This is a genomic window from Campylobacter showae (genome assembly GCF_900699785.1).
Lineage (GTDB): Bacteria > Campylobacterota > Campylobacteria > Campylobacterales > Campylobacteraceae > Campylobacter_A > Campylobacter_A showae_D.
In genome coordinates this window covers 1,543,496-1,601,166 of the sequence record NZ_LR535679.1, presented here as the reverse complement: position 1 = coordinate 1,601,166, position 57,671 = coordinate 1,543,496, and the positions used below count along the sequence as shown (strand labels likewise).

Sequence of the window (57,671 nt, the reverse complement as noted above, 5' to 3'; positions counted from 1 at the left end):
TTCTTGCAAATTTAATATAGAATCTACAAATTTTTTGTAGTCTTTACTGGTATCATATAAAATATCATTGGTTTTTGTTAAAATATAAAAGAATAGATTTTTAGATAGTTCTTCCAAATCATCTTCATAATAATTTTTCATTGCAATAGTATTGCGTATCGTGTCGGCAAAGAATCCCTTTTTGCCCATAAGCTCCTTTTCTCTTTTTAGTTTCTTGCTATATTCTATTGTGTCGCCATCAAAATCCTTAAAATAATCCGTCATCCTGACCAATGCTTTATTTTCAACATAGTTACTATCGTCTATAAAGTAGTAATTCTCAAAGAAATCAATAAGCGCAGGCCTAGAACATTCTATTATCTCTCTTGTATAAAAAGCAGCATTTAAGAATTTGATTCCATCAAAACTTGCTTCACAAATTTCCATGGTCATGTTAATTCTTATAAGGTCAATAGCCCTACGCCGATTACTGGTAAAAACAGCTCCATCTATTATAATCTTTTTATCCATCTATACCCTCCAACATCTCAAGAGCCTTACAGCTATTTATATATGTATCGTAAGTTACGTAATTTTTATACGTCACGCCGTCACGTTTGTGGGTCAGATGATCTTTGATTATATCGCTATTTGCGCCAAGCTCTTCAAGCGCCGAACCGCTTATATGCCTAGTGCCGTGTAACTTAAAATCATCAAAACCAACGAATTTATCGAGTTTCATCTTTTGTCTATCCGTATTTTTAATAGACTCGCCGGTTTTTGGACTTGCAAATACTAGGCCGCATCTATCGGTCGGTATTTGCGTTATGGCTTCTTTTACGAGCAAAGGAAGCGGCTTTTTATAGTCGTTTCCGTTTTTTGTATCTATTAAGTAATATACGTCGTTTTCCAAGTCGATGTTTTCCCATTTTAAACCAACAACTTCTCCTTTTCGTCTACCATACAAACAAAACAAGAAAAATCCTCTCCAAAACGGATCGTCCTTATAGAGCTCCAAAATAGCCGTTTTTAGCTTGTAAAATTTACCGACCGCATCTTTTACTATCGTTTTTCTAGTCGTTTTAGCTATTTTAGTTAGCAGAGCGCAAGGATTTACCGCTATTAGCTGATTGCGAAGCGCTACGTCAAACATCTCGCCTAAAATTCGCCTTGTATTATCATATGCTGTACGCTTTGATAATATCTGCACTTTTCCTATTGTTTTATTAAATTTTCCATCGTGCATTAGATTATGGATAATATCGTCTATTTGGGCAGCTATGACGTCTACTACGATCTCTTTGCCGATACTGTCTTGCAAATATGTCTCATAGAATGCTATATCGCTAGCTACCGACTTTTTGCCGATACCCTTTTTGCCTTTCCACAGCTCAAACAAATCATTAACCTTGGTAGTATCTTTAAATTTCAGCCCCTTTAACTGCTTACTTACGCCATCTAACCACTTTACAAGCTCTTTTTTGGCTTCATTTTTGTATTCTCTCTTGCCCCATCCGCTACGAGTATCTAGCGTAAGCACTTTTGTAAAATACTTGCTTCCTATAACTTTTCTTAATAAAAAGACATTTGGCTTTAGTTTGTTGATAAAAAGCCCAGTATCTACTTTTTTATAATCACTCTTTACTATAGCCATCTCTCACCCCATAAATCCAAACGGCAAGGCAAACATATCTTCATCTAGCTTTACAGCTGTATCTCCAGCATAAAGGACTACGCCTTTGTCAAATTTATTTTGCAAATTTTCTTTTAAGTGGTAGATGTGTTTAAAGTCATCTTTGCTGATAGTTTTTGAGGATTTGACCTCTATGGCTATGAGCTTACCTGATATCTCAAGGATAAAGTCTATCTCTTTTTGGTCACTAGTTCTGTAGTAGTATATGTTTGCTCTTTTTTTGCTACTTGTATTTGCCTTTAGTAGCTCATCAAATACAAATGTCTCATATATGGCACCTTTATAAGGAGAATTTGCAAGATCTTGCGCTGAAGAAATTTGAAGAAGATGCGATAGCACTCCGGTGTCAGTTGCAAAAATTTTAGGAGTTTTTATAAGTCTTTTTAGAGCGTTGTTAAAATACGGCTGAAGCTTTTGGATCTGATAGGTATGTTCAAGCACACTAAAATAGCTATCAAAGGTCTTATTATCAAGCCCAGACTCTAGGCATAGCTCATTTTTGTTAAAGATGTTGCCACTTCTTAGCATACATAGGCGGTACATAGTGATAAATTTATCCATATTTCTGATGTTGCCTATCTCTTTGGCGTCTGATTCTATATATGTTCTTATATATGAGCTAAACCAGAGATATTTTGATTTTTCAGAGCTTATCTTTGTGATCTCCGGATAACCACCATTTATAATCTTTTCAGATAAGCCCTCATTATCATACTTCTTTAGCGAAAGATGGCTTATATCGCCACTTAAAATATCTATCAAATTTTCATCACTTTGGCTTAACTCTTTTTGAGAAAGCGGGTAAAGCTCTACTATGCCTATCCTGCCGGCAAGAGAGTCTGAGATATCATTAAAGCCCTTTAAATTTGCAGAGCCGGTTAATATAAACTGACCGTTTGTTCTGTTTTTATCTACAAATTCCTTAATGGCAACAAGTAGTATCGGTACTCTTTGTATCTCATCTATTATTATGGGCTTATCGCAATGCTCTATAAAGCCTTTGGGATCGTTTCTTGCGGATTCATATATGTTTATGTCGTCAAGCGTTACGTAATTTGGTATATCTAAATTTAAAGCAAGGGTTGATTTACCGACTTGTCTAGCCCCGCTTATCAAAAGCACTAGAAAGCTTTTCATATACTCTTTTATTTCGTCGCTTATGGCTCGTTTGATGTACATAGTATCTTATCCTTAAATATTTAGGTATATAATACTATAATTTATATAAATTTGCAAGGTTGTTTCTTTTAAATTTAGAATTAATACAAAAACCCAAACAGCCAAAGTGGAATTTTATTTCCAACCCCTACTTCAATATCATCTGCCGCTATAAATGAATTTGGCATATCCTTAATCTGCTCAAAGCTCTTTTTTGCTCCGCCTATTTCAAAGACAAATTCGCCTACTATAAAATCTCCGGCTTTGCCCGAGTAAATTTCAGTGATATTTCCAAGCTGATTGGCAAAAAACGTCTCTCTCACATTTCCTATATCAGGGCTGTTTATATACATTAAATTTGTATTTTCAAGGTAAATTTTATCTGCCTTATCCATATTTTTTATAGCTAGCTCGTTTTTCATTAAAAGCCTTATAAGCCCAGCACTATCAAGCATAGCAAGATACTCTTTTAGCGTCCTATCATCTCTTATATCAACAAGCGATTTTAGGTTTGAGTAGTTTGGCTGGTATGGGACGTTTGTGCTTATGGCATGAGTTAAGATCTTTAGCTTTCTTGCTGTGTTGCCGTTTAAATTTGGATATATACTTAAAAGATCGCTATCTATCATGGCTTCTATACTTTGTCTTAGAGTCTGATAAAAGACAGTATCATTTGGCATATCGTTATAGTATGGGTAGTAACCCACCTTTAGATACTCTCTAAAAAGTTTAATAACTGCTAGATCTTTTTGCTTTAAGACGTTATTGATATTAACAGCTATTTCCTGATGGTTTGCAAGTAAATTTGTAAGCTCAACTGCTTCTAAATTTATACCATAACTTAGCCCTAGATACTCCCTAAAACTCATTCCACTCATCTTATATACTATCGCTCTTCTGCTTAGATCATGAGAGCTTTTTAGCACTTCAAGAGCAGATGAACCAGTAGCTACTATATTTAACTCTTTAAAGTTATCATAGGCAAATTTTAATACAGCAGATATATCTTTACTCTTATGAATTTCATCTAGATATAGATGTTTTCCGCCATTTAACACAAACTCTCTTATGATCGAGGTTATATCATTTGATATCTCTATGTCATCTAGGCTTAGGTAAAGACTATCTTTATTCTTACTAGCTAGCTGAGCCAATGTAGTTGTTTTACCTATTCCTCTTTGTCCCAGGATAACGATAAGTCTATGAGATAAATCCTTGGAGTCTATAAAATATCTTTTAAATTTATGATTGTTTAACCTTATAAGGTCGTTGCTCTTTAAGAAAAGTTGATCTAGCATAGTTTATCCCTTTATTATGTAATACAATACAATTATATCATAAAAATGTATGTAATAAGATACAGGCAAGATTGTTTTTTAAATAAAAGCGTGTATTATTGTAAATGACTATATACATTTACATCCAATACTATATCCACAATGGCAATCTAAACCCTTTTGACTTATACTATCTTTTTGATCATTGAGATATCGGCATCAAATTCGTTGCGCAAATTCCTACATTTGCTATCCAGCCGATCTTGTTTTGCTTTATGATTAATATCAAGTTGTTGCAGAACACAAGTCGGCACCTTAAAGTTTACACTATTACCACGCTACTAGATACAACCTTTATTTTAATTGTCATAAATTTATAAAAACAAACAATATATAACTTAAAATATATTAATCCAAAAAGATAAACATACAGATTTAAAATCTGCATGTAGAAATAAAACACGCAGATCTTTAATTTTTAAATGGGTGCCATATTGGGTGCCATCTATTTAGACATTTTTAGCAATTATAATAAACTTATATAAAACTTAGAGTAGCGTATTTTACGGCTTTATAGATCAAAATAAATCTTAAGAAATACTTAGTAGTTCGATTCTGCCTCCAACCACCATCTTCTTTTTACATCACAAAAATGCATTGATCAAATACACAACATATATTTAATTTTAAATATAGAGCTAAATTTAATCTCAAATTTGGGTCCATGCTTCGTTTTTAAATAAGTGCAAATTTTGCTACTCCAAGGCAAGCAAATTTAAGTAGCCAGTAACGTAAAAACGCACTTCGCCTTAGCTAACAAAATTGAAGTAAATTTTACGAATTAAAAGTTAGGAAAGATATCGTCTCGTCAAATTTAAGTAGTTTAAGGCGAGCAAAATACGGACCAAAGGCCGCTTTACTCGCCAAAATCATCAAATTTAGCCTACTTTGACGCTATTAGTGTTTACGATATTGTGCTCAAAGCCAAGTTGTTCTTTGCTAAGTCCTAGCGCGAGGCCCACTAGCTGCGAGAGGTGGATGATAGGCACTCTAGCGCCAGAGTTTTGCGCGTCTTGATAACGCTCCTGATAGATATCAAGCTGCATTTGGCAGAGCGGGCACGGCGTAACGATGCAGTCCGCGTCGTTTTCGTCTGCGTTATTTACTATTTGGCTGGACATTTTTTGCACCGATTTTACGGCCGGATAGCTCGCGTGAAAACCGCAGCAGTCAAGTCTTTTTTCAAACGGTACTATTTTAGCGCCAAGAGCCTCTACGACGGTTTCAAAGCTTTTTGGATTTACCGAGCTTTCGCGGTTTCCGATGGCTTTTTCGGGACGCAAGCTATGACAACCGTAAAATAGCGCGACCTTTAAATTTGAAAGCGGCTTAACGACCTTAGCCCTTAGAGTTTCTACGTTTTGATAAAGCACCCAAAGCAGACTAGTAACCTCCGTGGTGCCTTGATACTGCATGTTGCCCTTAGCTAGGAAGGTATTTATCCTATCTTTTTGACCGCGGTCAAGCGCCGTTTTGGCTCTCGTTAGCGTAAGGAAGCAAGTGCTGCACGTAGTTAGCACGGGCATATTCATGCCTTCAGCCAGAGCCAAATTTCTAGCGTTAGCTACCAGAGTAGCGATAGGATCGACGTCTTGAGCTTGCGTGGCGCCGCAGCAGCTCCAGCCTTTGATCTCGTGTAGTTTGATGCCCAGTATCGGTGCGATGGCTTCCAGCGAGATTTTAGATTCTTTTGCCGCTTGACTTAGGACGCATCCCGGGAAAAAGCAAATTCGTTTTGTGCGCTCATCTTTTACTCCTTATCCGCGGCGGCGCGCGCGGCTTTTATCATTTCTACCAACTCTTTATGGCCCTCGATGTCCTCTTCGCCGAATATATGCAAAGGATTCATCTTGCCCGCACCCATCAGTTTTAGCGCTATATCGGTTTTACTTACGGCCATGGCGCCTTCGCTTCTAAGGGCGAGTAAAATTTCATTTAGCCTGCCCGAGCCCTCGACTAGGTCGGTAAGGAAGGCGTTAGCGTGATCCGGGCCTTCGCCGGTATTTATGCCTTGTTTTTGCGTAAAGACTCTAAGCGCGGCTATATCGTCGGCTGCGCTGATACCTTTAGGGCAGCGGTCGGCGCACTCTTGGCAGTGCACGCAGTTCCACAGACCGCCTAAAACCGCGGCCTTGGCATGCAGCATCGGGTCTTTACCCCTAGAGTCAAACGTCGCTCTGTGCGCGTGAGTGAAAACGAAAGGCTCCATATAGTCGCTGCTATCGGCAGTTAGTTTGCTACACTCCGACGCGCAGCATCCGCATAGGATGCAGTCCCACTGCTTTTGGATTTTGTCGTACTCGGCCTGCGTTTGTTTACAGCCTTTTTCGGCAGAAAACTCATCCTTAGGGATAAAGGTCGGGCGGATTTTTCTTAAATTTTCGATAGAAGGCTCCCAGTCTACGACGAGATCGGAGATCACTCTAAAATTTGCTAGCGGGGAGATCGTTATGACCTCGGGATTATCGTATGTCGCTAGCAACTCTTCCATTTTTTCGTCGCAAGCTAGCACCGAGTGTCCGTTTACTCTCACGCCGCAAGCGCCGCAGATAGCCGATCGGCAAGATGCGGTGAAATTTAGCGTCGCGTCCAAATTTTGCTTGATAAATAGCAAAAGCGATAGCAAAGTCTTGCCCTCTATATCCTTTTTATCCACGACGTAGGCTTGTTTGTAGTGTTGCGTACCGTCGTATCTGTCGATAATTATTTTCATTGCGGTTTCCTTCCGTCAAGCGAGAATTCCGTGACTACGACGTTTTTATAACCAAGCTCTAGCTTGCCGTCGTTTAGCGTCACGATGCTATGTTTTAAGAAATTTACGTCGTCTCGTTTAGGGTAATCCTCCCTGGTGTGAGCGCCTCTACTCTCCAGTCTTTTGCGCGCGGCCAAACAGGCGCAGCGAGATAGCAGGATCAAATTTCCCAGCTCCACGTAGTCGGTAAACGCCGTATTCATAACCGGATTTGCGTTTGGTACGCTTAGCTTATCGTAGCGAGCCTGTATATCCTCTAGCGCTTTTTCTAGGGCGTCTAGCTTGTCTTGGGTTCTAAAGATACCCATATTGTCCCAGTTTTGTTTACCTAGCTCCTCGCGCAGGAGGTACATTTCGTTTGCTTCGCCTTTGCCGTTTGCGACCTTTTTAAATTTCTCGCGCCATTTTTTAGCCAGCTCTTCGGTGTTTTTGCCGCTACCGAAACTAGCCGTTTTGGCATACGCGCTAGCTCCATTACCGGCTAGCTGACCCGTTACCACCGCATCAGAGAGCGAATTTCCTCCGAGACGATTAGCTCCGTGGATAGAGACGCACGACGCCTCGCCGCCCACGTAAAGGCCGGGTATCTTCGTACTCATATCGTCAAATTTATCCACCTCTATGCCGCCCATCGAGTAGTGCGCGGTAGGCCTGATCGGAACAGGATGCTCTACTAGGTCTAAATTTTCAAAAAGCAGCGCGGTGTGTCTGATTTTAGGCAGTTTTTTCATTATGGTTTCTTTGCCTAGATGCCTAACGTCGATGAGTACGTATGAGCCCAGCCCCTCGCCGTAGCCGCGCCCCTCGCGGATCTCGGTCTCGATAGCGCGAGCCACGACATCGCGAGGAGCTAGCTCCATCTTCTCGTGGTAGTTTTTCATAAATCTCTCGCCCTTGTTGTTTAGCAGATATCCGCCCTCGCCGCGAGCCGCCTCCGTGATGAGAGTACCGCCGTTTGCCACGCCGGTCGGGTGAAACTGTATCATCTCAGGGTCTTCAAACCCAAGTCCCGCTCGCACCGCAGCCGCTACGCCGTCGCCAGTGGCGATATATGGCACCGAGGTTCTGTTGTAAAATATCCTCGTATATCCGCCCGTAGCCACCACGAGAGCCTTGCAAAGCACGGGAGTGATATCTCCGGTTTGGAGATTGCGTAGCACTACGCCCTCGCATTTGCCGTCCTCTACGCCGATATCTAGCAACTCGTAGTCCATTAGAAATTTAACGTCGTTGCTAACCGCTTCATCAAAGCAGGCATGCATAACTATGTGACCGGTTTTATCCGCCGAATAATTACATCTGCGCTTTGAGGCGCCGCCCATCATCCTTTGCGCTACGCCGCCCGGTATGTCGCCTTTTTTAGCATCTACGCCGCCGCTTGGATTTCTGGAAAATAGCGTGCCGATATAGTCCATCTCGGCTATCGCTTTACCCGCTAGCTCACAAAATTTGATCGCAGCGTCCTGATCTACTAGATATGCGCCGCCTTTAACCGTGTCGTAGGCATGCAGCTTATACGAGTCGCCGTCAGAAAAATTAGTCACGCCGTTTATACCGCCCTCGGCCATACAGGTGGCGTTTCTTGAGGGCATCATTTTAGTAGCTACGATGACGCTAAGTTCCGGGGCGGCTTTTCTAGCGGCAACCGCTGCGCGCAGTCCGGCGCCGCCCGAGCCGATGATGAGAATATCGCAAGAAGGAAACCCGTTAGCCTTACCGCTAAAAGCCTCTTTTTTAGAAGCTTTTTTATCAGGCTTTTTGTCGTCGCAGCCGCTAAGCGTCAAAGCTCCGACGCCGATACAGGCTCCTTGCAAAAACCTTCTTCTGGATAAATTTTCGTTCATTTGGTATCCTTTGTTTAAACTCAAATTTCGCCGAAATTCGAGTTTATTATTACAAGCCTTTATCATGCAGATAAAGACGCCTTAATCTTGTGTCTTTCTGAGACGGAATTATAATACTTTCTTTTTAAAAAAATATTAATATTACACCGTTTATAAACTAAAAATTTAGAAATATTTTATCATCTAGGCATAAATTTTGAAATCAAATTTCAATCGCATACCAAATGCCTAATCGTATATTATGCCGCGATTTTGATATTTTCGGCTAAAATTCGTAAATTTATATAAATACGATTTTGCCGATATTAAATCAGATAAATTTGCTCTTATTAGCGATGCAAACCGACCAAAAAGTCAAATTTAAAGCATTCGGCAAATTTGCTTTTCGTATTTTGCGCGCTTTTATTTAAGCAAATAAAAGAAATATCACGTAAATATCACAAAATCCCCGTTTTTTAAATTTAAGCAGTTTTTTTATACAATCATTTAAATTTAAAACCGCGGAAAATAATATGAAATTTATCCCCAAAACATTACCTTTCGTAGAATTTATCGCGCTTATGGCGCTTCTAACATCGCTTGGAGCTATGAGCACCGACGCGATGCTGCCTGCGCTCATGCAGATAGGTCTAGATCTTGGCGTGACGCAGATAAATCAAACCCAACTCGTCATCTCCTCGATGTTTGCGGGCTTTGCCGTAGGACAGATATTTTACGGGCCGCTTAGCGACTTTATCGGGCGACGAAACGCCGTGCTGCTAGCGCTTGCGATATTTACGGCAAGCTCCTTTATTTCGGTCGTTACGAGCGATTTTACCGCGCTTTTAGCGAGCAGATTTTTCCAGGGACTAGGCGCTGCGGGCCCTAGGATCATCGCGATGGCGCTCATACGCGATCTTTACGAAGGACGCGCGATGGCTCGCGTGATGAGCTTTATCGCAGCCGTTTTTATCATTGTACCGGCACTCGCCCCGATCATCGGCGGCTTTATCTTTAAAATTTATAATTGGCGCAGCATATTTTTGATGCTTACTTTCATGGGGCTTGCGTGCCTAGCGTGGTTTGGACTGCGCCAGAGCGAGACTCTACCCGCGCAAAATCGCAATAAATTTAGCCTAAATTTGATAAAACGCGAAGCCGCGCAGGTCGTGAAAAATAGGCGCACCGCAGGCTACACCATCGTTTTGGGGCTGATTTTCGGTATGTTTTTGAGCTATATCAGCACCGCTCAGCAGATTTTTGAAGTGAGTTACAAGCTGGGTGAGGAGTTTCCTATCTACTTTGCGATAAATGCCCTAGCTCTAGGCGCCGCGTCGATGGTAAACGCAAAGCTCGTGATGATCTACGGCATGCGCTACCTCAGCATGCGCGCTATGGGGACGTTTTGCGTTATCGCGGTCGCGTTTTTGCCGGTCGTCATCGCGTTTGACGGAGTGCCGCCGCTGTGGGCTTTTATGGCGTTTTGCATGAGTAGCTTTTTTTGCGTGAGCATACTTTTTGGCAACCTAAACGCGATGGCGATGGAACCGATGGGTAAGATCGCGGGCATGGCGGCCGCGCTGATCGGCTCGGCTTCGACCCTTATCTCGCTTCCTATCGGGGTCGCGACAGGGCAACTGTTTGATGGCACGCTACTGCCGATGGTTGCGAGCTTTGCGGTTATCGGTGCGGCGGCGTTTGCGCTGCTTTATAGGACTTCAAAGATTTCTGATGGGTAAATTTGCACAGACCGAGTTTTATCAAATTTGAGCGGTAAATTTGGCTACACTTAAATAACCTTGCCGTCCGCAAAAGCGCCTTATAAAGCAAATTTACGCTATCATTGCGCAAATTTAAAGGCAAAATATGAAACCAAAATACAACTTTTTCAAAAACTCCAAATTTGCATTCGAGGGGCTTGCCGCGATGCTAAAAAACGAGGCGGCGTTTCGCTTTGAGCTTTGCATAATCGTTCCGCTCGCGCTAGTTTCGCTGTTTTTACCTGTTTCCGTCGCACAGCACGCCCTACTGATCGCCGTTTTCGGACTCGTTTTAGTCTGCGAGTGCCTAAATACCGCAATCGAAGCGGTAGTGGACCTTGTCTCGCCGAGCTTTCATCCGATGGCTAAAATCGCCAAAGACTGCGCCTCAGCCGCCGTTTGTCTTTCTATCGGTACGGCTGTGATAACTTGGGCATGGACGATTTTTACGCTTGCCTTTGGCGAGTAAATTTGACAGCCGAGCGACTATCAAATTTGCGCCCGAAAGCTAAACCTGGAAACTCGAATTTTACGCCGAACGACTAAAACTTTAAGCTTTTTTTGGATAAAGTTCCACTCTTATTATCAATATTAGGAAAGCTATGAAGCTACGTATTTCTTGGTTTAAATTTACGCTTTTAAACGCCGTTTTTATCGCCGCGCTAAATTTCGGATTATTTAAATTCGCCTATTCAAAGCTTAGTTTTGACGCGGACGCGCTGATGGCCGCGAGTCTGCCGATCATCTATTTTTCGCTACTTTGCGCGCTATTTTCGCTCGTTTTTTTACCGTATTTAGCTAAGCTCGTTAGTATCGCTGCGATTGCGATCACGTGCGGCAGCAGCTACTTCATGCAAAGCTATGGTATCATAATCGATAGCGAAATGATAAGAAACGTCGCGCAAACGGACGCGGGCGAAGCGTTAAGCTTTTTAAATCCAAAACTCGTTTGCTATATGCTATTTCTGGGCGTTTTGCCCTGCCTTTTGGTCGCGTTTACCAGGATCGAGTACGGCGGAGCCAAACGGCATATAAAGATCAAATTTTTAACGTTTATAGGTTTTTTTGCGCTAGCGGCGGGGCTATTTTTTTCGCAGACTAAGTCCATTATCCCGTTTTTTCGAGAAAACAGCTTCATCAGAGCCTACAACCTGCCGTTTTATCCGATATATTCGGCTCAAAAATATATAAAACTCGAGTTTTTCAAGCCCGAATTTAAACAAATCGGCACGGACGCTACGATGAGGCCAAGCGACAAGCGGCGACTGATGGTGCTAATCGTCGGCGAAACGGCGCGCGCGAAAAACTACTCGCTCGGCGGCTACGCCAAAAACGATACGAATTTTTACACGAAAAACGAGCCAAATTTGGTCTATTTCAGCGACGCTCGCTCGTGCGGAACGGCGACGGCGGTCTCGCTGCCGTGCTTGTTTTCAAAATCGACAAGGAGCGAATACAGCAGTAAAGAGTTTAGCGAAAACGCGCTTGATATCTTAAAACGCGTCGGCGTCAAGGTCGTGTGGCTAGGCAACAACTCGGGCAAATGTAAGGGCGTTTGCGGCCGCTTGGACGCCGGCGACGTCGAGTATTTTGACGCCGGATATGATACGAATATGCTGCCCTCCCTCAAAAAACGCCTCGAAAATCTCGCGCAAAACGAGATCATCGTCCTACACCTGCAAGGCTCGCACGGCCCTGCATATCACGCCCGCTATCCGAGCGAATTTCGCAAATTTACTCCGACTTGCGACACGAGCGAGCTTAGCTCCTGCGATAGCGATAGCATCGTAAATACCTACGACAACACGCTGCTTTTTACGGATTTTTTTATTGACGAGGTGATAAAGGCGGTCAAGGATGCGGGCGGCGATAAAAGCGCAGTTTGGTACTTCTCCGATCACGGCGAAAGCCTAGGCGAAAACGGCATCTACCTGCACGGCATGCCCTACGCCATCGCGCCCGAAACGCAAAAGCGCATCCCGATGATGGCGTACACGAACGATGAAGCGACGCTAGCTCGCCTGCGCGCGCAAAAAGACGACGCCGTCTCGCACGATAATGTTTTTAGTTCGTTGCTTGGGTTTTTTGGAGTAGTAACAAAAGAATACGATAAAAAACTAGATATCTTTAATTAAGCAATTTTGGCGGCTTGTCTTTTTGCCATATACTTCGTTGGATCTCGCTGCGGGCTGCAGTCACGTATTACATATACGCTCCTTTGCCCTTGCTCATCCGCCTCGTCTATGACAAAAATACTTCCCCTTGACTCTTTATATTCAAATTTGAAGCTGAAATTTACAAATTTGACTGTAAATTTGGAAGTAAAGCAATAAAGGCGAAGTATCGCGAGATGATTTTTCGAGTTTTGAAGCAAAATTGAGCGTGCGCTAGGCATGTAGCCTGCGGAGCGAAAATTTTGCGAAATCTCGGAAAAGCGCTCGCGAGACAAGCCGCTAAAAGAAAATCAATCTCTTTGCCAGATTATTTTCCCCCCAAACCCCAGCGCATTATGCGTAAATTTAACCCAGCCTAGACTCAAACTATAAAGGCTCGGATTCATCGCCAAAGAGTAAGGAAAGCGAGCGAAGTAAATTTTGCTTTGCTGCGCGGTCGCGGGAGCGGCTAGAGCGCGAAACTGCACGCCCTCTATCTTGCCGACTATTTTGGTATCAAGCGCAACCGTACCGGCAACGCCCGGCTCTGCCAAAAACGCCTTCACGTGAGCGCTCTCCTCGCCGCCCGCCACAATAAAAGACAAATTTGCCTCGTCAAAGGCGTAAAAGCAGCTTGCGCAGTATGGCTTGCCGTCATCTAAAACCGCAAGGCTAAGCAGGTGCATTTTGCGGATAAATTTTAAAATTTTCTCATCCATTTCATCCGCCTTAAGCGCTAAAAATTTGAGTCAAATTTGCCGACAGCCAGCTAAAATTTAGCGCAATAAAGCAAGCTAAAATCAGCCAAAAAGCAAAGATAAAAAGCTCGGTTCTGACAAATTTAGCCCCCGCTTTTTCGCGCCTAAGCAAAGCCGTCACAAGCCCCACCGCAAAGCCGCCGATAAAGCTAAAATAGTGCACCGCCGCGGGCTTAACGAAGCTTGGCAGCTTGTCCGCAAAAAATAGCGAAAATATCGTAAGCGAGATCAAATTTGCCAGCAAAAAATAAAACGCGACGACGGGAATTTGCGGGAAAAATCCATGCAAAATAAAGCTCAAAACGGTCGCGCTAATGAGCAAAAATACGCGCGCGGCAAAACAGCACATTTTCATCCTTTTTTGAGTGATTTTAGCGCAAGGGGTATTAAGAAAAAAGAAATTTAGCCGATATAAAGCCAAAAGGACGGCAAAAATCATGAAACTACAAAACTACCAAAGCGCGAGCCTAAACAGCTTTGATTTTAGCTTTAAAACCAGCAGCGGCGACGAGATAAATCTAAAAATGTACGACAACAAAACCATAGACTACGCTAGCGCCAAAACAGCTGGCGCATCGGCATCCGCGCTCACCCTCACGCACGAGTACGGCTATAGTTTCTCCTATAAAGGCGACGGGCTGGACGCTCGCGATAAAGAGGAGCTGGCAGCCGCTCTAGAAAAGATAGCGCCTAGCATAGATAAATTTATGAAAAACGTCAAAGAGGGCGAAGATCCTATATTTTCGCGCGTTACAAATCTCGCAAACTCGCTTCGCAAAGAGCTTCCCGAGGTAAAAGACGCAAATCATAAAAATTTTATCGCGGACGGCACACTAAAGCTTTTTGATAGGCTGATGGAGCAAAATAAAGCGGGCGATAGACTGCTGCAAAACTCCAAAAAGCTCTTTGACGAGCTCATTTCTCAGCTGGATAGCTTTAAATTTTACGTTTAGTTCGCGGTTTAAAAATTTCGCTATAATTCATAAATTTTAAAAATAGGAAAATTTATGAACGCGAATGAAAAAATCACCCAAATGCTAAATCTCCAGCAGAGCCTAAACGACGATACAAACGGCATCGGCTGGGAAAACGGTATAAACAAAAACGGCAAACTCATCAGCTGGAAACGCTGCATATATATGGAGTGCGCCGAGCTCATAGACAGCTTTGCCTGGAAACACTGGAAGAGCATAAACGCGCCGACTAATGAAGACAATCTGCGCGTTGAGGTCGTGGATATCTGGCACTTTTTGATGAGTTTGATGCTCGAGCAGTACAAGCTAAATAACCTTGGCGATATTGCAAAGCTCTCAAGCGACATCTGCGCTAGCAGCGGCTTTGAGGCGTTTTGCCGCGAGCCGTTTAACGTCGCCGAAGAGAACATCTACGAGATCATAAACGACGTCGAAATGCTCATAAATAAGTGCTCGGGCTTTGAGTATTCGCTCTTTGACCTGCTTAAAATTTACTTCTCGATGAGCCTAAAATGCGGAGTAAATTTAAGCTCGCTTTACGAGTGCTACGTCGGTAAAAACGTCCTAAATCGCTTCCGCCAAGACCACGGCTACAAAGAGGGCGCGTATAAAAAGGTCTGGAACGGCAAGGAGGATAACGCCGTGATGAACGAGATCCTCGCTCGCGGACTAAAAAGCGTGGACGAAATCTACGCCGCGCTAGAGGCCGAGTATAAGGCGGTAAAATAAAATTTGCGGCGCGAGCCTGCTAAATTTTTACGATTTGGCTTGACGCGGCTTATGCGGGCTGGCATTTAAATTTGAGCACGGTTTGGCTGCGCTAGCTAAAGCGCCGCCCTTTAATCGGTAAAATTTGCGCTGCTTGCAAGCTCTCGCGTAGTTGCCAAGGCGACCGCCAATGTTTGCTTTGCCGAGTAAAAAATGGGGCAAATTTGAATAAATTTAGCTAAATTTGCGACCAAATTTAAAGTGGTCAAATTTGACACAAGCTGAGCCTATATGCCCTTTCGCCGCATGACGGCTATAAATTTAAACAAATGGAGATTCGTTGTTCGCTGATATTTTACGCCTTTCGCTAAAGGACCTTTTCACGGCCAAATTTATCGCGCTCTCTATCCTGCCGCTCGTTTTTTCCGCGCTTATTATCGCGGCTATTGCGATGCTGGGCGGCCGCGAGCTATACGAGGCGCTAAACGCCGCCGTATCTGGTGAGGCAGGCGCGCTAGCCGAGTATCCGATGGTAGCTAAAATCCTTAGCCTAGGCATCACAAAGTGGCTCATCGGCGCGATATTTTACGCCGTCGGCGCCTATCTAGTCGTCATGCTCTCAATTTTTTGCGCGCTTGCGGTCGCCGGTTTTTTAACTCCTACGATCGCGCGAGAGGTAAACCGCAGGCACTACCGCGTGGACGAGGCGCAGCTGGCAAACGTCGGCCTAGCCCGCCAAACGGCTCTTATGGGCAAAATTTTACTCAAATTTATCCTGATTGCGCTTATTTGCGTGCCGATTTTAGCCGTGCCCGCGCTAAATTTCCTCGCCCTGCACCCGGCATTTTTTTACTTTTATTATTCGCTACTTTTCATCGACGTCGCGCCAAACGCCCTCTCGCGGCACAAATTCGAGCTTTACTTGCTGGACTACGGCGGATATAAATTTAAAGCCGCCGCGCTATGCTTTTACCTACTATGTTTGGTGCCTATTTTCGGGCTTTTCTTGCAGGTTTTTTTCGTTATTTATTTTTCGCATTTTTTCTTTTTACGCGAGACTTCGCGCTTGACGTAAATCATTTCAAATCGGCGAAAAACTAAATAAAATACGCCCGAATTTTTTACGAAGGAAGTCAAATGAGAACCGAAAATATCGTAGTTTGCAACGTCTGCGGACAAAAAAGCACGGAAAACGAAAACGCCGTATTCGTCCGCGCTCACAAAAACGGCGAAGAGGTCGATATCTGCACGGCGTGCATCCCTAGCGTCATCCACGGCTCTGGCCTAGTAGTTCGCAGCAACGACGAAATCAAAGAGGATATGTAATCAAATTTTAGCCCGCTTTGGGCTAAAATTTGATTTTTTTACTATTTTAACCCGCCCAAATTTACTCCCGCTTTGTATATACCTCGTAAAGTTAGTCATTGATAATAAAAGCGCGTGCGATCCGAGTTTAAATTTAAGCTCGCGCAGGCGTAAATTTAAAATTTAAGCGAGTAAAATTTGATGAGATTAGCCGCAAATTTGCCTGCTAAATTTCAAATTTGACGAGATCTCGCCAAAATGCGCAAAAACCAAAACGGCAAAAATGCGCCTCTATAAATTTAAATATCCTAAATTTAACATAGTCCCGCCAAAGCCGACTAAAATATCCGTCAAAAGCCCAAACAAAACTATAACAAATTTATCAAAAAGTTACGTTTTATAAATTTAGTTTCGATACGTAACACTTATCGCCTAAAATAAAAATATAAAAATAAATTTAAATAAAAATTTTTTCTAGGAGAGTTAATATTCAACTACAAAAATTTGACGAATAGGAGTGAAGATGAGCGAGTACATCGAAAAAACGATGGAGTGGATAAAAAGGACCAATCCGGGTCAAGGCGTCTTTGTCCAGGCTGCGACCGAGGTGCTAAACAGCCTCGAGCCGCTTATAAAAAAAGAGAGCAAGTACCAAAAACACGCGATCCTAGAACGTATCGTGATACCAGAGCGTACAGTGATATTTCGCGTCACATACACGGATGACGACGGCAGACCGCAGGTAAATAACGGCTACCGCGTGCAGTTTAACTCAGCCGTCGGCCCATACAAGGGCGGTCTAAGGCTCCATCCTAGCGTGGATCTTGGCGTGCTAAAATTTCTAGGATTTGAACAAATTTTTAAAAACTCGCTAACTGGCGTAAATATCGGCGGCGCAAAAGGCGGCAGCACCTTTGATCCAAAAGGTAAGAGCGAGGGCGAGATAATGCGCTTTTGTCAAGCGTTTATGAGCGAGCTATACCGCCACATCGGCAACACCGTGGACGTGCCCGCAGGCGACATCGGCGTTGGCGCGCGCGAGATCGGCTATATGTTTGGGCAGTATAAAAAGCTAACCGGCAGATTTGACGGCATACTAACGGGCAAGGGGCTAAACTGGGGCGGCAGCCTAGCGCGCACGGAGGCGACCGGATACGGGTTAGTTTATTTTACGCAAAATATGCTGCAAAAAGCGGGCCTTGGACTAGAGGGTAAAAAGTGCAGCATAAGCGGTAGCGGAAACGTCGCCATATACACGGTAGAAAAGCTCTATCAAGTAGGCGCGCTGCCTATAACGGTTTCTGATTCAAACGGATACGTTTACGACGCAGAGGGCATCGATCTAGCCGTACTTAAAGAGCTAAAAGAAGTAAAACGCGCGCGCCTTAGCGAATACGTCAAATTTAGACCGAACGCAAAATACGTAAGCGTAAGCGAATATAAAGAGGGCAGAAACGGCGTGTGGGACGTGCCGTGCGACGGAGCGTTTCCGTGCGCGACGCAAAACGAACTGCACCTAGCCGACATAAAGACGCTCTACGCTAACGGCTGCCGCTTCGTGGCCGAGGGCGCGAACATGCCAAGCACGCTTGATGCGATAAATTTCATGCTCGCGCAAAAGGATTTCTACTTCGCTCCGGCAAAGGCGGCAAACGCGGGCGGCGTGGGCACGTCAGGCCTTGAGATGATGCAAAACGCCGGCATGACCGCGTGGAGCTTTGAAAAGGTCGATCATAGACTGCACGGCATCATGAATCACATCTTTGAGCTTAGTTACGAGACGAGCAAGGAGTTTGGCGATGAGGGAAATCTGGTACTTGGCTCAAATATCGCGGGCTTTAGAAAAGTAGCCGATGCGATGATAGATCAGGGGTATGTGTAAATTTACCTTGAAGGCTCGTTTTACTGAGCTTTTGCAAACGAGCTTTTTTGGAGGGATTTTGCTTCGCTTTAGCAAGACTGCTTTAACGAAGCAAATTTTAATCATTTCCGGCGCGCAACGCGGGGAAAAATAAAAGCCGCCTAAATTTGCGAGCCTTAAATTTAATGCCGAATTTACTAAAGGCGCAAACCCGAAGCCGTCAAATTTACAGAGTCGCGCCGACTAAAACGCGCTAAGGCTCGGTCAAATTTTATAAGCCTCAAATTTGAGCTAAATTTGAGAGCGAATTTTACCAAACGACAAGGCGAGCGGGAGTAGTCAAATTTGCAAGGCGGGTACGCACGCCTTGCGCCTGCGACAAATTTATCCGCCGTGCCGCGTATCCCTGCCCGCGTTCTTTTTGATTTTGCGTAGCGCAAATTTACGCCGCTTCTCGCGCGCCGCAGTCACAGCGGATGCGTCAGGCAGCACTTTCTAGTTACTTGCTCGATGTACTCTACGCTCAAATTTAGCCCGTAAAGCTTGCTTAGATGCTCGCTTTCTATGATCTCGTCCACCGTGCCGAAAGCCACCTCGCCTCCGCCCTTAACTAACGCCACGTAGCCGCCCAAAAGTACGGCAAAATCGGGATTGTGAGTCGTTAGCACGATGGTGTAGCCTTGCTCTTTTAGCTGCTTAACGGTGCGTAGGAATTTATACTGATTTCCAAAGTCCAGCGCCGAGGTCGGCTCGTCAAATACGATGATCTCGGGCTTTGCAGCCATCGCGCGGGCGATCGAACACATCTGCTTTTGCCCGCCGCTCATCTGAGTGATATATTTATCCTCAAGGTGCGTGATCTCAAGCTTTGCGGTAAATTCCTTCGCTATCGCCGTATCCTCCTGGCTAGGCCGCGCAAAGATACCCAGATGCGCCGCTCGCCCCATCGTGATGAACTCAAGCCCCGTGTAGTCGTACTCGCAGATCTCGCTTTGAGCGACGTAGGCCATGATTTTGGCGCGCTCTTTGTTGCTAAGCTCGGCGCTATTTTTGCCGCCTAGCCAAACTTCGCCCGAGTGAGGCGCCTGCGTACCGCTGATTAGGCTTAGCATGGTAGATTTTCCTGCGCCGTTTCGCCCCAGTATCGTTAGTATCTCGCCCTTGCCGACGCGTAAATTTACGTTTTCTAGCCTACCCGCGCCGTTTGGGTAGGCAAAATTTAGATTTTTAACCTCAAGCATCACGCAACCTTTTTATTTCGCCAGAGTACCCAGACGAAAAATATCGTGCCGATAAAGCCCGTAAGTACGCCCAGAGGCACTTCGCTAACGCTGATCGTGCGCGCTAGGGTATCAACGAATAGCAAAAATATCGCGCCCATAAATATGCTCGCAGGCAGGCTGCGGGCGTTGTTTGCGCCAACTAGCATGCGCGCTAGGTGGGGCATCAGTAGCCCTACCCACGCCACGATACCGCTCACGCAGACGCTGCATGCCGTTAGCAGCGTCGCGCAAACGATGATGACGCCGCGCTCAAGCGCTACATTTACGCCCAGTCTCGCCGCGCTCTCGTCGCCTAGCGAGAGCAAATTTATCCTCCAGCTCATCGCTACGAGCAGTACCGCGCAGGCTATCATCACGGGCGCGATAAATTTAAGATTGCCCGCATCGATCTTAGCTAGACTGCCTAGCTGCCAGTAAACGATGTCGGGTAGCTTGGTCTCGGGGTCGGCGACGTACTTTAAAAAGCCGATAACAGAAGCCATCAGACCGCTAACGATGATGCCCGAAAGCACCAGCATCAGCGTGCTAGAGCGCCCCATCAGACGCGGTATGGATAGCGTCATACCTACGGCTGCAAGCCCGCAGACGAAGGCTAACGCCTGCACCCAAAAAAGCGATAAATCAAACATGATCGCAAGCGCTGCTCCGACGCAAGCTCCGGCCGAAACGCCTAGCAGATCGGGACTAACTAGCTGGTTGCGAAAGACGCCCTGATATGCCGCTCCGCTGATGCTAAGCGCGGCTCCGACGAGGACGGCTGCGATGATGCGCGGTATGCGGATGTTCTCGACCACGTTTTGGATATTTGCCGCGGCGTCCGTCGGTACTCCAAAAAAGCCGCCGATCACGCTAAGCACGTCGCCTGGCGCTACGTAAAACCTGCCGACGCCAAGCGCGACTACGCCGCAAACTACGGTTAGCGCGGCCAGCAAAATCAGCATAAATTTAAAACTAATATTTTTCATCTTTCTCCTAAAATAAAATCTGCGTCCGCGGTAGCGCCGCGTGAAAATCGCTTGCGAAAGGGCTAAATTTGCCTTGTCGCTAACTTGGCGAGCGAAGCTTTTGTTTCTTATTTGCGATCGCTGCTAAAACAGCGAGCAAAAAGGCGGTTTTCTACGACCTAGATAACCCTTGCGCCGAGCGCCGAATTTATGCCGCTTGGGTCAAATTTACCCGCCGTTTTGCGTTTAAGGCTTAGCGCTAACGATAAATTTGAGCTAGGCACCCCTTGCTGCGTTATCAAATTTAAATCTAACGTTTCCGCAAATTTTCGTCGAGCCAAATTTGAAAGCAAGCTTCCGCCGCATCAAATTTCAGCTATTTTACGACGCGGTCTATCCACCTAAAAAGTTCGTCCAGATCATAGTCGCCGCCGTGACCTTGCCCCCAAGGCACCGCAAAATCAACCGCTTTGCCCGCATTTTGTAGCCCTAACGCCAAGATAAGCGGTACGGCTAGAGCCGTGTCAGAGTCGGCTGCGCCGTGCCTGATGCGGTAAAATTTAGCCGCGTTTTTATTGCCCAGATAGCTCATCGCGTTTACCATTTTTATGATTTTAGCATCGGCGCTCTCGCCTGTGCCGCGTTTTGCGCTAAATTCGGTAAAGTGCTTCGCCGCCGCGTCCGCATCGCCGAAAAAGTCGTTTTCGGGATTTTGTAGCTCTAACCCGTCAAATGCCGGCGTAGCTTTAGCGCGAGGCATAGATAGAACAAAGTCTTCAAATTTAAAATCATATCCGAGCGTGCAGCCCTGTGTTTCAAGCGTGAAAAACTCGGGCTTTAGCAGGCTTTTCTCCCGACTTTTCGCAGCCGCGAAAGAGTCTGCTAGCGTCTTTTTGACGTACTCTTTAAAGCTTCCTTCGCCGCTAGGCTCAAGCGTGAGCGCGCGACCTTTGGCGTCCTTTAAATTTAGTGAATTTACGTAAGCTGGGAAGGCCGATTTTAGCGCAGCGGAGAGCTCTTTTCGCTCTGCGGTTAGCTCGCCGGAGACGGTTTTTGGCTTGCCGCTTCGGTCGTTAAACCCAGCCGCGTCAAGCGTACTAAAGTCCATTTTCTCGTATTTCGTCTGCGCGCCGAACATCCACTCGTAGGCCGCGTCGGCGTTTTCTAGGTTCGTAACCGGGCAGTAGGCGGAGACGGCGTAGATCTCGTCGCTAGCCTTTGCGGCTCCCAGTGCGGCCAGGTAGGGCTCAAACTCGGGCGCGTCCGCCGAGACGCCAAGCAGCGCCGACATCGCTCCGCCCGCGCTCGTGCCGTTTGATACGATTTTGTTCGCGTCGCCGGCCATCGCTGCGTCGTTAAATTTGAGATACCGCACGGCGGCCTTTAGATCGACGATGGCGGCGGGCGCTTTGCCGCTAAATTTACCGTTTGCATCCTTGAGCGTCCTGCCTCTAGCTCCAGGCGCAGCGACGACGTAACCGCGCTCAAGCGCCGCTAGCACCGCGTTTGGCTTGCCGTTTTTATCAAGGGCGGGCGTAAAAGGCTTGCCCGGCATATATCCGCCGATGGAGTTTGGCAAAAAGATCGGAACGCTTGCCGCGTCAAATTTGCCCGTCACATTTTTACTGTTTTTGTCTTTGCCGCCCTCAAAATACTGCGCCGGGACGTAAAAATTTAACCTCTGATACTCGCTATCCACGGGGTTTGCTACGTAAACTATCCCCTCGTAGGCTCTAAATTTGACCTCTTTTTCGCCTAATTTTATAGAGCGAGTTTCAAATTTATCCGGATCAAATTTTAGATCGACCGCCTGCGCGCTAAGTGCCGCGCAAAGGCAAGCCGCGCCAAATGCAAGCGTCCCTTTTTTCATCTTTGCTTCCTTTTGATTTTGCGGGATTTACCCGCAAATCCGCTCAAATTTGATTATTTGCTGCCGTCCGGATTTAGTCCTTTTAGGATGTAGTCAAATTCCGCGTCGCTAAGGTCGTAGTTCATAAATTTCTTATAAAACGCCTTAGTTTGGGCCTTTACGTCGACGTCTTTAAAGAGCTCCGGCTGGATGATAGTAGCCGCCCATAAAATTTGTAAGGCCGACTCCGCGCCGTATCTATCCCAGCTAAACACGCCTTTTGGGTTGCCGTAGACTTTTTTATTTTTGACCGCTTTTAGCCCTGCAAATACGGGATCAGCGTAAATTTTCTCAACCGCTTTTTGATTGTCCGCGCCGCCAACGATGATGATATCGGGATCTGCGGCCACGATCTCTTCAGCCGTGATTTCTATCATGCTGCCCTCTTTTTGCACCGCGTTTTTACCGCCCGCGTATTTCACCCACGTGTCGATGATCGTTTTGGTACCGTCGATTTTTAGCAGGTTTGCGCCGCCTACGATGTGTAGCACTTTAGGGCGCGCAGCGTCCTTTAGTTTGCTCGTGCGCTCGGTAACTAGCGCGATGTTGGCATCTAGATTTTCGTTTAGTTCTTTTGCCTTGCTAGCCGCGTCGCCGCCGATGATCTGGGCCGTTAGCAGCACGCTTTTTTTCATATCGTCGTAGTCGCGAAATATCAAATTCGCCGCGCTAAAGCCGTTTTTAGTAAGGTTTTCTTGGAAATTTTTATTTGACACGACGACTACGTCCGGCGCTAGTTTAACAAGCTCCTCGATCTGGATGTCGTTGCCGTTTAGCGCGGCCGGCACCTCTGCGATGCGAGGGTAAATTTTAGCAAACCACTTATTTTTCTTGATCTGATCGGTCGTAGTTACGATCTTATCCGCGCCACCTAGCACCAAAATCACTTGGTTGTTTGCGTGCCAGAGCGCGGCTATCTTTTGCGTTTTGGCCGGGATTTTGACCTCGTTGCCCGTCATATCGGTGATGGTTTTGACCTCGGCTCCTAGCGCGACGATAGCGCTTAAAAGCAGCGTTGTGAGAAATTTTTTCATCTTTTGCTCCTTGTGAAGTATAAATTTATAATATTGCAAAAATGCATATTAAAATTTGTGGAATATTACAGAAAAGCATATTAAAACAAGATATATTTTTAAAATTTAATCAAGAAGCGAATTTAAAAGATAAATTTAAAAAGCCCCGCCCGCAGTTTAGCAAGCGAGGCTAAAAAATTACTCGTGGTGATAGTCGTCGTAGATGACCTTGTTGGTTTGGAATTTGATGCGTTTTAGCTCCCGAATACGCAAAAATTCCTCCTCCTCTATCCTTTGGATCTGGATGGCGGCCTTAAAGGTCGGAGTCTTACTGATGAAGTCCCAGCCGTTGCTCGTTAGCTCGTTGCAGCAGCTCTCCCAGTAGTGGTAGGTCATCTGTATGACGCCGTCTGGGACGATGCCCGTGACGTCAGCTTTGATGACGATGTAGCCGTATCTGCTCCATGCTTTGATGAAGTCTCCTTGCTTAATACCGTAGCGCTCGGCTAACGCAGGGTTCATCTCCGCGATCGGTCCGATGCTATCTCCGCCCTCTTCGATAGCTTTTGAGCGCCTGGTCATGACGCCGCCGGCGTACTGATAGACTTTACGCGTAGTTAGCAGCTGTATCGGATACTCGGCATCGGTCGGCTCGTCCACGCTACCGGCCATCACTTCGTACTCAGGCGGTAAATTTACGCGTTTAGCAAACTCGGCTTTGGCAGGCTCGATATCTGCAACACTCTTTACGTGCAAGCAAGGGATAAATTTACCTTTGCCGTCGGGCGTAAAGAATTTTTTATCTAGATATAGGCTCTGCCCACCCATGCTGTTTTCGTCAGGGCACGGCCAGTGCAAGCCGTGGTGCTTTTTGATGCGGTAGTAGCTCATACCGCCGTATCTTCTAGGGTCACACTTGCGTACCTCTTCCCAAATTTCTTCAGGCGAGTTAAAGTTAAATCCCTCGGTCGCTCCGAGCCTTCGCGCGATCTCGCAGATGATCCACCAGTCTTGTCTGGCGTCTCCCGGAGGCGTGATGACGTGCTCGTTGTGCTGTACGCGGCGCTCTGCGTTGGCGTAGAGGCCTTCTTTTTCGCTACTTGCCACGCCCGGCAAAACGACGTCTGCTTTACGCGACGTTTCGGTTAAAAAGATATCCTGAACCACGTACATATCGACTTTTGAAATCGCTTTTAGGAAGTGGTTGGTGTTTGGATCGGTCATAACCGGGTTTTCGCCCATCGTCCAGAAAAAGTGCACTCTGCCGTCAAGGATGGCGTTTGGCACTTCGGTTTTATGGATGCCGATTTTGCCATTTAAAGAGCCTGGTTCTAGATGCCAAACCTGCTCGAACCACTCGCGCTGTTTTGGATCGGTTACCGAGCCCAAATTTGGAAAAATATTCGGCAACACGCCCATATCGCAGCAGCCTTGAACGTTTTCTTGACCGCGTATCGGTAGGTCGCCGCTTCCTAGCTCGCAGATATTTCCGGTTAAAAGAAATAAATTTGAGATATCGCAAACCGCGCCTACGCCGTGGTTAAAGTGCGTGACGCCCATGCCGTGCGTGATGACCGCAGGTCTGATAGTCGCGTACATACGGGCCGCTTTTCTCACGTCCTGCGGGTTTAGGTTGGTATAGCTAGCGATGGCTTCAGGCGAATAGTCCTTGACCGCTTCGCGTACGTATTCCACGCCCTTAGTGCATTCGTTTACAAAGTCCCAGTTGACCAAATTTTCCTCGAAAATAACGTAAATGAGTGAGTTTATAACCGCGATGTTATGCTCGGGCGCTAACTGCAAATGCACGTCCGCTCGGCTAGCAAATTCCGTTTTTATCGGGTCTACCACGATGAGCTTAGCGCCGCGGTTTAGCGCGCGCTGTATGTGCATAGCCGCGATCGGGTGGCCGTTTTCGGGGTTTGAGCCGATCATTAATATACAATTACTATAAGGTCCGATCTCCGTGAAGCTGTTTGTCGCCGCTCCGTTACCGATTGTTTTGGCAAGACCTGCCACAGTCGGAGCGTGTCAAATTCTAGCGCAGTGGTCGACGTTATTTGTGCCGATTACGGCGCGCATTACCTTTTGCGCGACGTAGTTGTCCTCTAGCGTACAGCGAGCCGAGTAGTTGCCTACTAGCGCGTCCGGACCGTATTTTTCCTTTACTTCTTTCATCTTTGAGACGACTAGATCGAGCGCTTCGTCCCAGCTAGCCTCTTCAAAATCTCCGTCCTTGCTAAATACGCCGTCTTTTTTGCGAATTAGCGGTTTTGTTAGTCTATCAGGAGCCCCCACGTAGTCCCAGCCGTAAAAGCCCTTTAGGCACAGATTGCCCTGATTTACGGGGTTATCCTGCACTCCAAGCGCGCTTCTTATCACGTTGTTTTCGACGTGAAGCTCGACCTGACAGCCCGTGCCGCAGTACGGGCATATGACTTTACCGGTCTTTGCCATTTTTTCTCCTTTTCCGATGTGCAAAATTTGCACATTTATTAGATATGAAATATTCGCATATTTGTCCTTAAAAGATAATAAATTCTCTTAATATCGTAAATCAGTTTCTAAATTTAAGATTTAATTTATATTGTATATCTGTAAACAAAGCCGTAATAGCTGTATAATCGCATTTTCTAGCGTATCATTTTAGTTACTTATAAAGGCGTATTGAGAGATTTTATTAAGATTAGAATTAGTTATTGTATTAACGTAACTTAAAATTCTACTTCCACGCTTAATCAAATTTGATCCCTCCGTGAGGCTTAAGGAGAGTAAAAACGGTTAAATTTGCAAGATTAAATTTGAGTCGTTTCTGATAGCGCGAGCGTTTTGGCGTTAAATTTATTTTGAATTATTTTGGAGTGCGGTAAATTTAGAGTGAGTTTCGGTCGGTCAAATTTGACCGCCGACTAGGCAAAACAAAATTTTATTTCGCGAGCAAGCCGCGTAAATTTAGTCAAATTTGACTCGTTTGCTAGCCGTCCGCAAAACCGAGTCAAATTTGACGCGTTATTAAAGAGCCTGGCGAGCCAGCTTGCTCCAGACCCTCAAGCCGAACGGATCAAAACCCGTGCGCTTTTTTTAGCTCCAGATCGATCGGTTTTTTTGCGCCGTCTTTGGTCACGCTCACGTAGGTCGCGATCGCGGATGTCACGTGTATGCACTCGCGAAAGCCCGCCGCATTTAGCCGCTGCGCCGTGACTTCGATCTTGGTTTTGATTGAGGTGTTGCCCACGTCCGTTATCTTGGCGTAGCAGCTCACGACGTCGCCGACGAAAACGGGTTGTTTAAATATAATCTCTTGCATCGAGATTGTCACGACGCGCTCCGGAGCTACTTCGCGCGCGGCCTGAGCGCCCGCAAGGTCGATCTGGCTTAGTATCCAGCCGCCAAAAATGTTGCCAGCGGAGTTGGTGTCTTTTGGCAAGGCGACCTGCTTCATGCGCGGTTCGCCCATGCCTTCTAATGTTTTTTCCATTTTTATCCTTTCTATTTTTATTTAATTTTGCAAATTTAGCGACAATCCGCCGCGTTTGGCTTATCTTGCGTCAAGCCGTGGTTTAAATTTGACTCGAAAAACCCGCGTCTTTACAGCGCAAATTTAGCGCCCAAAAGGTACGGGTCTGGCCCGCAAAAGGTAAATTTATAACCAAACTCGCCGCAAGCCAAGGTAAAATTTGACGCTAAGGACGCGCCCTATCTCTCTCCCGCTTGCCATTTTTCCCATTCGCCGCTCTCGTCAAGTTCGTTTCCGATAGCCTTGTAGCGGGCGTAGTAATGCTCTACAAAGGCCCTTGCCTGCGCGTGTTTAGGCAGATAGCTTTTACCCTCTTTATCGCAAAATTTCGCCAAAAACTCGCCCGCCGGAGCGCGCCTTGCGTAGTGAAGCGCCAAATTTTTGTAGTTTGCGAGGCAAATTTCTTTAAATTTAGCATAGTGTTCGCGGTCAAATTTGACGACCAAAGCGCTGTCCGCAAAGCTAAGCGCGCCCGAGTCAAACAGCAAGCTAAGATGGATGAGCCCCTCGCAGTAGTACGCGCGCACCTCATCGACCTCGCGCCACGCGATAAGTCCGACCGCACGGGCGATCAGCTCGTGAAATACGCTCATCTCGTAGCTCGCGTCGCCGCCGATAAAGAAATTTACGAGCCCGCCAGTAGTCGCCTTGTACTCCTCGATAAATTTAAACTCGCCGTCCGCGTTCATCGCCTTTTCCGTGTCGGTGCCGACGAAAAGTATGTGCCCAAACTCGTGGCCGATCGTGGAGATCTCGTAGGTTTTTTTCCAAATTTGCGGCTTTTTAAATAAAATTTCGCGCCCGTAGTCCAAAAACTCGCGCGAAAAAATCTCCCCGCTAAGCTTCATAAACGGCCGCGCCTTGGCGCTCTCGTAAACGTGCTCCACGAAGGCGAATATCTTTTTGCCGCGCTCCTTGCTCACGGTCTCGTCGTTTGGCACGACCTGTGCGGAGAAAAGCCCGTTTAGCTCGGCGCCGTAGTAGATCATCGGCACGCTGATGTATGTCTGCGTTCTAGCGACGTTTTGCGTCACTTGGCGCGCGAGCAGGGCGTCCTCTATCCCGCACTCGCGGCAAATTTGCTCGTAGGCGCGGATGACGCCCTTTTTAAACTCCTCCTCGTCAAAGTCGCTGGCTCCCGCTAGTCTCACGTCCCACTCGAGCGCGACGGCGTGCGTGTAGGCATCCTCGTAGTACTCGAGCGGATGGCCGGGCTGTAGCGGGCCCTTTACATTCATCCACGCACGCTCGGCATCCTGCCACGCGGGGATCGCGCGGTCGTTTTCTTGTTCGCAAAACGCCGCCTTCAGCTTTTCAAAATACCTCACGTAAGCTCTTTGCTCGTCGTTTAGAGCTAGCATTTTTAGATTTTTGATTAGCTCATCCAGCGCGTCCGCCACGCGTTTTACTTCGTTTTCAAAGGCCGCTGCATACGGCGCAAAGGCGTATTTTTCGCCGTTTTTTAGGACCGCGCCGTAGCTTCGCTCGCCCTTTTCGTCGCCGTCTTTTTGATAGAGGCCGTTTTCGTCGATAAATTTGATCGCATCGGCCATGCTTGCAAATTTAGCTTCAAATTCTTTATTCGTAGTTTGCAGGATTTGCCTGTCCCACGCGCTTTGCCACGCGTTCATCGCTAGCCCCGCGCCGTGCATGCCGCTAAGTAGCGCTAGGTAAAAATCGTCTATTATTTTTTCCTCTTTTATCCGCGCCAAAAGCTTTTCAAAGCACGCCTCGTAAAACTCGCGCACGAGCTCAAAAGCTTCGTCTTTTATGCGCCCTATCTCGGCCTCCTCGCGTCCTTGTTTTTTTAGCTCATTTTCTAGCGGCTCAACCTTTAGATCGACTATGCGGCGCAAAACCGCGACCTTTTCACTCTTTTGCCCCTTAAAACCGGCGATTTTTAGCATATTTTGCACGACCTCGCTAGGGTTATCTAGCTGCCGATACATCGCGTTTAGCTCGTCTTTACCGGCCGCTACTAGCTCGTTTAATCTTTTAAAATCGTTCACGTTTATCCTTTTAAAAATTTGGCGTATTTTAGCTTAAATTTGATGCATATCGCGTTAAAAATGAGCGGGTGGGAGTTAAATTTGACGGTGCGGACGGCTAAATTTGCGCCGTAAAGAGTGCGGTTTATAAAACCTAAATTTGCATTTATCCAAAAATAAAGCGCGGACTCAAATTTGGAGATTAAATTTGAGTCCGCACTAGCAAATTCGGCTAAATTTAATGCTTTAGCGAACAGCGGTTTAAAAAGTAGCAAGCGGGGCAAAATCCCGTGACGCCCACGATAAACGGCACGAGCCCAACCAGCCCCCACCAGCTGCTAAACACCGCTCCCACGATCATTATCGCTAGCCCAATCAGCGCTCTTATTATCCTAGTTTTTTTACTTAGCATTGCGTTTTCCTCTCTTTGTTTTTGCATTTTTTACACGTATTTATACCAAAAAATTTATAAAGAGGACAATAACCGTAAACAGCCGTCAGTAGCGGCACGAGTCCGACCAGCCACAGCCAGCACTCGCAGACGAACCCAAATGCGTATATCCAAACCGCAGCGATCACTAGGCGGATAGTTTTATCTAAAATCCCGACGTTTTGCATTTTCTCTCCTTTATGCTAGACCTCTTATCATGCCTTGCATGACCATCGGCTTCATCATATATAGCTTCATCGCCCAGTTTAGGTAGCTCTCGCGAGTCGCGCCCATGCACGCTATCGTAGGCTCGGGCTTGCCCGTCCAGTTAAACTCCACCATCACCGCTTTGCCGAATTTCGTTAGCAGCGGGCACGCGGTGTAGCCGCCGTATCTAGCACTCGGTTCGCGTCCTTTTATGACGTCGGCTAGATTTTGCGCCAGCACTGGATACATCTTGCGTATACTAGCTCCGGTTTTACCGGCGGGAAATCCGCAAACGTCGCCGATAGCAAATATATTTTTAAATTTCGAGTGTTGTAGCGTCTCGCGCGTGAGGCTAATCCAGTTGCCCGCCACATCGCCCTTTTCTACGCTTAGCCCTGCATCGGCGTAGATTTTAGAAGCCTTCATGCGAGGCACTAGGTGTAGGTAGTTAAATTTTACTTCGACTAGCTCTTTAGCGAGTTTATTTTCGCCGTTTTCGCGGTACGGCATAGCGTGCTCAAATACCGCTATATTGGTACTTTTATCCACCTCAACCAGCTGATGCGAGGTAAAATACTTCACGTCTCGCTCCTCCAGCATCCCTTCTATCATTTTAGCATAAATCGGAGCGGAAAATACCGTGCGCGCACCCGAGTATATCGAGATATCAAGCTTGTCTCTGTTGCCTAAATTTCGCGCCATATCTTCGGTTAGCAACGTTACTTTTTTATTTGCGCCCGAGCACTTCATCGGTGTTTTGTTGTCGCTAAAGACTATCTTGCCGCCTTCTTTGCCGACTTTTTTCATTATGCCGGACATAGCAACGGCGCCTGGGATCGTATAGATAGAAGTCACGTTGTCGCTACCGATATCGTCGGCGCTAAGCCCTTTTACGCTCTCAAACTCATACTCCGCTCCGCTAGCTATCACGAGGTAGTCGTAGCTTAAATTTGACCCGTCCTCTAGCTTGACGGAATTTGCCGCTGGACCAATGGATACGGCATTTTGCTTTATCCATTTTACGCCGTCCGGGATCAAATTTGATTTTTCGTAGGTTATGTCTTCGGGCAGATAGTGACCGGCTGCGATGAGCGTAAAGCCGGGCTGATAGTAGAAGTACTCGTCCTTATCAAGGATGGTTATTTCGGCATTTGGCATATCTCGTCGTAGTTTCGCCGCTAGGCTGATGCCGCCTAGACCGCCACCGATTATTAGGATATTTGCGCGGATGTCCGCATTTTCTCCAGCATTTAGCTTGCTAGCCCCTGCGACTCCCGCCGCCGCTAACCCCGCCGCGCCTAAAATTTTCAAGACGCCTCTTCTGTCGATGCTTTGCATAAAAGCTCCTTTTAGAAGTTATTGTCAAATCATAGCGCATTTTAAAATTTAAATATGTAACAAAGTCACCTTAACGTCACGACTCCGCGTTTTAGCTCGACGAGCCCCTTTTTCTGCATCTCTTTTAGCGCTCTTGATACTGCTTCTCGCGCGCTGGCGATGTCGTTTGCGATCTGTTCGTGCGTGATCTTTAGCCCGTTTTTCGCGCCGTTTTGCTCGAGGAAATTTATTATTCTCCGAGCTAGAGGCAAAAACAGCGTCTGATCCATAGCGGTTATCGCCGAGCTAAATCGCGTCGCCATGAGCTCTAGCGCGTGATTTGCCACCTGCGGATAGTTTTCGCGTAGACTCTTAAAGATCTCTCTTGGTATCAAAATCATCCGCACGTCATCTTCGATTTGTAAATTTATCTCCGCTTGTAGCGCTCCTAGCGAACAAAAGCCACACAGCATGCAGCTATCGCCGTCTTGCAGGTTAAAGACGGTGATCTCTTTAAAATTACTCGTGCTAACCAGCCCGTGCGCACGCCCGCTTATGATGATCGCGTAACCAAGGCAGCCGTCTTTTAGGTATATCCTCTCGCCTTTTTTAAAGCTTCTTAACGTCGCGCTTTTTAGCACCGCCTCTTCATCCTGCGCACTAAGCGTAAATTTAGACGTAAACCGCCGCCTTATCGTATCTTTTAGCTCGTCTCCAGACATATGCGCTCCTTGGTTAAATTCGGTTTTGTTCAATTATATTTTCTTTTACGTAAAAGCACGGTGATAAAATTTAGCTACAAAATATTTTAAGCATTGATTTATTTCGTGACTAACTCACCGAAATTGCGCTAAAATTCGGCTAAAATTTAGAAAAAACGAGGAAAAATATGAAAACGCAGGACGAAAAATCAAGCTGGCTACAGCACTTTCCGATCATGTTTTACACCGTAGTTATGGGGCTTGGCGGGCTAGCTCTCGCATACGAGCGGTTAAATTTGATCTTTGATATCTCAGGCGCGGTTTTTGAGATTTTACGCGGCGCGGCGAGTCTAGCATACGCGCTCATCTGCGCTTGTTACGCGGCAAAGCTGATCAGATACCCAGGGGCTTGCAAGGCGGAGTTTTTCCACCCGGTGCGCGTAAATTTTTTCGCCGCATTTTCGATCGGCACGCTGCTAGTCGCCTCACTCTGGCGGGACTTCGCGCCAGTTTACGATGCGCTTTTTTGCGTGGGCGTAGCGTTTCAGACCTTTATCACGCTGCACGTCGTCTCCTTTTGGATCAAAAATAACGTCCAGATCGCGCACTCAAACCCCGCGTGGTTTATCCCGATCGTGGGCAACCTCTTCGTCCCGCTAGCAGCGCCCGCCGCGAGCGAGCTTGCGTGGTATTATTTTGCGATCGGGATATTTTTTTGGCCCGTGCTTTTTGCGGTTTTGTTTTACCGCATCATATTTCACGACCAGATGCCGCAGAAATTTATCCCGACGCTTTTTATCGTGATCGCGCCGCCTGCGATGGCGTTTTTGGACTACGTCAAGCTCACCGGCGGTTTTGACGCGACGGCGAAGATCATGCTCTACGTCACGCTATTTTTCGCGCTTCTCATCCTTTTTATGTTTAAAAGCTTTTTGCGGCTTAAATTTTTCCTCTCGTGGTGGGCGTTTACCTTTCCGACGGCTGCGGCTAGCATAGCGTTTTTACGAGCGTTCGAGTTTAACGGGATCAAATTTTTCTTATTTGCGGGAGCGACGGGTTTTGCTATCTTATGCGTTTTTATAGGTATCGTGGGCTTTTGCACGTTAAAAGCGATGCGGCGCGGCGAAATTTGCGTGCCTGAGTGACGGTTTTGTAAATTTGAGTAAATTTAAAAATCCGCGCTCAAATTTGACTTTTAAACGCGGATTTTGGGAGCGTAAATAAGCCAAAGCGACTTAAATTTACTTTATCGATCCCATCATTTTTAGCATATTTTCAAGCTCTTTTACCTCGGCTATGCCTTGGTTGCACGTAGATTCTTGCTCCTCTTTGCTCATCTTTTTTATGCTCGCGTAGTCGGCCTCAAACTCTTTTTTCGTTGCGGCAGCGTCAAAGTCCTTTTTGCCCTGAGCCTCCGCTTGTTTTGCCATCGAATCGATGAAATCGTAAGAAACCTTTTTGTACTCCTCGCAAGCAGCAGGCATCTCAGCAGCCGCAAGCTGTCCGGCAAAAGCGCAAAGCGCGACGAAAAGCAGTGATTTTTTCATGTTTATCCTTTTTAAAAAATGCGGCGTATGATAGCAAAATTTAAATAAATTAGCCTTGACGCGCGATAAATTCGCTAAAAGATATCTCGCGGGCGTTAAATTTAACTCCGAGCGAGGCGAGTTTGTCTTGCAGCAGCAGCGCCGAGTCCTCTATGCCGCTAAAAAGGCAAAGCGGCAAATTTCGCGCCCTCTCTTTAGTCGCCGCAAAGCTCTCGTCCTCAAAAAATTTCTTTAAAAACACGAGCGTTTTTGTCTTATCTGCGCCCAGATCCTCGATGAAAACGCTGAAATATTTATATTCGGGCTCCTCGCGCGCTTCATCTTCCCGCGCGTAGTCGTCCGCCAGCTCGCGGTAAAATTCGTTGTTTAAATCAGCAATCGGCGCGATCGCCTCAAGCGAGCAAGGGGCCTCAAGCGCGGCAAGAGCGGTTAAAATTTCTTCAAATTTGACGGATACGAAAGAAAATGGGCTTAACCGAGAGATAAATTTTACGTTCAAATTTTACGCTCCCGCTCAAACGGATGCGGCGCCTGACTTCGTCAGCACGAAAATTTAGGCTCGCCTTCGTATCGCCTGAAATTTTCGGCGCATATGTTTTCGCTAGAAGCGCAAAATTTCAGCAAAAAGCAATGTTTGTTGAAATCGGCTGATTGCAAATTTGAGCGCAAAAATACAAGACGAGACGACGCGCCGCCCAAAAAACGTAAGCGGAAGTATCGCGGAGCAGATTTGCTTGTTTTGAAATAAAATTTGAGCGTGCGCTAGGCATATAGCCTGCGGAGCGAAAATTTTACGAGATCAAGCAAAGATGCCCGCGAGACGACGCGCTACAAAGATTGCAGGATTTTTGGTTTTGAAAACGCCGTTATCGGCCTAATCTCCCCCTTAAATCTCTCAATCTGCGCTAGCACGGTGTGAGCCGAGTTGCTTTGCGCGAGACTTGACGTGCCTTTATCAAATGTTAGCACGTTTACGCAGCCGTGCTGGCAGAGGCTCTTTTCGCCCCATTTTTCAGGATCATACCATGCGCCCTCGCAGATAGCTACGACGCGCTCAGGCACGATGTCGGTAACTAGCACGCCCGCTAGTATCTCGCCGCGGTCGTTAAATACGCGCGCAACGTCGCCCGTGGCTAGGCCGCGCTCTTTGGCGTCTTTTGGATTTATTAGCACCGGCTCTCTGCCGCTAACTTCGGCGAAATTTCTGATGATAGAGTTGTTTAGCTGGCTGTGCAGGCGGTAGCGAGAGTGCGGGCTAACGACGTGTAGCGGGTATTTTTTCGTCGCGTTGCCTAGCCACTCTTTCGGCTCTATCCACGTAGGCATCGGCGGGCAGTCGGCGTAGTTCATCTTTGCGATCGTCGGCGAGTAGATCTCTATCTTACCCGACGGAGTGCCTAGTCGGTTTTTGGCAGGATTTTCGCGGAAGGCAGCTAGGCGCGTATAAAGCTCGGTTTCCGTGTTGTCTTTTTCAAACCTCACGTAGCCTTTTTCGTAAAATTCCTCAAAGCTAGGCATGCTCAAATTTAGCCCCTTGGCCTGCTCGGCCGCGTCGGCGTAAAATTCCTTCATCCAGCCTAGCTCGTCCTTGCCCTCGCTAAATACCTCGCCTCTACCCCAGCGTTTGCAAATTTGCTCGCAGATCCAAAAGTCGCTCTTGCTCTCGCCCATCGGCTCTATCGCCGGCCTATAAGCCACGATGTATTCGCCCGTAGCGCCCGTTTGGTTGATGTCGTTTCTCTCGACCTCGATAGCTACCGGTAGCACGATGTCGCTAAATTTTGCGGTGCTAGTCCAGTACGGCTCGGCTGTGATAACGGTGTCAAATTTACGCCACTGCTTTACGATGTTGTTTACGTCCTGATGGCGCGTAAACATCGAGCCAGAGGCCATGTATGCCACTCTCATGTGTGGCAGCTTGATCTTAGTGCCGTCGTAGTCGATCTCTTTGCCCGGATGCTCTAGCGCCTCGATGCTGCGAGAGGACGGGATAGTGATGTTTTTAGTCGTTTTCCACGGCGCGCCGTCTACGTTTTCGTACTTCTCGTCGATACGCGTGCTTAGGCCTTTTAGCACCGGAGCAATCTTGTCCGTAGCGCCCGCAGAGCCGTATCCTAGGCTAAACTCAAACCCAAGCCCCTCTTTACCCACGTGTCCTAGCATCGCGTTTAGCACCACTAGCGCCCAGAAAGGCTGCTCTCCGTGGTCGGCTCTTTGTAGCGCGCGGCCGATCAGCACGGTCGTAGGCTCTTTGGCTAGACGCGTCGCAAACTGCGCTATCGTGCCCGCAGGTACGCCGCAAATTTTGCTCGCCCACTCGATATCTTTTACGACCTTGTCCTGCGTGCCGAGGAAGTAGTCTTTAAATTTATTAAATCCGACCGTGTATTTTTTGATAAATTCCTCGTCGTAGAGGTTGTTCGTAAACAGATAATGGCACATACCGATGATGAGCGCGGTGTCGGTATTTGGGCGCACGATGACGTTTTCGCTGCCGTAGTAGCGCGCGGTGTCGTTTATCATGACGTTTACGCTATAGGTTTTGATACCCGATTTTTTAAGCTCCTGCATACCTACGTAGCCGTCGTGAGTCGGAGGGACTGATGAGATTTGGTTGGTTACGATAGGATCCGTGCCCCAAAATACCACGTTTTTAGCGTTTTTGACGATAGCTTTCCACTTCGTCGGCGCGTCGTAAACCGCGCTACCGCCTAGCACGTGAGGCATGATGACTAGACCCGCTCCGGTCGAGTAGTCGCCGCTTTCTTCCACGTAGCCGCCAAGCACTTTTAGCATCCTGTGCGCGACCGTACGACCCCAGCTGACCTTACCGCTGCCGCCCCACCAGTAGCACTCGCCGTAGATCGCCTCGGCACCGTATTTGTCGAAGTTTTCTTTTAGAGCCTTTGCAGCTAGATCAAGCGCGACGTCCCAGCTAACGCGCACGAACTCGTCTTTACCGCGCAGTTCGCTCTTTGCCGCGCCTTTTGCTTTTAGGTAGCTTTTGCGCACCATCGGATAGAGCACGCGGTTTTCGTTCTGCACGGAATCAGGCAAACTATAGTTCATCGTATTTGGAAATTTATCGCCCTCAAAATCGCTAACAGAAACGATCTGCGATGAGTTCAAATTTGCCCAAAACGGACCGAATCTGTTTGCGCCGAACACTTTTTTGTTATCAAAAATCGTCTGTTTGACGCCCTCTATCCTACTAGCCTGCGCAGCCGTAGCCGCCAAGGCCGAAAATTTGATGAAATCTCGTCTTTTCATCGGTTTCTCCCTTATTTAATTCTCGCAGGAGCAAGCCCCCGCACCTTGCGCTTGCAGTCGCGAAGTCGCAGACCCAAGCAAAGCCAAATCGCCGATACTTGCGATCGGCGATTTGGCAACTCGTTTTCCGTTATTTACTTTTAAAACCCATATTTTATTAGCGGCGCTCGCTTGTTTTTGCAATGTGGTTGTTTAGCGAGCAAGACGCAGCAAATTTAAGCCGGTAGCGTTAAATTTGCCGCCGTAAAACATAAAATCCAAATTTAAAGAACAAACGTCGCTAAATTTTACGCTTCAAGCGACGAGCAAATTTAGCTAGGCGCTAGTCGGACTAAATCCCTATTCTACGGTTTTTGCGTTATGCTGTAGGTATTTAACGATCAAATTTAGCTCCGTCTCCTCTAGTGAGACGTAGTTCGTATCGATCATCGACTGCAAATTTGCCGGCCACTGAGCCGCCGTAAAGCTGTTTGGCTCGTGCAAGCGGTGGCATGCCGAGCAGGTCTCTTCGTATTTTTGCTGAGCCTGTTTGTATAGCGCGTTTGCGTCGCTACCTAGCGCGTCTGCGGCGACTTCGTACGTGCCCTCGACCTCATACCAAAGCTCGCCGTAGTCGTCCTCGACCTCTTTTATTTTCTTAAAATTCGCCTCGCTTTCGGCATCAAAAACCGTGAAAATCTCGGCATTTTTGACGCTTCGCTGTATCTGAGCCAGGTAGTTTGCCGAAACGGCGCCATTTACCTTGATTTTAGCCTTTGCGCCGTCTTTGGAGACGACCTCGACCGGTGTTAAAACCTCGATCTTGCCGACCTTTTTACCGTCTAGCGATATGTCGGTCGTCTTTGTTAAAACCTCGGCATTTAAGCTTATCGCAGCCGCACAGGCAGCGATCAAAACGAATTTAAAATTTTTCATCGCACTTCCTTAAGAAAAATTATTAATGTAATTTTATAAATTTACGGCTTAAAATTATATCGCTATATTTTATTACGAAGCGGGTTTTGTATATTAAAAGAGTAAAATTTGAAGTAATAGCGCGGCAAACCGGGCCGAATTTGAGCTTTGCTCAAATTTGCCGCAAGAGTAAAAGCCGCGCAAACGGCGGCTAAATTTAACGAGCGATTAGTGCTTTTTAAGCCCCATCGCAGCGACGTCTAGCGCGATCTCTTCGTTATCTATCGTGATTAGTCCGCGCTCTAAAATTTTGCTTGCGATCGAGTGCGCCTCGTCAAGCGAATGCATCTTGTACGTGCCGCACTGATATTTGTTAAGCTCGGGGATGTCTTCTTGATTTTTGACGCCCAGGATATCCTTCATCGACGCCGTCCATGCGGCCTTGACCGCCTCCTCGCTCGGCACGCCGATCACGCTCATATAAAAGCCCGTTCTGCAGCCCATCGGCGAGATGTCGATGATTTCGGCGCCCTTGCCATTTAGGTGATCTCGCATAAAGCCCGCAAACAGATGCTCTAGCGTGTGGATGCCTTTTTCGGGCAAGATTTCTTCGTTCGGTTTGCAAAAACGCAAATCAAACACGCTTATATCGTCGCCTTTTGGCGTTTTCATCGTCTTTGCCAGACGCACGCCCGGCGCGTTCATCCTCACGTGATCGACGCAAAAACTATCTAGTAGAGGCATATTTTCTCCTTATTTTTAACATAAATTCGGCGTGATTTTAGCTAAATTTACTAAATTTTAGCTCAAATTTGAGTTGATTAAAAGCCCGCATTTGCTCGGCTAGCCATGAAGCGGTCTTGATAAAATTTGCGTAACTACCGTGCGCCAAAATCGCCTTAATACCGTAGCGCGGCAAAGTCAAATTTGATATAAAAAAGAGTTAAATTTGAAAGAAAAATCGGGCAAAAAGCCCGACTAGAAGTATTAAATTTTAAGCAAAATGAGGTTTAATCTGCTCTATCCAAGCGCTGATTCTAGGCTCGGTTTTTTCGCTTTCGTTATCGGCATCAAGCGGCAGACCGACGAATTTACCGTCTCTTACGGCTTCTGATTCGTCAAATTTATATCCGTCCACGGACACTGCACCCACGACGTTTGCGCCGGCTTTTACGACCTCATCGTAAAGCTTGCCCATCGCGCCGCAAAAGCTATCCGCGTAGCTCTCCGCATCGCCCGTGCCAAATATCGCAACCGTCTTGCCGCTAAGCTTTAATCCGCCGAAATCAAACGCGTCCCAGTCGTCTTGAAGGTCGCCCGTACCCCAGGTCGAAACGCCCAAAATCAGCTTGTCAAAGCCGTTTAGCTTAGCCGCGTCGCAGTTTGCTACGTTTAAAAGCTCGTTTTCTAGCCCCAAATTCTCGGCTAAAAAGCTCGCCGCCTCCTCAGTATTTCCCATACTGCTTCCAAAAATGATACCTATCATTTAAATTTCCTTTAAAAAATATGATGACTTATCGTGTAGGGCACCAGTCGCAGCGATCCGCCGCGTCCGCACTCCCGTCTGACCTCGATGTAGCGCGAGAAATTCGCATTTCTCGGAGCTACGATAAACATCCTGTCAAACTCTCCGCCGCTAAGCGCCTCAAAGCCTCTAGCGATCTCGCAGTTAGCCAGATGAAACCGCTCTTTGGTTATCTCTTTAAAGCACGGCATAACGCCAAAAAGCTTGCGCCCGCCCTGCTCGGCAAAGATAATCCCGTCTTGAAAATAAACGTTTTTATCAAAATGTTTGGCGCGTATTTTATCATAAACAAACTGAGAAAACATTATGTCCGCGTCAAAACATATTCCGTTTTGGGATTTTAGCATGAGGATTAGCTTGGCGGCCGGGTGTTTGGGGGAGACGGCTAGCGGCGGAACGGCGTCGAATTTGCCCGTTTTATAGGCGCAGATGACGGCGTTTGAGGCGATACAAAAGCTTGAAATTTTACTTCGGCTAGGATTTTTAAACTCGCATAGATCCTCTATGCGCTTTAAAAAAATTTCCTCCAAATTTAAGCCCGAATACGCATAAATAAGAGGAATTTTTAGCTCGCGACCTGCGCAACAGTTGTATAAATTTATAAAAATTCGGGCTTTATTTACCGCATCAAGCCCTGAAAAAATACTTGGAGTTATTTCTCCAATACCTGATAAAAAGCCGAATTTCATCTATTAGTCTTTTACCTTGCAGCATCCAAATTCCTTATCTAGCCCAAAGACTTTGCAATACTCGCTAAACACGCAGCTGACGCTTCTTTTGGCGCAAACGATCGGGATATTGCGCTTTTTAGCTTGGTTTTTTATCGTTTTCATCGTGTTGTGGTTTAAAAAACTGGTTAGCATCACGACGCACTCGGTATCTTGCGGGATCGGTTTGCGATTTACGCGGTTTTCGTTGCGCGCGTCCCAGTGTTCGATCGCTTCCGCGCCGAGGTCTTTTAGGACTGCTTTTATAGGCGTTATTTCGTCGGCTCCGATAACTAAAACTGACATTTCTGGCTCCTGTTTATTTGATTGTGATTATTATAAAATAGATTAGCTAAAAAATAGCTTAGTTATGATAGTTGTTATCAGTTAAGTGCAAATTTGTAACGCATGTCAAATTTTGTGAGGAAATTTTAAATTTGACTTACTCATTTATCTTTTAGAATCAAGAAACGGCGCTCAAATTTGACGAATAGACGACAAGAGCAAAAAGCTCGACGTTTTTGCTCTTAAATTTGGTAGAAAATAAATCAAATTTGGGTTCAATTTTACCCGTCCGATTTTGCCGCCTTATCAAGCTCCATCTGCTTTTCGAGCCGCTTAAACTCGTCAGCATAAATTAGCGCATTATCGACGCACTCGAGCCAAAACTCCAGCGTTCGCGCGTCCTTGCCGAAGTGCTTTTGTAGCAAAGCTTCAACGCTCATCACGCCGCACTCGCGCAAAAACGCCTTGTACGCGCCGATAAATTTATCGCCCGCGCGCCTAAACTCGCCCAGCAAAAACTGCGAGAGCAGGTAGCCGACAGTGTAGGGGTAGTTGTAGATGTATTGATCGGTTTTGTAAAAATGTAGCTTAAAGTATGGCAAAAAGCCCTCCGCGTCCTGCGTCGTATCGCCGTAGCGTCCACGCCACGCCTTTTGCATGAGCTCCTCTATCTGCGCAGCGCCGACCGCGCCCTTTAGCCTAGCCTTTAAAAAGGCGATCTCAAAATCAAACCGCACGCCGATGTGTAGCATGAAATTTGCCGCAGATTTTAGCTCCTGCCACAAGATGTCAAAGAGCAAATTTTTATCCGAGCTATTTTTTCGCAGATAGTTTCGCAGTACGGCTTCATTAAAGGTGCTAGCAGCCTCGGCTAGCGTCATCGGAAACTGCGTTTGCAGCGCGGGCAAATCGCGCATGATCCAGTAGTGCCACGCATGTCCGAGTTCGTGCGCTTGCTGGATCATATGCGCCTGCGTGCCCATATAGCTAGAAAATACTCGCGGCTGACGAAATTTATCAAACCTCGTATAAAACGCGCCGCCTGCTTTGTTTTCGCGCACCTGTGCCTCGATCCAGCACTTCTGCAGCATCATTTTGATAAATTCTGGTATCTCCTCGCCAACCTCGCCCAGAGCCTCGCAGATCGTCTCTATCGCCCGCTCGTAGGAGATCTCCTCCGCGCTAGTAAAAGGAGACGGCGCGAGCAGATCGCGGGCGTAAATTTTACCCTGCGGGAAGTACTTCGCGCGCAGGCTCACGCACTCTCTGATCTTGTCTGATCTGCGATCTAGCGCCGCAAACATCGCCGTTACGGCCTGCTCGCTGATCTTGTTTTGCTGCAGGCTAGGCGTGAGGATATCCGTCCCCGCCGCCCTAAATTCGCTCAGCCTAAAGCCCTGAAGCAAATTTAAAACGTCGGCGTACAAGCTCGCGTGCTTACCGTAATGATCCGCTAGCCCCTCAAACACGCTCTTTCGCAGCGCGGTATCTGGCGAGCCCTTTAAAACGCCCACGCATTTTGAGAGATTATAGACGCTTTTTACGCCCTTTTTATCGGTAGCCTGCACGGCGATGAGGTTGTTTAGATGTCTAAATACGCCGTAAAGCGGAGCGAAACTGCTAGCCGCCGTATCCTCGTAAATTTTACGCTCCTTTGCGTCAAATTTTGCCCGCCAGCTACTTTTTCGCTCATCGTAAAGAAATTTTATCCGCGCAAACTCCTGCGTTTGGCGCGCGGTATCGGAGGGATCTAGCGCATCCATCTTTTCAAAAATGATCTCTTTCGTCCGCTCAAGACGCAAAAATTTCTCCCTGATTTTCGCCTCGGCCGCACCTGCTCGCTCGTCTTTGGCGTCGTCGCTTGATTTGCAGCGGCAAAATGCGAGCAAGGAGTTTGCCTCCTCAAAGCCGCGCTCGTATGCGTTTATCAGCAAATTTAGCCCGCCGCTAGAGCCCAGCAGCCCCTCTATCTCGCCTAAAATTTCGTCCAAATTTGAGAGTGCATCCGTAAATCTCGCATCGTCAAAGTCGCCGTACGCGTCCTCAAACGTCCATCTAGGAAGCTCCATTTTACGCCTCACAACGAGAGTAAAAATACGAAAATATGGTGGCTAAGCAGGCCCAAGACCGCCGGCACGCTGCAGCGTTTGACGATATCGAGCGGACTGCACTTTAGCATGCCCGCTATCGCGACGACCACGCCTGCGACGGGTGAGAGAGGGCGAGCGATAGTCGAGGCCTGATGCATCGGCAGCACGAGCATCACGGAGCTCACGTTTAGCTTAGCCGCGATATGCGGTACCATCTCGATGAGCGGGTAGAAGCTTGCGCCGTTTGAGCCGGAGATGATCGTAACAAGCGTCGTGATGACGACGAAAAGCACCGACATGCCAAAGCCGCCAAAGCCAAGCGAATTTGCGAGCTTAACGATACTATCGAGCATGCCTAGAGCCTTAAAGCCTTCTGCAAATACGCCCGCTGCGATGATAAGGATCACGACGCCGCTTAGGCTCTTGCCCATCGCTTGGAAAAATACCTTGACTCCCTCGGCAATCGGGTCAAATTTAAACCTATGCCTGACCGCCTCAAAAAGCATCGCGATGACGACTGATAGGATGATGATAGCCGAGATATCAAGCTTGATAGAGGCGATGCAGTACTGCGAAAATACGACCACTAAAATCATCGGCAAAAACGGCAGTATCGCGTAAATTTTAGGCGCGGCGGTCTGCGGATTTTGCACTGCGCCGTCAAATTCCATTACTTCGCCCACGTGCTCGCTGCACACCCAGCCCTCTTTTTTATCCAGATATCTGTTCCAAAAAACGAGCGCGATACCCATCACGATCGAGGTCGGAAGCGCAGCAGGGATCTTATAGACGAAAACATAGTCAAGGATACTAAGCTGCGTAGCCTTCGCCGCAGCAGCAGTCGATGCGCCGATGAGCACCATCGAGGCGGCTCCCGACATCGCGCAGATCGAGCCTACGGTGAGCTTGTTTAGTCCAAGCGAGATGAGTACGGGCCCTAGCAGTGCAAGACACAGCACGCCAAGGCCTACCGCGCTAGTGATGACCATACTGATGAGCTTAGCCACCGCAAATGCGACGAATACCATGACGTATGGGTTTTTGATCCTAGCAAAGCGCTTCGTAGCGATAGAAACGAAAGCGTGGTTCGCGCCGATATGCGTCATATAGCTCGCAAAACCCACCATAAACATGATGATAAGGCCTAAATTTGCAAATCTGTTTGAGAACATATATCGTATAAACTCGATGATATTTAGGTAGGCGTTGCCCGTCGCTACGGCCTGTTTAGGCATAAAATTCCCCGTGCCTAGCGCGACCGAGCAAATCAACATAAAAACGCCCGAAAGAAAAAGCACGAGCGGCGCGTACTTACCCCGCACTATCGCCCAGCCCACGATAAACAGCACTACCGTGCCGATAATAATACCTGTAGCAGCCATATTTTGCTCCTTTTTAGTGTTTTTGTGTATTAAATCCAGAGCAAATTTTACTACAAATATTGATATATTAAGCTAAAATAAAAATTATTTTTTAATTTTTTTAGACTACTATTATTTTATGTAACTTTGATTTTTATTAAAATTTTAGACTAATGCGGCGTGTTTAAGATCAAATTTAACGTCTTGTATGTGCTTAAAATTTAAAAAAGCTATAAAGCCAAATTTTACCAAAGCGCCGAATTTAAGCCGTATAGATCAAATTTGGCTCCACTTAAATTTAAATTTATCCAAGCTCAATCCCGCGGAAGTCCGTTTTTATCGGACTTGTCGCTGATTAGCTTACCCGCTTCATCGTATTTTTTGGCGCGGATGAGCCTGCCTCGCTCAAACTCCCCCTCGGCCTCTAGTTTTCCGTTTGCGTAGTAGTGGCGCGCCTCGCCGACCTCCAGCCCGTCCTCAAACATCACTCTGGCTTTTAGCTTGCCGTTTTCGTGATACTCCTCGTACAGCCCGTGATAGCGCCCGTCTTTAAACATTACTTTTGCCGCCGGCGCCCCGCTCTCGTAGTAGTCCAACCCCGCGCCCGTTTGGCGGCCGTCTTTGTACTCGTATTCGCCTCGTAGCTTGCCGCTTGGGTAGTATTCGCGCGCTACGCCGTCCTTTTCGCCGTCTTTGTAATTTTCTACCACGCGCGTTTTGCCGTTTTCGTAAAATCGCTTCCAAGCGCCGTTTTTACGGTCGTTTTTGTATTCGCCCGTCTCCTCCAAGGCGCCGCTTTCGTAGTACCATTTTTCCGCGCCTTCTCGCTTACCCTCTTTGTAGGTTCGCACGCCGCGGATTTTGCCGCTTTTGTAGTAGTCGATATCCTCGCCGTTTCGTAGCCCGCCGACGTATGGGCTGCGTGCGCTAACCTCGCCGCTAACGTAATAGTCGGTAAATACGCCCTCTCGCCTGTCCGCCTTGAAAAAGCCCTCCTGCTTTAACGCGCCGCCCTCGTCAAAGTAGTAGCGGCGGTAGCGCCCGTCACGGACGTCATTTTTGTATTCGCTCTCGCCCATCAGCGCGCCGCTATCTGCGTGGTAGTGCTTTGCCGTGCCCTCGCGGACGCCGTTTTTTAGGGGGTATTCGTTTGAGGGTTTGTCCCTACCGTCAAAATAGTCTCGATATCGCACCGCCGTGCCGCCCTGCACATCTATCTCGCGTATGAGCGTGGGCGGCAGAGGTTTTAGCCTCGGATAGACCATGCCCATCGCATTTACGTCATATAGGTCCTCGACGCTGTATCGAAGCATCTTTAGCGTGCCGTCGTAGAGCTTGCCTTTTACGTAGTAAAGCCCGTTTTTTAGGCTCGCTTCGGGCTTCATTACGATTTTTGGCTCCAGTGCCTGCGCACCGATCGCTAGAAGCGGAAGTAAAAATAGAAATTTTAGGATTTTCATGGTTTTTTCTGTTTTGTTTGATTTGGGTAATTTTAAAATTTAAAGCTAAATTTAAGATGAAGGCGCGATTATTTTTATTTTGGATGAGTTAAATTTAAGGGCTCTTGCCAAATTTAACCGTCTTTTAGTGCTTCCGCGATGATCGTCCACTCTTGCATGAGCCTTTCAAAGCTAAAATTTGCATTCGCCGGGCTAGTAGAGGGTAGCTTGGCGGGCTCTTTACCCGTTGCGTTTAAAATTTGATTTTTTAGGTATTTTTCGCAAATTTCGTGCGCCTTGCCGCCGTTTGAAAATACTTGCACGATGCACGTGCCGCTAAAAATCAGCTCTAAATTTGCAGGCGCGACGGCGGTCATTTTGGCATCGCTCGAGCCCTTTATCTCGCACGATTTCGCCAGCGTGTTTGCGGAGTTGCGTAGTGAAAAATAAATTTACCGATAAATTTAACTGCTTGTTTTGAGTTTATCGCTTTAGAAGTTCTTTTATCGTAACAACGATTTTATAAAATTTACCGGGAAAATTTAGTTTAAAATGCAAAATAGTAGGGCGCATCTTGCTACGCCCTTTAATAAATTTAAGATGCGATCTTGCAAATTTGATCTATTTTAGCTCAAACGCAAGAGTTGCTGCGATCGTCTCGTCATCGCAAATTTTTGAGTCGGTAAACGGCATTTTATGCACCACTTGTAGTAGCCACTTTCCAGGTTTAAGAGCTAGCACCTCTATCGTGCCGTCTGGCTCAGTTTCGCCGTGAAATGCACTTTTTTCTTTCAAAAAGCCGTCAAATGTTCCATTAAGCGTAGCGCTTTCTAGCGGTTTGCCTTCAAATAGAATTTTAACTTTAAACGGTACGCCAACTTTGAAATTTGCCGGATTTTCAAGCGGAACTATCTCTAAACGCTGATTGGAAGGCTTTGTTACGGAGTTGTCCTTCGCGTTTTTGTTTATGACGCCTTTTGCGCTCATGCTTGCTTTTTTGCAGTATTTGGCGTCTTTGATATCCTCTTTGGTTTTGCCCATATGCCATGTGCCATCGCTAGCTTTTGTCCAAAACGTAGGCTTGTACTCGCCAGCTATAAGGTAAGAGCCGTCTTCAAGCTTGCCTCTTTCGTAGTGGTAGTTTTCGCCGCTTTGTTTTAGGCTAAGCTTTTCGCCGTTTTTGGCTATGACGTACGGGGCTTCAAATAGGGCAATCCTGTTATCCGGGATCTTTTCAACAGTCGGAAAATCGTCCGCATAGCCGATCTCAACGCTAGTTACGTCTTTGCTGCTTCCAAACAGCCAAAACTCGTGAGCCAAAGAGTGGCTGCTAAATGCCGCCAAAGCCAAAAGTGCAAATAAATGCTTGTTCATTACCTATCCTTTTAGATTAAGATGTCTATTTTTTATGTTTCTAATATATGCCACAAAAATATTTTTAAATTTCTACATAACTAAATTTTGCTATTGCTTTAGCAAATTTAGTAATCAAAACTGATTTTGTTCATTTAAATTTATAAAATAATACAAGTATTAAAAATACTTGAACCACTGAAAAATTTAAGTCAGTGGTGCAATTATATCAAAATAATAACCAATGTCAATATAAAAATAGTTTTTTTATTTTTAAAAAACGGCATAGTTAGTTAAGTCACTCAAGAAGGTAAATTTTACTAAAAGATTAATAGCATAGAGACGAAAGACGAAGCTGTTTTGAGTTTTTGACCTACTTTAAAGCCTCAGCTATCACCGACCATTCGCTCGCAAGTTTATCTATACTAAATTTAGCATTTGCAGGGCTGGTCGATGGTAGCTTTGTCACCGCATTTTTGGTCGCTTTTAAAATCTCGTCTTCTAAATATTTTTTACAAATTTCATAAGCCTTGCCGCCATTTGCGAATACCTGCGCTATGCGCGCGCCGCCAAAAATCGGCTCTAAATTTACGGGTGCGATGGCGGTCATTTTGGCATCGCTCGAGCCCTTTATCTCGCACGAGATCGCAGCGTCGTAGATAGCGATGCGGTGAGCGAGCAGAAAATTTATCTTTTCATCCGTGCTTTCTGGTAACGGAGCGTTTAAAATCCCAGCCAGCACCCGCCAGAAACGATTTTGCGGATTTGCGTAGTAAAAGCCAAATTTACGAGAAACTACGGAAGGGAAGGAACCGAGGATTAAAATTTTAGAGTTTTTATCAAAAATCGGTTTAAAAGGATGGGTTTGGCTCATTTTGCACCTTTTAAATTTGCCGCGTTAAATTTAAAATTTTCAAATTTGAAAGCAAATTTAACCGCCCAAACGAGCGGCTAAATTTACAGATATTTTCCATCGCCCGTCAAATTTGAGCGAGAGAAATTTGCGCCCTACTCGGCGCTTTCGTTAGCCTGAGCTTCCGCGCTAGACTCGACCTCATCGCTAAAGTCAGCCAAGCTTAGGCGTTTTAGCTGGCGGTAGCGTCTTTGCGCGTCGACCTTGTTTTTAGCCAGCAGCTCGTCGGCGTGCTGCGGGTTAGTTTTTTTAAGCGAGTTGTAGCGAACCTCGTTTAGCAAAAACTCCTCGTAAAGCGACCAATCAGGATCTTTTGAAGTCATTTTGAGCGGATTCTTGCCCTCTTTGATTAGGCGCGGATCGTAGACGTAGGTCGGCCAGTAGCCGCATTTGGTCGCTAGCTCGCCCTGATCGCCCGAGAGCGCCAAGCCGCCCTTGATACCGTGCGCGATGCACGGCGAATACGCGATCACGAGGCTAGGTCCATCGTAGGCCTCGGCTGCGGCGATAGCTTTTATCGTGTTTGCTTGGCTCGCATTTGAGTTGATCTGCGCGACGAAGATATTTCCATAGGTCATCGCGATGTAGCCCAGATCTTTTTTCTGCATCGGCTTGCCGCTAGCCGTAAACTGCGCTATCGAGCCCGCACGGCTTGATTTTGAGCTTTGACCGCCGGTGTTTGAGTAGACTTCGGTATCTAGCACGAGCACATTTACGTTCTCGCCGCTAGCTAGCACGTGATCAAGCCCGCCAAAGCCGATGTCGTACGCCCAGCCGTCGCCGCCGATGATCCACTGGGATTTTTTGACGAGGTATCTTTTTAGCTCTAAAATTTCTTTTACGCCCGGGACGCTTAAATTTTGCTCCAAAAGAGGGGTCAAAATTTTAGCGATTTGCGTCGTTTTTTCGCCGTCGTTTTTGTGCGCGATCCAGTCGGAGTATAGCGCGGCTAGAGCATTTGGCGCGGCGTCTTTAGTGCGCAGCATCACATCCTCGATGCGGTGGCGCAGCGTCTCTACAGCGACGTTCATACCCATACCAAACTCCGCGTTATCCTCAAACAGCGAGTTCGCCCACGCTACGCCCTTGCCCTCTTTGTTCGTCGTATAAGGCGTCGAAGGCGCGCTACCGCCGTAGATCGAGCTACATCCGGTGGCGTTTGCCACTATCATACGGTCGCCAAATAGTCTCGTCACAAGCCCGATATAAGGCGTCTCGCCGCAACCTGGGCATGCGCCATGAAACTCAAATAGCGGCTGCGCAAAGCCCACGCCCTTGACGCTTTCTTTGCTCATCAGATCGTCTTTGTAGGTTACTTTTTTAAATAAATAATCCGCATTTTCCTGCTCGTTTTTCTCCATCTCCTCTGCTAGAGGCACCATGATGAGCGATTTTTCCTTGCTCGGGCAGTTTTGAGCGCACAGCTCGCAGCCCGTGCAGTCTAGAGGGCTTACTTGGATTTTGTATTTTAGTCCTTTTACCTCTTTGCCCTTGGCGTCTAGGACGTGATCTTGCACGGTTTGCGGCGCGGCGGCGAGCTCGTTTTCGTCGATGAGAAACGGTCTGATGACCGCGTGCGGGCAGACGAAGGCGCACTGGTTGCACTGGATGCAGTTGCTCTCGATCCACTTAGGCACCATTACGCCGATGCCGCGTTTTTCGTATTGCGTCGTGCCTGATTTAAAGTGTCCGTCTTCAAAGCCAACAAACGCCGAAACGGGCAGGCTATCGCCCCTGGCGGCGTTGATAGGCTTGACGATTTTTTCTATAAATTCGTCGCCGACGTATTTTTCCTCCGCGCTCGCTTCATCCGTCAAATTTGCCCAGCTAGGATCAACCGCGACCTTAACCAGCCCGTCCGCGCCCATATCGATAGCCTTGTAGTTCATCTCTACGATCGCTTCGCCCTTTTTGGCGTAGGCTTTGTGCGCGTACTCTTTCATGTATTTTTGCGCGTCGGCAAACGGGATGATGTCTGCAAGTTTAAAAAACGCCGACTGCATGATGGTGTTCGTGCGGTTTTTTAGCCCGATCTCGCGAGCTAGCTTAGTGGCGTTGATGATGTAGAAATTTACTCTTTTCTCGGCCAAAATTTTCTTTACTTTATTCGGCAGTTTAGCGACCGTCTGCTCGGCGTCCCAGATCGAGTTTAGCAGGAACGTCCCGCCCTCGCGGATGCCGTCTATGACGTCGTAAATTTCAAGATACGCCGCGACCGAGCAGGCTACGAAGTGCGGATTTGAGACGAGGTAGGTCGAGCGGATCGGGTTTTTACCGAAGCGCAGGTGCGAGCGCGTATAGCCGCCTGATTTTTTGCTATCGTAGGCAAAATACGCCTGCGCGTAAAGCTCGGTTTTATCGCCGATGATTTTGATGGAGTTTTTATTCGCTCCCACGGTACCGTCCGCGCCAAGGCCGTAAAATAGGCACTCTTTCACGCTTGCGTCGCTTAGCGAAATTTTCTCGCCGACTTTTAGCGAGGTGAAGGTCACGTCATCTTCGATACCGACGGTAAAGCCGTTTTTAGGCCCCTCTAAATTTAGATTTTCAAAGACGGCTAGCATTTGCGCAGGATCGACGTCTTTTGAGCTTAGACCGTAGCGGCCGCCTACGATCACGGGCTGATTTTTGCGTCCGTAAAACGCTGCCTTGACATCCAGATATAGCGGCTCGCCGAGGCTCCCCGGCTCTTTCGTGCGGTCTAGCACGGCGATCTTTTCTACCGTCTCAGGCATCACGTCAAAGAGGTATTTTAGGCTAAACGGACGGTATAGATGCACCTTTAGCACGCCTACTTTTTCGCCCTTTGCGCGCAGGTGATCGACTACCTCTTCGAGAGTTTGCGTTACCGAACCCATCGCGACCACGATGCGCGTAGCGTGCGGATCGCCGTAATAATTAAACGGACGATAGTCGCGTCCCGTGATTTTTGAAATTTCTTTTAGATACTCGGCCACGATATCAGGCACGGCGTCGTAGTAGCGGTTAGCTAGCTCGCGCGTCTGGAAGTAGATGTCGTCGTTTTGAGCCGTGCCGCGAGTTTTCGGGTTTTCTGGACTTAGCGCCTCGTCTCTAAATTTTTGTAGCGCCTCGCGGTCAAGAAGTCTATCAAAGTGCGCGTAGTCAAGCACCTCGACCTTTTGTATTTCGTGGCTCGTGCGAAATCCGTCGAAAAAGTGTAAAAACGGTACGCGACCCTTGATCGCCGCTAGATGCGCGACGCCCGCAATATCCATGACTTCCTGTACGGAGCCGCTTGCCAGCATAGCAAAGCCCGTCTGGCGACAGGCGTAGATGTCCTGATGATCGCCAAAGATTGAAAGCGCCTGAGCCGCGATAGAGCGCGCGCTCACGTGGATGACGCCTGGTAGTAGCTGGCCTGCGATTTTGTACATATTCGGGATTTTTAGCAAAAGTCCTTGCGAAGCCGTGTATGTCGTAGTTAGCGCGCCTACTTGCAGCGAGCCGTGCACGGTGCCCGCAGCCCCGCCCTCGCTTTGCATTTCGACTACCTTAACGGGCATACCGAATAGATTTTTCTTGCCCTGAGCCGCCCACATATCGGTGTAATCGGCCATCGGCGAGCTAGGAGTGATCGGGTAGATACCCGCAACCTCAGTAAATGCGTAAGCCGCGTGCGCCGCAGCCTCGTTTCCGTCCATAGTTTTCATTATTTTAGCCATTTTTCCGCCTTAAATTTTCTTATGTTTTTTAAAAATCTTTTATTATAGAGCTAAATTCCAAAATCTATCATTAATCCACCGCTTTTACATTTTCAAAAAAGCCTAAATTTAATAATCTAAAGCCCTAAATTTGTTTTGGCGGCCGATTTTAAAAATCGCTCAAGTTTAAACTATAAATTTTAAAAACGAAGAAGCTATGTATAAAATTTTATCTGCGTTAGCCGCGATTTTCGTCTTATGCTTTTATGCCGCAGCGAATGAAAAATCACGAACGAAGCAAAATTTACGATAGGTTAGCGCAAGAAGATACGTTGCTTCGTCATTGCTATCTCGCGATACGGTTTTATCATCATCGCTCAAAACAGGATTGAGGTTATTGTTAAAGACGGCTTAGCAGAAAAATGAGCCGCTATCGGCTACATACGAGCTATCTCGGTCACGAACGCCTAGTTGTGCTTTACGCCTACCTGAGTGATGAGTCGTTTAAAGTCTTGGATACGGATTTTGACGGCGTTTATCTTAATGCAAACAATGCGATTGAGTCCCTTGAAAAAAGGGAGCGCATCGGCAGGTCAAATTTGCCTTTTTGCCCTGGTCCTTGCGACAAAGTTGATTTAAATTTAACTCGTTATGCTTGTCGCTGCGTTTTATAAATTATTAAATTTAACAACTCAAACAAACACTAAAAATAGCCGTTTAGCGAGCTAACTATAGGTTTTGATCGATGCTAAAATTCTAAATTATCAGCCCAGCCTCATCTACCCGCTATAAATTTAACCGCCTCGAATGCGTTTTTAAAGATCAAATTTGAGTGCCCGCGCAAATCAGCCTCATTGCCATAGCCGCAAACTAGCCCGACGCCAGCGATGCCCGCACGCTTCGCTGCCTCCAGATCCATCGTCGTATCGCCGATCATAAAGGCGTTCGCCTTATCTTGCGCGCTTGTGTTGCCTAGGCGCTCAAGAGCCCTATTTATGGGCTCAGGGTCGGGCTTCGGATTTACGACGTCGTCTCTGCCGATCACGGTTTTGATAAATCTCATAACGCCCAAGTGCTCAAGCAAAATGACCGAAAATTTCGACGTTTTCGTCGTCACGACGCCCACGTCCGCAACCTCGCTAGCAAGCGCCAACGCGCCCGCCGCGCCATCAAGCAACGATGTTTGCTCCAAAAAAATCTGCTCATAACGTGCCTTATACGCGGCGATATAATCAGGCATTAGCTGCGTCGGCGCGCCAAGTCCGGCAAACATGACGTCAAGAGGATGGCCGACTAGAGCCTTGACCGCTTCGGGCTTTGGATCAGGCTCGCCGTGAGCACGAAACGCCGCGCCAAATCCATCAAGGATCGCAGGCGTCGAGTCGATAAGCGTACCGTCTAGGTCAAAAAGTATGGTTTTTTTCATCTTGCTTCTTTCGTTTTTTTGATTGTGATATAGCAAATTTGACGGCATTTTCGCGTCAAATTTACAATTTAATAAACTTTGATTTTACTTTTTGTATTTTAAAATTTGCCTTAAGTCGGCTTTTCAAAATTTCAAATTTTAATCATTATGGGTTTTTATTTCGTTTTACCTTATTGTAGGCTAGGTACTGAAATTACGGTTTTCTTAAAATACCATGATGTCAAATTTAACTTTTATGTAAGGATACTGTTTAAAATATTGCAGGCAAAATTTATGATAGTTATATACTTTTACACAAATTTAACAGCACGGAATTGCAGGTTAAATTTAACCTATCAACCATACAAGCAAATAAGTATAAAATATACAAGAAAACCGAGTGATTAAATTTGCTAGTCTTGTCTTTTGTCTTGATAGCGGATGCTAAGCTACGGCGACGGTATAGAGATGCCTTTAGCGTCAAATGCGAGCTTGACGCTTTCTAGAATAGCAAACTGCACATCCGAAAAATCACTGCTCGCGCACCAAAATCTAGCGGTCAAATTTACGCTATTTTCACCCAAACTTCCGACGCCGACGAATGGCTTTGGCTCTTTTAGGATCTTTTTGTTTTTGTCAGCTAGGTTTAAAATAATCTCTTTTGCAAGCTTTAAATCGTCTTTATAATCTATGGAGAATACGAGCTCAACCCGCCTAGTGCCCTCTTTTGAGAAGTTTATTATATTGCTACTTATGATACGTCCGTTTGGGATAATGATGGTTTTGTGATCGGTCGTACGCAAAACAGTGCTAAACATATTGATTTCTTTGACCGCGCCTTGCACGCCTGCGACTTCGATGTGGTCTTTGAGTTTAAACGGCCTAAAAAATATTATCAAAAATCCTGCGCCGATGTTTGAAAAAGTATCCTTAAACGCCATACCGATAGCAAGACCGATGGCACCTAGCGCAGCAACGAACATAGACGTCTCGACGCCCAAATTTGCAATCGCAGCTATGATTACGAAAGCCATAAGAAGCGTTTTGATGATATTTAGCAAAAAATTCGAAAGAGTTTCGTCAAGTCGAGAGGAAATGATTAATTTTGATATAAGATTTGAGATTTTAGCTACTAGCCATTTGCCGATAAGCAATATGGTGATAGAGCCTAAAATTTTTAAAGAATAGGACGAGATTAACGACCAAATAAGTTCGAATTTAATCTCGTCCATGCATTAATTAAGCTAGGCTAATTATTTGTTAAATCTAGCTTCAACGCGTCTATTTTCAGCGCGTCCTTCTTTTGTTTTGTTTGAAGCGATAGGTTTAAGCTCGCCATATCCGATAGATGTGATCTTGTCTGCGCTTACGCCAAGCTCTTCAAGAGCTTTAGCAACTGCGTTTGCTCTTTTTTCAGATAGTTTTTGGTTGTAAGCCTCAGCGCCTACGCTATCTGTATGTCCGCTTAGAACTACGCGGTAACCTGGATTTTCACCCATAAAGTTAGCTACTTTTTTGATCTCCTCAAGATATTTTGGAGTTATTTTGTAGCTATCGAATGCGAAGTTTACGCCGATATCTCTAAGAACGATAACCTTCTCGCATCCAGTCTCGTCAACCACTACGCCTGCCGGTGTATTTGGGCATTGATCGACATCGTTTAAAACGCCGTCATTGTCATCGTCAAGGCTAACAGGAGCAGGAGCAGGCTCAACTTTTGGAGCTTCTGCAACTACAGGAGCGTTTTTAGGAGCAAAACCTACTGCAAAACCTAGAGTATAGAATAGATTGTGATCTCCGTGGTTAAATTTGATAGCATCAACAGCTTCAGCACGCAACGCAAAGTTGTCGGTGATTTGGTATCTTAAACCAAGACCGTATTGACCGAAGCCGCCGTCGTCATTTTTAACGAATCTTTTTGAAACATCCTCATATCCAGCACCTAGTAATCCATAAAGTGAAAGATTGTCAGTGATACCGAAATCTTTGATGGCATTTACGAAATATCTAGTAGCTTTGCCTTTTACGCCGTACTCTCTAACCTTATCTGCATGGCTAAAACCTAGCTCTACTTGGTTGATGAAGAAATTCTCAAGGTTTCTACCAAGTCTTAAACCGATAGCAGCTTGATCGTTCATTCCAAGGTTACCCTCAGGATGAACTCCGCCGATGGTTGGAGTTAATTCATATTTGTAAGCTGAATCAGCAGCAAAAAGAGCTGTAGCAGCAACTAAAGCAATAGCAATCTTTTTCATAGAAAATCCTTTCAAGTGAAATGTATGTTTCAATGATAACACAAAAATTATAAATTTCGTTTAAACATTTGATATTTGCGAGTTTACAAAAAACCAACCGCAAATATCAATGCACCTTAAATTCGCGCTACCCCAAAAACTATTAGCGTTTAGAGAATTGCGGGCTTCTTCTAGCTTTTCTTCTACCGAATTTCTTACGCTCAACGACGCGTGAGTCGCGAGTTAGTAGGCCTTTTGGTTTTAGTGTTGCTCTAAAGTCGGCGTCAAATAGAGCCAATGCTCTTGAAATGCCGTGCCTTAGCGCATCAGCCTGAGCAGAGTATCCGCCGCCTAGAGTCGTTGCGGTTACGTCTACGGAACTCTCTTGTTTTGTTAAAAGCAAAGGCTGAACTACTTTTAGCTTAATAGCCTCGTGTCCGCCCAGCCAAGTGTTTAGATCAAGTCCGTTTACTAAAATTTTACCGCTGCCCGGTTTTAGCCAGACTTTTGCTACGGCAGTTTTTCTTTTACCGGTTGCATAAACTTTCGCCATGATTATTTTCCTTCTTTTTTAGCTATTTGAGCCGTATGCGGATGCTCGCTGCCGGCGTAAACTTTTAGTTTTTTTATCATCTCTCTGCCGAGTTTTGTTTTTGGAAGCATTCCGCGAACGGCTAGCTTGAACAGTTTTTCAGGTTTGTCAGCTAAAAGCTCGCCGAATTTCTCGCTCTTCGTGCTACCGAAATACCCTGAATGGCGGTGATAAAGCTTTTGCTCAGCTTTATTGTTGCCCGTAAATTCGGCTTTAGAAGCGTTGATTATGATAACGTAATCGCCGCAATCGACATTCGGAGTGAAATTTGGTTTATGCTTACCGCGAAGCAGCGTAGCTACCTCGGTTAGCAATCTACCAAAACGCTTGCCTGCCGCGTCAAGCACGATCCACTCGCGCTCCACTTCGTTTGGTTTTGTTATTTTCGTCATTTCTTACCCTTTAGATAATTTTAAGTCGTGATTGTATTCAAATGCACCTTACAAGTAGCTTAATTTAAGCTATATTTAAATATCAATGCTTCGAATTTGGTCCCGCAAAGCGTAAAATATCGCCGCTCTCACGCTCAAATTCGGATAAATTTGAGCCAGTATTTTTTTGTACTCCTCAACCTGCGCGATATTTTCATCTATATTTTTATCGCTCGTTTTATAGTCGATCACGCAGATTTGGGTTTCGTCCAAACAGAGCAGATCAAGTTGCTTTAGCATGCCCTCAAAGCGCAAAGGCTGCTCTTTAAACACCCTTTTTGCTTGCGTCATTTGCTTAAATTTAGGCTCGTTTATCAAATTTAGCCCGCGCGCGTAAATTTCATCCAACTCGCCCTCGTCCAAAAATTTATGAAAAGCGTTTCGCATCGAAATTTGCGCCGTTTTTAGCGAACTCTCGTCGAATTTTTCCGCCATCTCGAGCAGATAGTGTAGCGCCAAACCAAGATAAATCGCCTTTTGATTTTTGCTCTCGGATTTTGGCGTTTCGTCTACGATTTGCTTTGAAATTTGAACTAGCTCTATAGGTTCAAATTTGCTCGCTGACGTCAAATTTCGTGCCTTGCTAGGCGTAGGCTCGCCGAAGCTAAAATCAATCAAATCAAGATACTCTATAACCTCGCCGTTACTCTCATACGCCTCAAAAAAGCTCGGATTTCTGCCGTTTGCGCCCGTTTTTTTAACGATGATTAGCCCGCCAATCGCCCGCGTTAGCGCGACGTAGAGCTTGTTCATATCCTCTTCGCGCTCGAGCCGCGCCGCTTTTTCTTTTAGCTTTGCAAAATCCTCGTCGATGCACTGCTTTTTGACGTTGTGTCGCACCTGCCAGGAGCCCGTATCCGCGTCATATTCTGCGATGAAATTTGACCCGTCATGCCGTCCGGCGCCCATTTTATCGCACACGATCACGTTTTCAAACTCCAGCCCCTTTGACTTGTGCACGGTCATGATTTTCACGCCCTCGCCGCTTTTTGCGCTCGCTTTAGCTTCAAATCTATCAAGATTGTAGACAAACTCGGTCAAATTTGAATACGGCTGCGCTAGCTCAAGTAGTCGCAAAACGTCCGCGTCGCTCATATCTACGCCGAGTCTGCCCGCTAGATAGTGCAGGCTTTCAAGCGCCGATTTTTGCGGATTTACGCTTAGTTTTACGGCGTTTACGTCCAGGATCGCCTCGGTATTTAGCTTGTAAATTCTCTCGCCGAATAGACAAAATTTAGCGTATTCCGCTACTGCGCGCGCATTTTTGCTTGCTAGCAGCGCCGTCACGCCCTCGCTCACGCTTTTTACGCCCGCCTCGCTCAGTAAATTTGAGATTTTATTTATATCGTCGTTTTTCCAGCAAAGCACGGTGATATCGTCCTCGCAAACCCCTTTTTGCAGGAGAAATTTAACCTGCTGTACCGCCTCTAACGCCACATCATCGCCGCTACTTACCCGCACGAAGCCAAGATCGTCCTCCTGTGCCTCAAAGTACGGCATCTGCCCTACCAAATTTACCCGCTCGCCCTCTTTTTGTGGCGTTCTTTGCGGTTTAAAATTTTCGATCTTGTCCGCAAACACGGCGTTCGTAAATCTAACCAGCGCCTTTTTACTGCGGTAATTTACCTCCAAATTTTGCGCTTTGATCTGCGGAAAATCTCGCATCAGCTTGCCGAAAAGCTCCCTTTTGCCGCCGCGAAAACGGTAAATACTCTGCTTTACGTCGCCGACGTAAAAAAAGCTGCCAAGCCCGTTTTGTCCGTATCCGGCGACGATTTCTTCGATGAGCGGACGCATGATCTCGTACTGCGCGACGTTGGTGTCTTGAAACTCGTCGATGAGCAGGTGATTTATGCGCCCGTCGAGCCTAAAATAAAGCATCTGCGCGTCCGTCTCGCCACCCCTTAAAAGCTCGTAAACTAGGCGCGTCACATCGCTAAAGGCGAGCGAATTTAGCCTTTTATTTAGCGAGATTTTGCACTCTTTATAGATTTTTAAAAATCTAGCCAGCTCGGCGATTTTATACTCCTCCAGCGCATCAAAATAGCGCTTTAGCCGTGCTTTTAACTCAAAAAACATCCCGTCAAGCTCCGGCGTATAAATTTTAGAAAACGTACGATAATCAAGGCTCGAGCGCGACATAAACGAGCGAGCCAATATTTCGCTCGGACTGCCATCTTTTACGGCGCTTTGCGCGTCTTTGCCGCCGCCTCTAGCTAGGACGTATTCGCGCATATTTTTTAGCGCTTCTGCAACGCCGCTTTCGTTTGGAAACGCCGCATTTTCGCTGCTTTTAAGCTCGCCGAAATTTTCGTAAAACATCTCCAAGCTCTCAAAAAAGGTACTCTGACTGCGCTCGGCCGTCGCTATCAAATTCGCAAGCACTTTTAGTA

Annotated in this window: 51 protein-coding genes and 1 pseudogene (2 of these 52 running past the window's edge); 9 read left to right on the top strand and 43 right to left on the bottom strand. The window is 46.6% G+C overall.

All coding sequences use genetic code 11. The features are described 5' to 3' along the window. The 7 genes from E4V70_RS07980 to sdhA all read right to left on the bottom strand — a co-directional run. Positions 1 to 510, bottom strand: the 5' portion of a protein-coding gene (locus tag E4V70_RS07980) for a hypothetical protein (protein ID WP_134482487.1). The gene continues 216 nt to the left of window position 1, outside the view; 510 of the gene's 726 nt are visible here — the first part of the coding sequence; its start codon is at positions 508 to 510; the stop codon falls past the left edge of the window. Continuing rightward, positions 503 to 1,633: a tyrosine-type recombinase/integrase gene (locus E4V70_RS07975; protein WP_122862592.1), complete on the bottom strand. Its 1,131-nt coding sequence runs from the start codon at positions 1,631 to 1,633 to the stop codon at positions 503 to 505. Before E4V70_RS07975 ends, E4V70_RS07980 begins: the two co-directional genes overlap by 8 nt. Before the next feature lie 3 nt (positions 1,634 to 1,636). Further along, positions 1,637 to 2,851: an ATP-binding protein gene (locus tag E4V70_RS07970; protein WP_122862591.1), complete on the bottom strand. Its 1,215-nt coding sequence runs from the start codon at positions 2,849 to 2,851 to the stop codon at positions 1,637 to 1,639. An 80-nt stretch (positions 2,852 to 2,931) separates the two neighbouring features. Beyond that, a complete protein-coding gene (locus E4V70_RS07965; RefSeq protein WP_122862590.1) occupies positions 2,932 to 4,128 on the bottom strand; it encodes an ATP-binding protein in 1,197 nt (398 codons plus the stop codon). Positions 4,129 to 5,045: 917 nt separating this feature from the next. Next, positions 5,046 to 5,897, bottom strand: coding sequence for an 8-methylmenaquinol:fumarate reductase membrane anchor subunit (gene sdhE, locus E4V70_RS07960; protein ID WP_122862589.1), 852 nt, complete (start codon positions 5,895 to 5,897; stop codon positions 5,046 to 5,048). A gap of 20 nt (positions 5,898 to 5,917) precedes the next feature. Then, a complete protein-coding gene (gene sdhB, locus E4V70_RS07955; protein WP_122862588.1) occupies positions 5,918 to 6,880 on the bottom strand; it encodes an 8-methylmenaquinol:fumarate reductase iron-sulfur subunit in 963 nt (320 codons plus the stop codon). After that, on the bottom strand, positions 6,877 to 8,763 hold the full coding sequence (sdhA, locus tag E4V70_RS07950; protein ID WP_122862587.1) for an 8-methylmenaquinol:fumarate reductase flavoprotein subunit: 1,887 nt from the start codon (positions 8,761 to 8,763) through the stop codon (positions 6,877 to 6,879). Before sdhA ends, sdhB begins: the two co-directional genes overlap by 4 nt. Positions 8,764 to 9,275: 512 nt before the next feature. On the opposite strand from sdhA, the gene E4V70_RS07945 reads away from it, so the two are divergent. From E4V70_RS07945 to E4V70_RS07935, 3 genes are all read left to right on the top strand, one after another. Continuing rightward, positions 9,276 to 10,481: a multidrug effflux MFS transporter gene (locus E4V70_RS07945; protein WP_122862586.1), complete on the top strand. Its 1,206-nt coding sequence runs from the start codon at positions 9,276 to 9,278 to the stop codon at positions 10,479 to 10,481. Between the two features lie 127 nt (positions 10,482 to 10,608). Then, entirely contained in the window at positions 10,609 to 10,971 is a 363-nt protein-coding gene (locus tag E4V70_RS07940) for a diacylglycerol kinase (protein WP_122862585.1), read from the top strand. 133 nt (positions 10,972 to 11,104) lie between these two features. Beyond that, positions 11,105 to 12,637 carry a phosphoethanolamine transferase gene (locus E4V70_RS07935; protein WP_122862584.1) on the top strand — a complete coding sequence of 511 codons (1,533 nt, stop codon included), beginning with the start codon at positions 11,105 to 11,107 and terminating at the stop codon, positions 12,635 to 12,637. Positions 12,638 to 12,966: 329 nt separating this feature from the next. Here the strand turns inward: E4V70_RS07935 and E4V70_RS07930 are convergent, their stop codons facing one another. Further along, positions 12,967 to 13,374, bottom strand: a complete 408-nt coding sequence (locus E4V70_RS07930; RefSeq protein ID WP_122862583.1) for a pyridoxamine 5'-phosphate oxidase family protein — start codon at positions 13,372 to 13,374, stop codon at positions 12,967 to 12,969. Positions 13,375 to 13,384: 10 nt separating this feature from the next. After that, entirely contained in the window at positions 13,385 to 13,762 is a 378-nt protein-coding gene (locus tag E4V70_RS07925) for a hypothetical protein (protein WP_122863140.1), read from the bottom strand. Positions 13,763 to 13,850: 88 nt separating this feature from the next. On the opposite strand from E4V70_RS07925, the gene E4V70_RS07920 reads away from it, so the two are divergent. The 5 genes from E4V70_RS07920 to gdhA all read left to right on the top strand — a co-directional run bounded on the left by E4V70_RS07920 (position 13,851) and on the right by gdhA (position 18,282). Beyond that, a complete protein-coding gene (locus E4V70_RS07920) occupies positions 13,851 to 14,366 on the top strand; it encodes an ATP/GTP-binding protein (protein ID WP_122862582.1) in 516 nt (171 codons plus the stop codon). Positions 14,367 to 14,420: 54 nt separating this feature from the next. Continuing rightward, a complete protein-coding gene (dut, locus tag E4V70_RS07915) occupies positions 14,421 to 15,116 on the top strand; it encodes a dUTPase (protein ID WP_122862581.1) in 696 nt (231 codons plus the stop codon). A 319-nt stretch (positions 15,117 to 15,435) separates the two neighbouring features. Next, complete coding sequence (locus E4V70_RS07910) at positions 15,436 to 16,170, top strand: EI24 domain-containing protein (protein WP_122862580.1); 735 nt, start codon at positions 15,436 to 15,438, stop codon at positions 16,168 to 16,170. A 62-nt stretch (positions 16,171 to 16,232) separates the two neighbouring features. Then, positions 16,233 to 16,421: a hypothetical protein gene (locus E4V70_RS07905; protein ID WP_122862579.1), complete on the top strand. Its 189-nt coding sequence runs from the start codon at positions 16,233 to 16,235 to the stop codon at positions 16,419 to 16,421. A gap of 502 nt (positions 16,422 to 16,923) precedes the next feature. Continuing rightward, positions 16,924 to 18,282 (top strand): NADP-specific glutamate dehydrogenase, encoded by a 1,359-nt coding sequence (gdhA, locus tag E4V70_RS07900; RefSeq protein WP_122862578.1) that lies wholly within the window; start codon positions 16,924 to 16,926, stop codon positions 18,280 to 18,282. Positions 18,283 to 18,728: 446 nt separating this feature from the next. On the opposite strand, the gene E4V70_RS07895 is transcribed toward gdhA, so the two are convergent. From E4V70_RS07895 to E4V70_RS07835, 13 genes are all read right to left on the bottom strand, one after another. Then, the gene (locus tag E4V70_RS07895; RefSeq protein WP_122862576.1) at positions 18,729 to 19,502 is read right to left on the bottom strand and encodes an ABC transporter ATP-binding protein; all 774 of its coding nucleotides are present in this window, start codon (positions 19,500 to 19,502) and stop codon (positions 18,729 to 18,731) included. Beyond that, entirely contained in the window at positions 19,502 to 20,509 is a 1,008-nt protein-coding gene (locus tag E4V70_RS07890) for a FecCD family ABC transporter permease (RefSeq protein ID WP_122862575.1), read from the bottom strand. The genes E4V70_RS07895 and E4V70_RS07890 overlap by 1 nt, the downstream gene beginning before the upstream one ends. A gap of 158 nt (positions 20,510 to 20,667) precedes the next feature. Continuing rightward, a complete protein-coding gene (locus tag E4V70_RS11125; RefSeq protein ID WP_269472426.1) occupies positions 20,668 to 20,790 on the bottom strand; it encodes a hypothetical protein in 123 nt (40 codons plus the stop codon). Between the two features lie 74 nt (positions 20,791 to 20,864). Next, positions 20,865 to 22,358: a subtype B tannase gene (locus tag E4V70_RS07885; protein ID WP_122862574.1), complete on the bottom strand. Its 1,494-nt coding sequence runs from the start codon at positions 22,356 to 22,358 to the stop codon at positions 20,865 to 20,867. Between the two features lie 53 nt (positions 22,359 to 22,411). Continuing rightward, on the bottom strand, positions 22,412 to 23,431 hold the full coding sequence (locus E4V70_RS07880) for an ABC transporter substrate-binding protein (protein ID WP_122862573.1): 1,020 nt from the start codon (positions 23,429 to 23,431) through the stop codon (positions 22,412 to 22,414). Between the two features lie 177 nt (positions 23,432 to 23,608). Continuing rightward, complete coding sequence (locus tag E4V70_RS11235) at positions 23,609 to 25,867, bottom strand: molybdopterin oxidoreductase family protein (protein ID WP_241091465.1); 2,259 nt, start codon at positions 25,865 to 25,867, stop codon at positions 23,609 to 23,611. 604 nt (positions 25,868 to 26,471) lie between these two features. Then, positions 26,472 to 26,888, bottom strand: a complete 417-nt coding sequence (locus E4V70_RS07865; RefSeq protein ID WP_122862570.1) for an acyl-CoA thioesterase — start codon at positions 26,886 to 26,888, stop codon at positions 26,472 to 26,474. Between the two features lie 218 nt (positions 26,889 to 27,106). Continuing rightward, a complete protein-coding gene (gene ciaB / locus E4V70_RS07860) occupies positions 27,107 to 28,936 on the bottom strand; it encodes an invasion protein CiaB (protein WP_122862569.1) in 1,830 nt (609 codons plus the stop codon). A 2-nt stretch (positions 28,937 to 28,938) separates the two neighbouring features. Further along, positions 28,939 to 29,190: a hypothetical protein gene (locus tag E4V70_RS07855; RefSeq protein ID WP_122862568.1), complete on the bottom strand. Its 252-nt coding sequence runs from the start codon at positions 29,188 to 29,190 to the stop codon at positions 28,939 to 28,941. After that, positions 29,154 to 29,327, bottom strand: a complete 174-nt coding sequence (locus E4V70_RS07850; RefSeq protein ID WP_122862567.1) for a YgaP family membrane protein — start codon at positions 29,325 to 29,327, stop codon at positions 29,154 to 29,156. Before E4V70_RS07850 ends, E4V70_RS07855 begins: the two co-directional genes overlap by 37 nt. Continuing rightward, positions 29,321 to 29,533, bottom strand: coding sequence for a YgaP family membrane protein (locus E4V70_RS07845; protein WP_002949192.1), 213 nt, complete (start codon positions 29,531 to 29,533; stop codon positions 29,321 to 29,323). Before E4V70_RS07845 ends, E4V70_RS07850 begins: the two co-directional genes overlap by 7 nt. A 10-nt stretch (positions 29,534 to 29,543) precedes the next feature. After that, positions 29,544 to 30,890, bottom strand: coding sequence for an NAD(P)/FAD-dependent oxidoreductase (locus E4V70_RS07840; RefSeq protein ID WP_122862566.1), 1,347 nt, complete (start codon positions 30,888 to 30,890; stop codon positions 29,544 to 29,546). 65 nt (positions 30,891 to 30,955) lie between these two features. Next, a complete protein-coding gene (locus E4V70_RS07835; RefSeq protein WP_122862565.1) occupies positions 30,956 to 31,591 on the bottom strand; it encodes a Crp/Fnr family transcriptional regulator in 636 nt (211 codons plus the stop codon). A 167-nt stretch (positions 31,592 to 31,758) separates the two neighbouring features. Here E4V70_RS07835 and E4V70_RS07830 point away from each other — a divergent pair, with 167 nt between their 5' ends. Beyond that, the gene (locus E4V70_RS07830; protein ID WP_122862564.1) at positions 31,759 to 32,715 is read left to right on the top strand and encodes an SLAC1 anion channel family protein; all 957 of its coding nucleotides are present in this window, start codon (positions 31,759 to 31,761) and stop codon (positions 32,713 to 32,715) included. Between the two features lie 96 nt (positions 32,716 to 32,811). On the opposite strand, the gene E4V70_RS07825 is transcribed toward E4V70_RS07830, so the two are convergent. The 21 genes and pseudogenes from E4V70_RS07825 to E4V70_RS07725 all read right to left on the bottom strand — a co-directional run. Beyond that, positions 32,812 to 33,117 (bottom strand): DUF5339 family protein, encoded by a 306-nt coding sequence (locus tag E4V70_RS07825; protein WP_122862563.1) that lies wholly within the window; start codon positions 33,115 to 33,117, stop codon positions 32,812 to 32,814. A 49-nt stretch (positions 33,118 to 33,166) separates the two neighbouring features. Further along, a complete protein-coding gene (locus tag E4V70_RS07820; protein WP_232037848.1) occupies positions 33,167 to 33,616 on the bottom strand; it encodes a hypothetical protein in 450 nt (149 codons plus the stop codon). Positions 33,617 to 33,945: 329 nt separating this feature from the next. After that, on the bottom strand, positions 33,946 to 36,387 hold the full coding sequence (locus E4V70_RS07815; protein WP_122862562.1) for a molybdopterin-dependent oxidoreductase: 2,442 nt from the start codon (positions 36,385 to 36,387) through the stop codon (positions 33,946 to 33,948). A gap of 339 nt (positions 36,388 to 36,726) precedes the next feature. Beyond that, the gene (locus E4V70_RS07810; protein ID WP_122862561.1) at positions 36,727 to 37,302 is read right to left on the bottom strand and encodes a hypothetical protein; all 576 of its coding nucleotides are present in this window, start codon (positions 37,300 to 37,302) and stop codon (positions 36,727 to 36,729) included. 207 nt (positions 37,303 to 37,509) lie between these two features. Continuing rightward, on the bottom strand, positions 37,510 to 38,025 hold the full coding sequence (luxS, locus tag E4V70_RS07805; protein WP_122862560.1) for an S-ribosylhomocysteine lyase: 516 nt from the start codon (positions 38,023 to 38,025) through the stop codon (positions 37,510 to 37,512). A gap of 250 nt (positions 38,026 to 38,275) precedes the next feature. Next, the gene (gene fldA, locus E4V70_RS07800; protein ID WP_009492535.1) at positions 38,276 to 38,767 is read right to left on the bottom strand and encodes a flavodoxin FldA; all 492 of its coding nucleotides are present in this window, start codon (positions 38,765 to 38,767) and stop codon (positions 38,276 to 38,278) included. Between the two features lie 11 nt (positions 38,768 to 38,778). Continuing rightward, positions 38,779 to 39,495, bottom strand: coding sequence for a UDP-N-acetylmuramate--alanine ligase (locus E4V70_RS07795; protein WP_122862559.1), 717 nt, complete (start codon positions 39,493 to 39,495; stop codon positions 38,779 to 38,781). Between the two features lie 3 nt (positions 39,496 to 39,498). Further along, entirely contained in the window at positions 39,499 to 39,819 is a 321-nt protein-coding gene (locus E4V70_RS07790) for a DUF2325 domain-containing protein (protein ID WP_002949171.1), read from the bottom strand. Between the two features lie 260 nt (positions 39,820 to 40,079). Continuing rightward, a complete protein-coding gene (locus E4V70_RS07785; RefSeq protein WP_122862558.1) occupies positions 40,080 to 41,867 on the bottom strand; it encodes a M3 family metallopeptidase in 1,788 nt (595 codons plus the stop codon). Between the two features lie 8 nt (positions 41,868 to 41,875). Next, complete coding sequence (dcuC, locus tag E4V70_RS07780; RefSeq protein ID WP_122862557.1) at positions 41,876 to 43,270, bottom strand: C4-dicarboxylate transporter DcuC; 1,395 nt, start codon at positions 43,268 to 43,270, stop codon at positions 41,876 to 41,878. Between the two features lie 293 nt (positions 43,271 to 43,563). Further along, positions 43,564 to 44,709: a toxin-antitoxin system YwqK family antitoxin gene (locus E4V70_RS07775; RefSeq protein ID WP_122862556.1), complete on the bottom strand. Its 1,146-nt coding sequence runs from the start codon at positions 44,707 to 44,709 to the stop codon at positions 43,564 to 43,566. A 113-nt stretch (positions 44,710 to 44,822) separates the two neighbouring features. Beyond that, positions 44,823 to 45,104: pseudogene (locus E4V70_RS07770) on the bottom strand (uracil-DNA glycosylase family protein); the annotation flags it as partial. Positions 45,105 to 45,309: 205 nt separating this feature from the next. Then, the gene (locus E4V70_RS07765) at positions 45,310 to 46,062 is read right to left on the bottom strand and encodes a DUF4198 domain-containing protein (protein ID WP_122862555.1); all 753 of its coding nucleotides are present in this window, start codon (positions 46,060 to 46,062) and stop codon (positions 45,310 to 45,312) included. A gap of 352 nt (positions 46,063 to 46,414) precedes the next feature. Then, positions 46,415 to 46,915 carry a DNA-deoxyinosine glycosylase gene (locus E4V70_RS07760; RefSeq protein ID WP_122862554.1) on the bottom strand — a complete coding sequence of 167 codons (501 nt, stop codon included), beginning with the start codon at positions 46,913 to 46,915 and terminating at the stop codon, positions 46,415 to 46,417. 134 nt (positions 46,916 to 47,049) lie between these two features. Continuing rightward, positions 47,050 to 50,637, bottom strand: coding sequence for a pyruvate:ferredoxin (flavodoxin) oxidoreductase (nifJ, locus tag E4V70_RS07755; RefSeq protein ID WP_122862553.1), 3,588 nt, complete (start codon positions 50,635 to 50,637; stop codon positions 47,050 to 47,052). 754 nt (positions 50,638 to 51,391) lie between these two features. Then, complete coding sequence (locus E4V70_RS07750) at positions 51,392 to 52,042, bottom strand: HAD family hydrolase (protein WP_122862552.1); 651 nt, start codon at positions 52,040 to 52,042, stop codon at positions 51,392 to 51,394. 428 nt (positions 52,043 to 52,470) lie between these two features. Further along, complete coding sequence (locus tag E4V70_RS07745; RefSeq protein WP_122862551.1) at positions 52,471 to 53,253, bottom strand: mechanosensitive ion channel family protein; 783 nt, start codon at positions 53,251 to 53,253, stop codon at positions 52,471 to 52,473. Positions 53,254 to 53,274: 21 nt separating this feature from the next. Beyond that, the gene (locus tag E4V70_RS07740) at positions 53,275 to 54,276 is read right to left on the bottom strand and encodes an OmpA family protein (protein WP_122862550.1); all 1,002 of its coding nucleotides are present in this window, start codon (positions 54,274 to 54,276) and stop codon (positions 53,275 to 53,277) included. Between the two features lie 142 nt (positions 54,277 to 54,418). Further along, complete coding sequence (gene rpsI / locus E4V70_RS07735; RefSeq protein WP_122862549.1) at positions 54,419 to 54,808, bottom strand: 30S ribosomal protein S9; 390 nt, start codon at positions 54,806 to 54,808, stop codon at positions 54,419 to 54,421. A 2-nt stretch (positions 54,809 to 54,810) separates the two neighbouring features. Next, positions 54,811 to 55,239, bottom strand: a complete 429-nt coding sequence (gene rplM, locus E4V70_RS07730; protein WP_002949135.1) for a 50S ribosomal protein L13 — start codon at positions 55,237 to 55,239, stop codon at positions 54,811 to 54,813. Between the two features lie 75 nt (positions 55,240 to 55,314). Continuing rightward, positions 55,315 to 57,671: the 3' portion of a RecB-like helicase gene (locus tag E4V70_RS07725; protein WP_122862548.1), read on the bottom strand. Its footprint extends 439 nt past the window's final position; only the last 2,357 of its 2,796 coding nucleotides appear in the window; its start codon lies off the right edge, out of view; it ends in the stop codon at positions 55,315 to 55,317.

What these genes read in the sequence shown, in the direction of transcription:
- E4V70_RS07790 (WP_002949171.1), bottom strand. Translation starts at nt 39,819, where the DNA reads ATGTCAGTTTTAGTTATCGGAGCCGACGAAATAACGCCTATAAAAGCA.
- sdhA (WP_122862587.1), bottom strand. Translation starts at nt 8,763, where the DNA reads ATGAACGAAAATTTATCCAGAAGAAGGTTTTTGCAAGGAGCCTGTATC.
- fldA (WP_009492535.1), bottom strand. Translation starts at nt 38,767, where the DNA reads ATGATAGGTATCATTTTTGGAAGCAGTATGGGAAATACTGAGGAGGCG.
- rplM (WP_002949135.1), bottom strand. Translation starts at nt 55,239, where the DNA reads ATGACGAAAATAACAAAACCAAACGAAGTGGAGCGCGAGTGGATCGTG.
- E4V70_RS07760 (WP_122862554.1), bottom strand. Translation starts at nt 46,915, where the DNA reads ATGAGCCAAACCCATCCTTTTAAACCGATTTTTGATAAAAACTCTAAA.
- E4V70_RS07880 (WP_122862573.1), bottom strand. Translation starts at nt 23,431, where the DNA reads ATGAAAAAATTTCTCACAACGCTGCTTTTAAGCGCTATCGTCGCGCTA.
- E4V70_RS07840 (WP_122862566.1), bottom strand. Translation starts at nt 30,890, where the DNA reads ATGCAAAGCATCGACAGAAGAGGCGTCTTGAAAATTTTAGGCGCGGCG.
- dut (WP_122862581.1), top strand. Translation starts at nt 14,421, where the DNA reads ATGAACGCGAATGAAAAAATCACCCAAATGCTAAATCTCCAGCAGAGC.
- E4V70_RS07890 (WP_122862575.1), bottom strand. Translation starts at nt 20,509, where the DNA reads ATGAAAAATATTAGTTTTAAATTTATGCTGATTTTGCTGGCCGCGCTA.
- sdhB (WP_122862588.1), bottom strand. Translation starts at nt 6,880, where the DNA reads ATGAAAATAATTATCGACAGATACGACGGTACGCAACACTACAAACAA.
- E4V70_RS07885 (WP_122862574.1), bottom strand. Translation starts at nt 22,358, where the DNA reads ATGAAAAAAGGGACGCTTGCATTTGGCGCGGCTTGCCTTTGCGCGGCA.
- E4V70_RS07740 (WP_122862550.1), bottom strand. Translation starts at nt 54,276, where the DNA reads ATGAAAAAGATTGCTATTGCTTTAGTTGCTGCTACAGCTCTTTTTGCT.
- E4V70_RS07970 (WP_122862591.1), bottom strand. Translation starts at nt 2,851, where the DNA reads ATGTACATCAAACGAGCCATAAGCGACGAAATAAAAGAGTATATGAAA.
- gdhA (WP_122862578.1), top strand. Translation starts at nt 16,924, where the DNA reads ATGAGCGAGTACATCGAAAAAACGATGGAGTGGATAAAAAGGACCAAT.
- rpsI (WP_122862549.1), bottom strand. Translation starts at nt 54,808, where the DNA reads ATGGCGAAAGTTTATGCAACCGGTAAAAGAAAAACTGCCGTAGCAAAA.
- E4V70_RS07750 (WP_122862552.1), bottom strand. Translation starts at nt 52,042, where the DNA reads ATGAAAAAAACCATACTTTTTGACCTAGACGGTACGCTTATCGACTCG.
- E4V70_RS07795 (WP_122862559.1), bottom strand. Translation starts at nt 39,495, where the DNA reads ATGAAATTCGGCTTTTTATCAGGTATTGGAGAAATAACTCCAAGTATT.
- E4V70_RS07850 (WP_122862567.1), bottom strand. Translation starts at nt 29,327, where the DNA reads ATGCTAAGTAAAAAAACTAGGATAATAAGAGCGCTGATTGGGCTAGCG.
- E4V70_RS07825 (WP_122862563.1), bottom strand. Translation starts at nt 33,117, where the DNA reads ATGAAAAAATCACTGCTTTTCGTCGCGCTTTGCGCTTTTGCCGGACAG.
- E4V70_RS07935 (WP_122862584.1), top strand. Translation starts at nt 11,105, where the DNA reads ATGAAGCTACGTATTTCTTGGTTTAAATTTACGCTTTTAAACGCCGTT.
- E4V70_RS07940 (WP_122862585.1), top strand. Translation starts at nt 10,609, where the DNA reads ATGAAACCAAAATACAACTTTTTCAAAAACTCCAAATTTGCATTCGAG.
- E4V70_RS07920 (WP_122862582.1), top strand. Translation starts at nt 13,851, where the DNA reads ATGAAACTACAAAACTACCAAAGCGCGAGCCTAAACAGCTTTGATTTT.
- E4V70_RS07830 (WP_122862564.1), top strand. Translation starts at nt 31,759, where the DNA reads ATGAAAACGCAGGACGAAAAATCAAGCTGGCTACAGCACTTTCCGATC.
- E4V70_RS07925 (WP_122863140.1), bottom strand. Translation starts at nt 13,762, where the DNA reads ATGTGCTGTTTTGCCGCGCGCGTATTTTTGCTCATTAGCGCGACCGTT.
- E4V70_RS07865 (WP_122862570.1), bottom strand. Translation starts at nt 26,888, where the DNA reads ATGGAAAAAACATTAGAAGGCATGGGCGAACCGCGCATGAAGCAGGTC.
- E4V70_RS07785 (WP_122862558.1), bottom strand. Translation starts at nt 41,867, where the DNA reads ATGGAGCTTCCTAGATGGACGTTTGAGGACGCGTACGGCGACTTTGAC.
- E4V70_RS07965 (WP_122862590.1), bottom strand. Translation starts at nt 4,128, where the DNA reads ATGCTAGATCAACTTTTCTTAAAGAGCAACGACCTTATAAGGTTAAAC.
- E4V70_RS07930 (WP_122862583.1), bottom strand. Translation starts at nt 13,374, where the DNA reads ATGGATGAGAAAATTTTAAAATTTATCCGCAAAATGCACCTGCTTAGC.
- E4V70_RS07975 (WP_122862592.1), bottom strand. Translation starts at nt 1,633, where the DNA reads ATGGCTATAGTAAAGAGTGATTATAAAAAAGTAGATACTGGGCTTTTT.
- dcuC (WP_122862557.1), bottom strand. Translation starts at nt 43,270, where the DNA reads ATGGCTGCTACAGGTATTATTATCGGCACGGTAGTGCTGTTTATCGTG.
- E4V70_RS07835 (WP_122862565.1), bottom strand. Translation starts at nt 31,591, where the DNA reads ATGTCTGGAGACGAGCTAAAAGATACGATAAGGCGGCGGTTTACGTCT.
- E4V70_RS07845 (WP_002949192.1), bottom strand. Translation starts at nt 29,533, where the DNA reads ATGCAAAACGTCGGGATTTTAGATAAAACTATCCGCCTAGTGATCGCT.
- E4V70_RS07810 (WP_122862561.1), bottom strand. Translation starts at nt 37,302, where the DNA reads ATGAAAAATTTTAAATTCGTTTTGATCGCTGCCTGTGCGGCTGCGATA.
- E4V70_RS07895 (WP_122862576.1), bottom strand. Translation starts at nt 19,502, where the DNA reads ATGCTTGAGGTTAAAAATCTAAATTTTGCCTACCCAAACGGCGCGGGT.
- E4V70_RS07745 (WP_122862551.1), bottom strand. Translation starts at nt 53,253, where the DNA reads ATGGACGAGATTAAATTCGAACTTATTTGGTCGTTAATCTCGTCCTAT.
- E4V70_RS07815 (WP_122862562.1), bottom strand. Translation starts at nt 36,387, where the DNA reads ATGAAAAGACGAGATTTCATCAAATTTTCGGCCTTGGCGGCTACGGCT.
- E4V70_RS07945 (WP_122862586.1), top strand. Translation starts at nt 9,276, where the DNA reads ATGAAATTTATCCCCAAAACATTACCTTTCGTAGAATTTATCGCGCTT.
- luxS (WP_122862560.1), bottom strand. Translation starts at nt 38,025, where the DNA reads ATGCCTCTACTAGATAGTTTTTGCGTCGATCACGTGAGGATGAACGCG.
- E4V70_RS07765 (WP_122862555.1), bottom strand. Translation starts at nt 46,062, where the DNA reads ATGAACAAGCATTTATTTGCACTTTTGGCTTTGGCGGCATTTAGCAGC.
- E4V70_RS07775 (WP_122862556.1), bottom strand. Translation starts at nt 44,709, where the DNA reads ATGAAAATCCTAAAATTTCTATTTTTACTTCCGCTTCTAGCGATCGGT.
- E4V70_RS07905 (WP_122862579.1), top strand. Translation starts at nt 16,233, where the DNA reads ATGAGAACCGAAAATATCGTAGTTTGCAACGTCTGCGGACAAAAAAGC.
- nifJ (WP_122862553.1), bottom strand. Translation starts at nt 50,637, where the DNA reads ATGGCTAAAATAATGAAAACTATGGACGGAAACGAGGCTGCGGCGCAC.